Origin of the sequence: Gluconobacter sphaericus NBRC 12467, assembly GCF_006539125.1 — a bacterium.
Lineage (GTDB): Bacteria > Pseudomonadota > Alphaproteobacteria > Acetobacterales > Acetobacteraceae > Gluconobacter > Gluconobacter sphaericus.
On the sequence record NZ_BJMK01000011.1, the window covers coordinates 1 to 56,150 of the forward strand.

General features: G+C 59.6%; 53 protein-coding genes, 2 tRNA genes and 1 other RNA gene (1 of these 56 running past the window's edge). 27 read left to right on the forward strand and 29 right to left on the reverse strand.

Going from position 1 to position 56,150, the window contains the following annotated elements; all coding sequences use genetic code 11:
- Positions 1 to 25: 25 nt before the first annotated feature.
- Both clpB and GSP01_RS08640 read right to left on the reverse strand, forming a co-directional pair.
- The gene (gene clpB, locus GSP01_RS08635) at positions 26 to 2,626 is read right to left on the reverse strand and encodes an ATP-dependent chaperone ClpB (protein ID WP_141352705.1); all 2,601 of its coding nucleotides are present in this window, start codon (positions 2,624 to 2,626) and stop codon (positions 26 to 28) included.
- An 89-nt stretch (positions 2,627 to 2,715) separates the two neighbouring features.
- Entirely contained in the window at positions 2,716 to 3,795 is a 1,080-nt protein-coding gene (locus tag GSP01_RS08640; protein WP_141352789.1) for an aldo/keto reductase, read from the reverse strand.
- A 198-nt stretch (positions 3,796 to 3,993) separates the two neighbouring features.
- Between GSP01_RS08640 and GSP01_RS08645 the strand changes: the two genes are divergently transcribed.
- Positions 3,994 to 6,201: a S9 family peptidase gene (locus GSP01_RS08645; RefSeq protein WP_141352707.1), complete on the forward strand. Its 2,208-nt coding sequence runs from the start codon at positions 3,994 to 3,996 to the stop codon at positions 6,199 to 6,201.
- 82 nt (positions 6,202 to 6,283) lie between these two features.
- On the opposite strand, the gene grxB is transcribed toward GSP01_RS08645, so the two are convergent.
- Together grxB and GSP01_RS08655 are read right to left on the reverse strand one after the other, a co-directional pair.
- Positions 6,284 to 6,937: a glutaredoxin 2 gene (gene grxB, locus GSP01_RS08650; RefSeq protein WP_141352709.1), complete on the reverse strand. Its 654-nt coding sequence runs from the start codon at positions 6,935 to 6,937 to the stop codon at positions 6,284 to 6,286.
- Positions 6,938 to 6,969: 32 nt separating this feature from the next.
- Positions 6,970 to 7,584 (reverse strand): YqgE/AlgH family protein, encoded by a 615-nt coding sequence (locus tag GSP01_RS08655; protein WP_141352711.1) that lies wholly within the window; start codon positions 7,582 to 7,584, stop codon positions 6,970 to 6,972.
- Between the two features lie 160 nt (positions 7,585 to 7,744).
- Here GSP01_RS08655 and GSP01_RS08660 point away from each other — a divergent pair, with 160 nt between their 5' ends.
- Genes GSP01_RS08660 through GSP01_RS08670 form a run of 3 tightly spaced genes read left to right on the forward strand, consistent with a single transcriptional unit; the run spans position 7,745 to position 10,471 of the window.
- Entirely contained in the window at positions 7,745 to 8,500 is a 756-nt protein-coding gene (locus GSP01_RS08660; RefSeq protein WP_141352713.1) for an SDR family NAD(P)-dependent oxidoreductase, read from the forward strand.
- Entirely contained in the window at positions 8,490 to 9,368 is an 879-nt protein-coding gene (locus GSP01_RS08665; RefSeq protein ID WP_141352715.1) for a polyphosphate kinase 2 family protein, read from the forward strand. The genes GSP01_RS08660 and GSP01_RS08665 overlap by 11 nt, the downstream gene beginning before the upstream one ends.
- A gap of 8 nt (positions 9,369 to 9,376) precedes the next feature.
- The gene (locus GSP01_RS08670; protein WP_141352717.1) at positions 9,377 to 10,471 is read left to right on the forward strand and encodes a glycosyltransferase family 61 protein; all 1,095 of its coding nucleotides are present in this window, start codon (positions 9,377 to 9,379) and stop codon (positions 10,469 to 10,471) included.
- Between the two features lie 64 nt (positions 10,472 to 10,535).
- On the opposite strand, the gene GSP01_RS08675 is transcribed toward GSP01_RS08670, so the two are convergent.
- Both GSP01_RS08675 and GSP01_RS08680 read right to left on the reverse strand, forming a co-directional pair.
- The gene (locus GSP01_RS08675) at positions 10,536 to 12,347 is read right to left on the reverse strand and encodes a DEAD/DEAH box helicase (protein ID WP_141352719.1); all 1,812 of its coding nucleotides are present in this window, start codon (positions 12,345 to 12,347) and stop codon (positions 10,536 to 10,538) included.
- 163 nt (positions 12,348 to 12,510) lie between these two features.
- Positions 12,511 to 13,161, reverse strand: coding sequence for a methyltransferase domain-containing protein (locus tag GSP01_RS08680; protein WP_174787574.1), 651 nt, complete (start codon positions 13,159 to 13,161; stop codon positions 12,511 to 12,513).
- An 84-nt stretch (positions 13,162 to 13,245) separates the two neighbouring features.
- Here GSP01_RS08680 and dapF point away from each other — a divergent pair, with 84 nt between their 5' ends.
- Genes dapF through ftsY form a run of 3 tightly spaced genes read left to right on the forward strand, consistent with a single transcriptional unit; the run spans position 13,246 to position 16,238 of the window.
- Positions 13,246 to 14,019, forward strand: a complete 774-nt coding sequence (gene dapF / locus GSP01_RS08685; RefSeq protein ID WP_141352723.1) for a diaminopimelate epimerase — start codon at positions 13,246 to 13,248, stop codon at positions 14,017 to 14,019.
- Positions 14,016 to 15,218, forward strand: a complete 1,203-nt coding sequence (locus GSP01_RS08690) for a MiaB/RimO family radical SAM methylthiotransferase (RefSeq protein WP_141352725.1) — start codon at positions 14,016 to 14,018, stop codon at positions 15,216 to 15,218. Before dapF ends, GSP01_RS08690 begins: the two co-directional genes overlap by 4 nt.
- A gap of 60 nt (positions 15,219 to 15,278) precedes the next feature.
- Positions 15,279 to 16,238, forward strand: coding sequence for a signal recognition particle-docking protein FtsY (gene ftsY, locus GSP01_RS08695; protein ID WP_141352727.1), 960 nt, complete (start codon positions 15,279 to 15,281; stop codon positions 16,236 to 16,238).
- Between the two features lie 25 nt (positions 16,239 to 16,263).
- On the opposite strand, the gene GSP01_RS08700 is transcribed toward ftsY, so the two are convergent.
- From GSP01_RS08700 to argC, 7 genes are all read right to left on the reverse strand, one after another.
- Positions 16,264 to 16,734: a hypothetical protein gene (locus GSP01_RS08700; protein ID WP_141352729.1), complete on the reverse strand. Its 471-nt coding sequence runs from the start codon at positions 16,732 to 16,734 to the stop codon at positions 16,264 to 16,266.
- A 9-nt stretch (positions 16,735 to 16,743) separates the two neighbouring features.
- Positions 16,744 to 18,714 (reverse strand): serine/threonine-protein kinase, encoded by a 1,971-nt coding sequence (locus tag GSP01_RS08705; RefSeq protein WP_141352731.1) that lies wholly within the window; start codon positions 18,712 to 18,714, stop codon positions 16,744 to 16,746.
- 89 nt (positions 18,715 to 18,803) lie between these two features.
- A complete protein-coding gene (locus tag GSP01_RS08710) occupies positions 18,804 to 20,093 on the reverse strand; it encodes an adenylosuccinate synthase (protein ID WP_141352733.1) in 1,290 nt (429 codons plus the stop codon).
- Between the two features lie 54 nt (positions 20,094 to 20,147).
- Positions 20,148 to 21,287, reverse strand: a complete 1,140-nt coding sequence (locus tag GSP01_RS08715; protein ID WP_141352735.1) for an ATP phosphoribosyltransferase regulatory subunit — start codon at positions 21,285 to 21,287, stop codon at positions 20,148 to 20,150.
- Complete coding sequence (locus tag GSP01_RS08720; protein WP_141352737.1) at positions 21,284 to 22,441, reverse strand: phosphoserine transaminase; 1,158 nt, start codon at positions 22,439 to 22,441, stop codon at positions 21,284 to 21,286. The genes GSP01_RS08715 and GSP01_RS08720 overlap by 4 nt, the downstream gene beginning before the upstream one ends.
- 54 nt (positions 22,442 to 22,495) lie before the next feature.
- Positions 22,496 to 22,579, reverse strand: a tRNA-Leu gene (locus GSP01_RS08725).
- 74 nt (positions 22,580 to 22,653) lie between these two features.
- Positions 22,654 to 23,553, reverse strand: a complete 900-nt coding sequence (gene argC, locus GSP01_RS08730) for an N-acetyl-gamma-glutamyl-phosphate reductase (RefSeq protein WP_141352739.1) — start codon at positions 23,551 to 23,553, stop codon at positions 22,654 to 22,656.
- A 174-nt stretch (positions 23,554 to 23,727) separates the two neighbouring features.
- Here argC and mazG point away from each other — a divergent pair, with 174 nt between their 5' ends.
- The 5 genes from mazG to GSP01_RS14865 all read left to right on the forward strand — a co-directional run bounded on the left by mazG (position 23,728) and on the right by GSP01_RS14865 (position 27,528).
- Entirely contained in the window at positions 23,728 to 24,510 is a 783-nt protein-coding gene (gene mazG / locus GSP01_RS08735; RefSeq protein ID WP_141352741.1) for a nucleoside triphosphate pyrophosphohydrolase, read from the forward strand.
- Positions 24,511 to 24,667: 157 nt separating this feature from the next.
- The gene (locus tag GSP01_RS08740) at positions 24,668 to 24,916 is read left to right on the forward strand and encodes a hypothetical protein (protein ID WP_174787575.1); all 249 of its coding nucleotides are present in this window, start codon (positions 24,668 to 24,670) and stop codon (positions 24,914 to 24,916) included.
- A gap of 85 nt (positions 24,917 to 25,001) precedes the next feature.
- Positions 25,002 to 26,045 (forward strand): tRNA preQ1(34) S-adenosylmethionine ribosyltransferase-isomerase QueA, encoded by a 1,044-nt coding sequence (gene queA, locus GSP01_RS08745; RefSeq protein WP_141352745.1) that lies wholly within the window; start codon positions 25,002 to 25,004, stop codon positions 26,043 to 26,045.
- Positions 26,042 to 27,220, forward strand: a complete 1,179-nt coding sequence (gene tgt / locus GSP01_RS08750) for a tRNA guanosine(34) transglycosylase Tgt (protein WP_373320063.1) — start codon at positions 26,042 to 26,044, stop codon at positions 27,218 to 27,220. The genes queA and tgt overlap by 4 nt, the downstream gene beginning before the upstream one ends.
- A gap of 167 nt (positions 27,221 to 27,387) precedes the next feature.
- On the forward strand, positions 27,388 to 27,528 hold the full coding sequence (locus tag GSP01_RS14865) for a hypothetical protein (RefSeq protein ID WP_174787576.1): 141 nt from the start codon (positions 27,388 to 27,390) through the stop codon (positions 27,526 to 27,528).
- 24 nt (positions 27,529 to 27,552) lie between these two features.
- Here GSP01_RS14865 and GSP01_RS14870 read toward each other — a convergent pair whose 3' ends face one another.
- The 3 genes from GSP01_RS14870 to GSP01_RS08765 are packed head-to-tail and all read right to left on the reverse strand — an operon-like array spanning position 27,553 to position 30,356.
- Positions 27,553 to 27,723 carry a hypothetical protein gene (locus GSP01_RS14870; RefSeq protein WP_174787577.1) on the reverse strand — a complete coding sequence of 57 codons (171 nt, stop codon included), beginning with the start codon at positions 27,721 to 27,723 and terminating at the stop codon, positions 27,553 to 27,555.
- 18 nt (positions 27,724 to 27,741) lie between these two features.
- Positions 27,742 to 28,818, reverse strand: a complete 1,077-nt coding sequence (locus GSP01_RS08760; RefSeq protein ID WP_141352747.1) for a purine nucleoside permease — start codon at positions 28,816 to 28,818, stop codon at positions 27,742 to 27,744.
- Positions 28,815 to 30,356, reverse strand: coding sequence for an adenosine deaminase family protein (locus GSP01_RS08765; protein WP_141352749.1), 1,542 nt, complete (start codon positions 30,354 to 30,356; stop codon positions 28,815 to 28,817). The genes GSP01_RS08760 and GSP01_RS08765 overlap by 4 nt, the downstream gene beginning before the upstream one ends.
- A gap of 157 nt (positions 30,357 to 30,513) precedes the next feature.
- Between GSP01_RS08765 and queG the strand changes: the two genes are divergently transcribed.
- Entirely contained in the window at positions 30,514 to 31,572 is a 1,059-nt protein-coding gene (queG, locus tag GSP01_RS08770; protein WP_141352751.1) for a tRNA epoxyqueuosine(34) reductase QueG, read from the forward strand.
- Positions 31,569 to 31,799, forward strand: a complete 231-nt coding sequence (locus GSP01_RS08775) for a ribbon-helix-helix domain-containing protein (protein WP_141352753.1) — start codon at positions 31,569 to 31,571, stop codon at positions 31,797 to 31,799. The genes queG and GSP01_RS08775 overlap by 4 nt, the downstream gene beginning before the upstream one ends.
- Here the strand turns inward: GSP01_RS08775 and GSP01_RS08780 are convergent.
- Positions 31,796 to 32,137 carry a hypothetical protein gene (locus tag GSP01_RS08780; RefSeq protein ID WP_228123942.1) on the reverse strand — a complete coding sequence of 114 codons (342 nt, stop codon included), beginning with the start codon at positions 32,135 to 32,137 and terminating at the stop codon, positions 31,796 to 31,798. The genes GSP01_RS08775 and GSP01_RS08780 overlap by 4 nt on opposite strands.
- A 178-nt stretch (positions 32,138 to 32,315) precedes the next feature.
- On the opposite strand from GSP01_RS08780, the gene GSP01_RS08785 reads away from it, so the two are divergent.
- Together GSP01_RS08785 and GSP01_RS08790 are read left to right on the forward strand one after the other, a co-directional pair.
- Positions 32,316 to 33,146 (forward strand): TerB family tellurite resistance protein, encoded by an 831-nt coding sequence (locus tag GSP01_RS08785; RefSeq protein WP_167495506.1) that lies wholly within the window; start codon positions 32,316 to 32,318, stop codon positions 33,144 to 33,146.
- A gap of 67 nt (positions 33,147 to 33,213) precedes the next feature.
- A complete protein-coding gene (locus tag GSP01_RS08790; protein ID WP_306414202.1) occupies positions 33,214 to 33,357 on the forward strand; it encodes a DUF3309 family protein in 144 nt (47 codons plus the stop codon).
- 69 nt (positions 33,358 to 33,426) lie between these two features.
- Here the strand turns inward: GSP01_RS08790 and GSP01_RS08795 are convergent, their stop codons facing one another.
- The 3 genes from GSP01_RS08795 to GSP01_RS08805 all read right to left on the reverse strand — a co-directional run bounded on the left by GSP01_RS08795 (position 33,427) and on the right by GSP01_RS08805 (position 37,708).
- Complete coding sequence (locus GSP01_RS08795) at positions 33,427 to 34,884, reverse strand: mannitol dehydrogenase family protein (RefSeq protein ID WP_141352757.1); 1,458 nt, start codon at positions 34,882 to 34,884, stop codon at positions 33,427 to 33,429.
- A 148-nt stretch (positions 34,885 to 35,032) separates the two neighbouring features.
- Positions 35,033 to 36,100 carry an FUSC family protein gene (locus GSP01_RS08800; RefSeq protein WP_141352759.1) on the reverse strand — a complete coding sequence of 356 codons (1,068 nt, stop codon included), beginning with the start codon at positions 36,098 to 36,100 and terminating at the stop codon, positions 35,033 to 35,035.
- A 27-nt stretch (positions 36,101 to 36,127) separates the two neighbouring features.
- Entirely contained in the window at positions 36,128 to 37,708 is a 1,581-nt protein-coding gene (locus GSP01_RS08805) for a Do family serine endopeptidase (protein ID WP_141352761.1), read from the reverse strand.
- A gap of 124 nt (positions 37,709 to 37,832) precedes the next feature.
- On the opposite strand from GSP01_RS08805, the gene GSP01_RS08810 reads away from it, so the two are divergent.
- From GSP01_RS08810 to GSP01_RS08815, 3 genes are all read left to right on the forward strand, one after another.
- Entirely contained in the window at positions 37,833 to 39,032 is a 1,200-nt protein-coding gene (locus GSP01_RS08810) for an Mrp/NBP35 family ATP-binding protein (protein WP_174787578.1), read from the forward strand.
- On the forward strand, positions 39,029 to 39,199 hold the full coding sequence (locus GSP01_RS14725) for a hypothetical protein (RefSeq protein ID WP_167495507.1): 171 nt from the start codon (positions 39,029 to 39,031) through the stop codon (positions 39,197 to 39,199). The genes GSP01_RS08810 and GSP01_RS14725 overlap by 4 nt, the downstream gene beginning before the upstream one ends.
- A 91-nt stretch (positions 39,200 to 39,290) precedes the next feature.
- A tRNA-Thr gene (locus GSP01_RS08815) sits at positions 39,291 to 39,365 on the forward strand.
- Positions 39,366 to 40,011: 646 nt separating this feature from the next.
- Here GSP01_RS08815 and thyX read toward each other — a convergent pair.
- Entirely contained in the window at positions 40,012 to 40,923 is a 912-nt protein-coding gene (gene thyX / locus GSP01_RS08820; protein WP_141352763.1) for an FAD-dependent thymidylate synthase, read from the reverse strand.
- A 93-nt stretch (positions 40,924 to 41,016) separates the two neighbouring features.
- Here thyX and ssrA point away from each other — a divergent pair.
- The 3 genes from ssrA (at position 41,017) to GSP01_RS08835 (ending at position 42,503) form a co-directional block, all read left to right on the forward strand.
- Positions 41,017 to 41,341: a transfer-messenger RNA gene (ssrA, locus tag GSP01_RS08825) on the forward strand.
- A 101-nt stretch (positions 41,342 to 41,442) separates the two neighbouring features.
- Positions 41,443 to 42,018, forward strand: a complete 576-nt coding sequence (locus tag GSP01_RS08830; RefSeq protein ID WP_141352765.1) for an SspB family protein — start codon at positions 41,443 to 41,445, stop codon at positions 42,016 to 42,018.
- Between the two features lie 92 nt (positions 42,019 to 42,110).
- Positions 42,111 to 42,503, forward strand: coding sequence for a VOC family protein (locus tag GSP01_RS08835; RefSeq protein WP_011252963.1), 393 nt, complete (start codon positions 42,111 to 42,113; stop codon positions 42,501 to 42,503).
- Positions 42,504 to 42,536: 33 nt separating this feature from the next.
- Here the strand turns inward: GSP01_RS08835 and GSP01_RS08840 are convergent, their stop codons facing one another.
- From GSP01_RS08840 to GSP01_RS08850, 3 genes are all read right to left on the reverse strand, one after another.
- Entirely contained in the window at positions 42,537 to 42,755 is a 219-nt protein-coding gene (locus GSP01_RS08840) for a hypothetical protein (RefSeq protein ID WP_011252962.1), read from the reverse strand.
- Positions 42,756 to 42,835: 80 nt separating this feature from the next.
- On the reverse strand, positions 42,836 to 43,633 hold the full coding sequence (locus tag GSP01_RS08845) for an ABC transporter ATP-binding protein (protein ID WP_141352767.1): 798 nt from the start codon (positions 43,631 to 43,633) through the stop codon (positions 42,836 to 42,838).
- A gap of 4 nt (positions 43,634 to 43,637) precedes the next feature.
- Positions 43,638 to 44,507 carry an ABC transporter permease gene (locus GSP01_RS08850; RefSeq protein WP_141352769.1) on the reverse strand — a complete coding sequence of 290 codons (870 nt, stop codon included), beginning with the start codon at positions 44,505 to 44,507 and terminating at the stop codon, positions 43,638 to 43,640.
- Between the two features lie 207 nt (positions 44,508 to 44,714).
- Between GSP01_RS08850 and GSP01_RS08855 the strand changes: the two genes are divergently transcribed.
- Genes GSP01_RS08855 through GSP01_RS08865 form a run of 3 tightly spaced genes read left to right on the forward strand, consistent with a single transcriptional unit; the run spans position 44,715 to position 47,258 of the window.
- Positions 44,715 to 46,073 (forward strand): lytic transglycosylase domain-containing protein, encoded by a 1,359-nt coding sequence (locus GSP01_RS08855; protein WP_141352771.1) that lies wholly within the window; start codon positions 44,715 to 44,717, stop codon positions 46,071 to 46,073.
- A 52-nt stretch (positions 46,074 to 46,125) separates the two neighbouring features.
- Positions 46,126 to 46,674, forward strand: coding sequence for a peroxiredoxin (locus GSP01_RS08860; RefSeq protein ID WP_141352773.1), 549 nt, complete (start codon positions 46,126 to 46,128; stop codon positions 46,672 to 46,674).
- Entirely contained in the window at positions 46,671 to 47,258 is a 588-nt protein-coding gene (locus GSP01_RS08865; protein ID WP_141352775.1) for a DUF1643 domain-containing protein, read from the forward strand. Before GSP01_RS08860 ends, GSP01_RS08865 begins: the two co-directional genes overlap by 4 nt.
- Positions 47,259 to 47,308: 50 nt before the next feature.
- Here the strand turns inward: GSP01_RS08865 and GSP01_RS08870 are convergent, their stop codons facing one another.
- Positions 47,309 to 47,917: a POTRA domain-containing protein gene (locus GSP01_RS08870; RefSeq protein ID WP_167495508.1), complete on the reverse strand. Its 609-nt coding sequence runs from the start codon at positions 47,915 to 47,917 to the stop codon at positions 47,309 to 47,311.
- Between the two features lie 297 nt (positions 47,918 to 48,214).
- On the opposite strand from GSP01_RS08870, the gene GSP01_RS08875 reads away from it, so the two are divergent.
- Both GSP01_RS08875 and GSP01_RS08880 read left to right on the forward strand, forming a co-directional pair.
- On the forward strand, positions 48,215 to 49,774 hold the full coding sequence (locus GSP01_RS08875; RefSeq protein WP_141352779.1) for a carbohydrate porin: 1,560 nt from the start codon (positions 48,215 to 48,217) through the stop codon (positions 49,772 to 49,774).
- A gap of 148 nt (positions 49,775 to 49,922) precedes the next feature.
- Positions 49,923 to 52,172, forward strand: coding sequence for a TonB-dependent receptor (locus tag GSP01_RS08880; RefSeq protein WP_141352781.1), 2,250 nt, complete (start codon positions 49,923 to 49,925; stop codon positions 52,170 to 52,172).
- An 87-nt stretch (positions 52,173 to 52,259) separates the two neighbouring features.
- Here GSP01_RS08880 and GSP01_RS08885 read toward each other — a convergent pair whose 3' ends face one another.
- The 4 genes from GSP01_RS08885 to GSP01_RS08895 form a co-directional block, all read right to left on the reverse strand.
- Positions 52,260 to 53,798 (reverse strand): carbohydrate porin, encoded by a 1,539-nt coding sequence (locus GSP01_RS08885; protein ID WP_228123940.1) that lies wholly within the window; start codon positions 53,796 to 53,798, stop codon positions 52,260 to 52,262.
- 241 nt (positions 53,799 to 54,039) lie between these two features.
- The gene (locus GSP01_RS08890; RefSeq protein ID WP_141352785.1) at positions 54,040 to 55,527 is read right to left on the reverse strand and encodes a peptide MFS transporter; all 1,488 of its coding nucleotides are present in this window, start codon (positions 55,525 to 55,527) and stop codon (positions 54,040 to 54,042) included.
- A 36-nt stretch (positions 55,528 to 55,563) separates the two neighbouring features.
- Positions 55,564 to 55,713: a hypothetical protein gene (locus GSP01_RS14730; protein ID WP_167495509.1), complete on the reverse strand. Its 150-nt coding sequence runs from the start codon at positions 55,711 to 55,713 to the stop codon at positions 55,564 to 55,566.
- A 4-nt stretch (positions 55,714 to 55,717) separates the two neighbouring features.
- A protein-coding gene (locus tag GSP01_RS08895) for a DnaJ C-terminal domain-containing protein (RefSeq protein WP_141352787.1) crosses the window boundary here: on the reverse strand, positions 55,718 to 56,150 show its 3' end. 488 nt of this gene lie beyond the right edge of the window; only the last 433 of its 921 coding nucleotides appear in the window; the start codon falls outside the window, past its right edge; its stop codon occupies positions 55,718 to 55,720.

Genomic DNA, 56,150 nt, shown 5'->3' on the forward strand with positions numbered 1-56,150 from the left:
GGGTTCAGACCCGCTTTTTTCCCGGTCAGCCCGCCGAAACGGGCTTTCCATCGATTATGAGGGCTCTGCCAGTGGCCGAAACCTTTACGGCTTCACCATCGTGGATGCTTCCTTCGAGCAGCAGGCTGGCCAGCGGGTTCTGCAGACTGCGCTGGATGACACGCTTAAGCGGGCGGGCACCGTAGACAGGATCGTATCCTTCTGCGGCCAACCATTCGGTTCCCTTCTCGTCTAGTTCCAGGTCGATCTTGCGATCTTCCAGCAGCTTCTGGAGACGGCTGATCTGGATTTTGACGATCCGGTCCATGTCCTTCCGCTGCAGACGGGAGAACAGGATGATTTCGTCCAGACGGTTCAGGAATTCCGGCCGAAAATGATTCCGTACGACCTGCATCACCTGCGGACGAACTTCATCCACCGATTTACCATCCGGCAGATTGGCTAGAACTTCGGAGCCAAGGTTACTGGTCAGAACGATAATTGTGTTGCGGAAGTCCACCACACGTCCCTGCCCGTCTGTCAGACGTCCGTCATCGAGAACCTGAAGAAGGATGTTGAAGATGTCCTCATGGGCCTTCTCCACCTCGTCAAACAGGATCACCTGATAAGGACGACGACGGACAGCCTCAGTCAGCACCCCCCCCTCGTCATAACCGACATAGCCCGGAGGGGCGCCGATCAGACGGGAGACTGCATGCTTCTCCATGAACTCGCTCATGTCGATCCGCAGCAGGGCTTTCTCGTCATCGAACAGGAACTGAGCCAGAGCCTTGGTCAGTTCGGTCTTGCCGACACCCGTCGGGCCGAGAAACAGGAACGAACCGATCGGACGGTTGGGATCCTGAAGACCGGCACGCGCCCGGCGGACGGCGTTCGACACGGCCACAAGGGCCTGCTCCTGCCCGACGACGCGATCACGCAGCGTGTCTTCCATGCGGATCAGCTTGGCACGCTCACCTTCGAGCATCCGGTCCACCGGCACACCGGTCCAACGGGAAACAACTGCCGCCACCCCCTGATCCGTCACGGTATCAGCGAACAGACCACTCTTGGAGGCGACGTCCTCTTCTTCCTGAGCCTTGGCGATCTGAGCCTCAAGGTTCGGAATCAGGCCGTACATCAGTTCGGACGCCTTGCCGAGATTGCCCTGACGCTGTGCCACTTCCACATCGGAGCGCGCTGTATCGAGCTGCTCCTTCAGTTTCTGGATTGCGTTCACCCGATCCTTCTCGGCATGCCATTCGGCGCCCATCGCATCAGACTGCTCTTCCAGATCGGCAAGTTCCGCTTCCAGCGCGACCAGACGATCCTTCGAGGCGTTATCGTCTTCCTTACGGATGGCTTCCCGCTCGATCTTGAGCTGGATGATACGACGGTCGAGTTCGTCCAGAGCTTCCGGCTTACTGTCGATCTGCATCCGCAGACGGCTGGCAGCCTCGTCGATCAGATCAATCGCCTTGTCCGGCAGGAAGCGATCCGTGATGTAGCGGTTGGAGAGAGTCGCAGCTGCAACGATGGCGTTGTCTGTAATACGGACGCCATGATGCAGCTCGTACTTCTCCTTGATGCCACGCAGGATCGAGATCGTGTCGGCTACGGTGGGTTCACCCACGAAGACCGGCTGGAAACGACGGGCCAGCGCCGCGTCCTTCTCAATATACTTGCGGTATTCGTCGAGCGTCGTCGCACCCACGCAATGCAGCGTGCCGCGCGCCAGTTCTGGCTTGATGAGGTTGGACGCATCCATCGCACCATCGGACCGACCGGCCCCGACCAGCGTGTGCATTTCGTCGATAAAGAGAATGATCTCGCCTTCAGCAGTCTCGATTTCCTTGAGAACAGCTTTCAGACGCTCCTCGAACTCACCGCGATATTTCGCACCGGCAATCAACGCGCCCATGTCGAGCGACATCAGCTTCTTGTTGCGCAGGGCCTCGGGCACGTCACCATTGACGATCCGCTGTGCGAGACCTTCAACAATGGCCGTCTTGCCCACACCCGGCTCACCGATCAGGACCGGGTTGTTCTTGCTGCGACGCGCCAGGACCTGAATGGTCCGGCGAATTTCTTCGTCACGGCCAATAACCGGATCAAGTTTGCCAGCCTGCGCCACAGCCGTGACGTCACGGGCATATTTCTTCAGGGCGTCGAACGTGTTTTCCGCAGATGCGCTCGTGACGGTACGTCCTTTACGGATTTCCGCAACGGCACGCTCCAGAGCCGCCGCGCTGGCTTTGCCGTCCACAAGCGCCTTGCCCGCGGGTGTATTGCTGGACGCAATTGCGACGAGCAGACGATCCTGAGCGACATGACTGTCGCCCGCGACTTTCGCAGCGGATTCCGCGCTGTCCAGCAGACGGGCAAGATCCGGCGTCATCTGGGGCTGGCCGGCACCGGCGCCCTGCACTTTCGGCAGCTTGGCGAGAGCGGCATCATTTGCGGTCTGAACCACCTTCGGATCGCCACCCGCCGCGCGGATCAGACCGGAGGCCGCGCCCTGTTCATCGTCCAACAGGGCCTTGAGCAAATGCTCCGGCGTCAGTTGCTGGTTGTAGTCCCGAAGCGCAATGGTCTGTGCGGCCTGAAGAAAGCCCTGGCTGCGTTCGGTGAAATTCTGAATATCCATAGTCTAAAGTCCTCGTATGCCCCGTTGCGGCAGCATTGATGTTCTTGGCCGCCCCCGAAGGCAGCGGCCTGTGATGAATATTTAGGCAGTCATTTTTTCGTTTCAAGAGCCTCACGATGACGTTTTGCCGGCCCCTGCAACACAAGATCCGCCTTCGAAAGACGATCGAACGCGTTGCGGTTCTGGTGCCAGTACGGATAGATCAGGTCCGGTGCACTCACATCGTCAAGCCTGCGGACTTGCTCCTGCGTCAGACGGAGCGACGCGGCAGCGAGATTGTCCAGAAGCTGGCTCTCTTTGCGTGCACCCAGAACCAGCGACGTGATCCCCGGCTTGTGCAGCGTCCAGGCCAGAGCCACGCGAGCGGCGGAGACGCTATGCTCTTCCGCAATCTGCACTAGAACTTCGACTGTATCGTAAAGCTTTTTCAGATCCCGGACTTCCGGCTCCGGCCAGCCGGAAATGCGGCGGGAATCTTCCGGGGCCGTCTTGCCGCGACGGTACTTCCCCGTCAGCAGGCCACAGGCGAGCGGGCTCCAGACCTGAACACCTAGCCCCTGATCCACGGCCAACGGCAGAAGTTCATATTCGGCATCCCGCGCTTCAAGGGAATAATAGAGCTGCTGGCTGACCGGAACGATCAGACGATCCCGCTCGGCCGCGCCCAGCAGCTTCATCGCCTGCCAGCCTGCAAAATTGGAAATGCCCGCATACCGGATCTTGCCCTGATCGCGCAGAGTCTGGAGCGCTTCAAGCGTTTCCTCGACCGGCGTCAGGCCGTCCCATTCATGCAGATAATAAAGGTCGATATGATCGCGCCCCAAACGACGCAGACTGTCTTCGCAGGCATTGAGGATATGATGGCGCGACAGGCCCTGTTCGTTCGGCCCCTTCCCCGTCGGAAAACGCACCTTGGAGGTCACGAGCAGTTCGCGGCTGCGTCCCTGAAGGACACGTCCCAAGATTTCCTCGGCCTCGCCGCCGGAATAGGCGTCCGCCGTATCGAACATGTTCACGCCATGCTCGACGCAGATATCCACCATTCGCGTGGCTTCGGCCACATCCACCTTACCGGTGGCGGCAAAATTGCCCTGCCCGCCGAATGTGACCGATCCGAAATTGAGTGCTGAAATCTTGAGGCCCGAGCGACCAAGCTGACGATACTGCATATCCATCAGGCTCCTTCTTGCTGAGACGTAGTGCAATGCAGAACACACGAACCCGGGATCGGTCCCGGTAAAATCGCCCCTGCTCTCGAAAACGTGAGAGGGTTGCGCAGATCCCCTCCGCAAACCCTGTTCACAAACGACGCCCCGGTCCATGATCGACGTCAAAATCCTGTCCGCCGTCATTCTTTTGGAGATGCAATGCCGTCACACCCCCTTCGTCGCGCCCTTATGGCCTGCGCCCTCATCTCTCCAGTGCTGTCCGCCGGGATTGTCAATGCCGCCGCTCCCGCGGCCTGCATGCTCGATCTCGCCAAGACCCGGAACGGAACGCTTGGCCTGCCGAACCACGCGGAAGTCACGCCGGACGGTCACTCCGTCTTGTTCCTGCGCTCGGGACCGTTCGACACACATCTGCATCTCTATCGCTACGACCTGTCGGATCATGCGATTCATGAACTGGCCGCACCTGCATCGGGGCCGGAACATCTGTCGGTCGAGGAGAAAGCCCGGCGCGAACGGGCGCGCCAGAGCATGTCCGGCATTACCGATTACCAGATGAGCGAGGACGGCGGCACAGTTCTCGCCTCACAGGGTGGGCAGCTCGAACGCATCGCCACGGATGACGGCCGAGTCACGCCTGTCGAGGGTCAGTGGATCGCCCCGCGCCTCTCGCCAGATGGGCTCAGCCTCGCCGCCGTGCGGGATAATGACCTTTATAGTGTCGATCTGGTCAGCGGACGTGAAACGCGCCTGACAACCGGCGGCAGCGACACTCTGAGCCATGGCCTCGCCGAATTTGCCGCTGCCGAGGAACTGGAACGTGCGGATGGTGCCTGGTGGTCGCCGGACAGCAAAACCATCCTGTTCGAGGAAGCCGATAACAGCGACGTCGAAAAGCACTACATCACCAACCCCGAAACCCCGCAGGCCGAGCCGGTCACTTTCCGCTATCCCCGCGCGGGCACGAACAACGCTAAAACGCGCTTCGGCCTCGTGGATGCCAAAGGCGGCCCGATCCGCTGGATTTCATGGGACCATGACGCATGGCCCTATCTCGGTCGCGTCGTCTGGCGGAAGAATGCCCCCCTCGCCATCGTCCTGCTCAACCGCGAACAAACGAAAGAACAGCTTCTCACGATCGACCCCGCAACCGGCGCCACCCATCTCCTTCTGGAACAGTCCGACCCGGCTTGGATTGAACTGGACCCACGTGCCGCATCCGGCGGCCACAACCTGCCCGTCTTCCTCGACAACAACGCAGGCTTTCTCTGGGCCGCAGACCGAGGCAAAGACTGGCAGCTCGAACTCCATACCCCGGACGGAAAACTCCAGCGCGTCCTGACGCCGCCCGGCCTGTCCTATATCGCCCTCAACGATTACGACGCCGAACACAACAGCCTTACGGTGACAGTCCGCGCCAACCGGCTGGACAACGAGGTCGTGCATATCGATCTGAAAACCAGGGCCGTTACACCATTCGTGACGGAGCGCGGCATTCACAACATCCATGTCACCAACGGCACGCACACGGCCATGGTGGATACGTTCGCCAGTGCCGCGGGCACGCGCCAGACTTTGGTGCGGGATACGGCAGGCCATGTCGTCGCAACCCTTCCGGGTGTGGCGCAGACGCCGAAACTTCCGGTTCATGTCGAGTTCACGACCGCAGGGGCGCGTGATCTGGACGCAGCCATTATTCGGCCGGACCATTTCAGCGCCTCAAAACATTATCCGGTCGTGCTGTCCGTCTATGCCGGGCCGGGCGTGAAGCTGGTGCGCGATACGCCAACAGCTTTTCTGGATGATCAGTGCCTTGCCAATCAGGGCTATATCGTCGTCACGCTCGACGGACGTGGAACGCCGGGGCGCGATCATGATTTCGAGCGGGCCATCAAGGGCAACCTGATCGACCTTCCACTTCAGGATCAGGTGGACGGACTTCAGGCGCTCGGCAAGCGCTACCATGAAATGGATCTCTCCCGCGTCGGCGTACATGGCTGGTCCTTTGGTGGCTATTTCACTGCCATGGCGACCATTCGCCGACCGGATGTGTTCAAGGTCGGCGTGGCTGGCGCACCGCCGGTTGATTTCGCGGATTACGACACGGCCTATACCGAGCGTTATCTCGGCACCCCGCAGGACGACCCGGAAGGCTATCACAAGAGCAATGTCCTGGCTTATGCCGACACGCTGCAACAGCCGCTTTTGCTCATGCATGGCATCACGGACGACAACGTCTATTTCGAAAACACCATGAAGCTGACGCAGGCCCTGCTTCATGCCGGCAAACCCTATGACCTGCTCCTACTGCCAGGCACGCACATGCTGCCTGATCCGGTCATCCGCGCTCGGGTGGCCCAGCGGCGGGAGCAGTTCCTGCACGCGGTTCTTCAGCCCGGAAAATAATCGTCGTCCCGCAGACATAGAAAAGGCCGGATCATAAAATCCGGCCTTTTCCACAGAAAATCTTCGGTTCAGACCGCCCAGTTCAGACTGCCATGTCATCGAACAGTTCCACGCGGGACCGCTTCGACAGTGTCTGGCGGTAGGCTTCTACCTCCGGGGGATACACGACGCCGCGAATCAGCGACAGGCTGTGCAGATGCGCGAACAGGTGGATATCGTCCGTGGAGAGCGCTCCATTGACAGCGTCCGATGCACGGATCAGACCCGCCAGCTCCTTCAGCAACACGTTCAGTTCCGCCAGTTCAGGAGTCCCGTCCACCAGAAGGGCGCTGAACGATCCGACGGAAGGCTCCTTGCGCTGAATGAACCCAGCGCGCGCGGATGTCGTGGCGAACTCCGGCAGAGGTGCTGAAGCAGCGCGGGGCAGGAAGAGGCGATAGAGCGGCTTGCCCGCTTTCTGTAGCCAGTCCGCGATCTCGGAGCGTGTCTCTCCTGTCAGGACCGGAGTTCCTATCCCGTCGATATGGGTGACGATATCCATGCTCTCGGGCATGAATGTTCCGTCTTCTTCAAGGATGGGCACGACCTTCCGGCCCACCATACGAACCGGTCCGTCCACATCATCATTGAGTAGGATGCGCTGCTCATAAGGAATGTTCTTCAGCCCGAAAATCATCCGCGCCTTGGTGCAAAACGGGCAGTGTTCATAAAGATAAAGACTGTAAGGTGCGCTCATGCTGCGGTCCTGTTGTGAGGGGTGAGGACTGATCAGGCTTCCCCGACAGACGCTGAAAAAAGAAGAGGATCGATATCGATGGCCTCTAGCGCCTTTCTCCATTTCCGGGCGTGATCTGTCCCGAAGACGATGTCGTCCATTGCCGGGGCCACGAACCAGGAACTGTCGCGCAGAATTTCCTGCTCAAGCTGCCCCGACGACCAGGCCGCATGGCCAAGCGCCATCATCGCCCGTTTCGGTCCCTGACCCGTAGCCAGTTCGCGCAGAATATCCAGACTGGCAGTCAGGCTCGTCTGGCCATCGACATCGAGACTGCCTTCCCCGGCCCAGTCCGCCGAATGCAGGACGAAGCCCCGCGAATGCTCGACAGGGCCACCCATGCAGACACCGATCCGCCGCTCCGGCGGGTTCGGTTTGATTCCAAGCTGGGCAAAAAGATCATCCAGACCCGGTTGGGACAGACGACGGTTGACGATCAGCCCCATCGCGCCATCCTGTAACGAATGGGCGCAGACATAGATGACCGTACGTTCGAAGAATGTCTCCGCCAGAGCCGGGGCGGCCACGAGAAGTTTTCCCGTCAGCCCTAGTTCGGCAGGAGAGGAGTCCGTCAGGTTGTCAGTGCGTCCGTCGAGTGTTTTCTTCATGCCTGCCAACATGGGTGCATCCCTTCCCGTATTGCAAGCGTTTGCCTTCAGGAGTGTTAATAACATCCAATGTCATTGAACCGGGTCCCCCGGACCAGGTCATTGAACCGACTCCCCAAACCGCGCCTGCCGGGCGCACGCTGTCTGTCTGGAGATTGCCATGCCTCTCACTGTTCTCGTTACTGGTGCCACCGCGGGTTTTGGGCACGCGATCGCAACACGCCTCGTCCGCGAAGGCCATCGCGTCATCGCGACCGGTCGCCGCAAGGATCGTCTGGAAGCGCTCAAGGATGAACTGGGCGAGAGCGTCCTGCCTTTCACGCTCGACATGACTGACCGTGACGCGCTGCGCAGCCTCCCTGCTGCACTGCCGGAAGAGTGGCAAGATATCGACGTGCTCGTAAACAATGCAGGGCTGGCGCTCGGCATGGAGCCCGCACAGGACGCCGTGCCCGATCACTGGGAGACGATGATCGCCACAAACGTCTCCGGGGTCGTGGAACTGACGCGCGCGCTGCTGCCGGGCATGGTGGAACGCAATACAGGTTACATCATCGCGCTAGGTAGCACGGCCGGAACGTATCCCTATACCGGTGGCAACGTCTATGGTGCGACGAAAGCTTTCGTTCATCAGTTCACCCAGAACCTTCGGACGGACCTGCTCGGCACACGGGTTCGCGTGACCAATATCGAACCCGGCCTGTGCGGCGGCAGCGAATTCAGCAATGTGCGTCTCGCCGACGAGAGCAAGGCGGCCGCGGTCTATAAGGACACGACACCTCTGACCCCCGCAGACATTGCCGAAACCGTCTCATGGCTCATCGGCCTCCCCTGGCACGTGAACGTCAATTATCTGGAAATGATGCCGGTCTGTCAGGCATCGGGTGGGCTTGCGGTGAACCGTCATGTCGGTTGAAATCGGCCTCCCCCCCCAGCTTCGCATCACGGACGGCAAGAAGTTTCGTCTGTCCTCCATCCCAACGAACGACAAATTCGGTCGTCAGAAAAACGAATCCCGCACCCGTATCCGCGACTGTGTAGACCGGATGTCCGTCCTGCAGCAGCGGCTGGCAGCCTATGCCACCCACGGTATTCTGGTCGTACTTCAGGGCATGGACACTGCCGGCAAGGATGGCGCGATCCGGCACGCGTTCTCCGGTCTGAACCCACAGGGTGTGCACGTTACATCCTTCAAGGCCCCTGTCGGAATCTCAACGCGCCATGACGATCTGTGGCGCATCCATCTCGCCGTTCCATCGCGCGGTGAGATCGGAATCTTCAACCGCAGCCATTATGAAGACGTTCTGGTAGAGCGCGTTCATCCGGACATGGTCCGGGCCCGCGGCCTCAATCCGAACCTTCCGGATTTCTGGGATCATCGTCTGGAAGATCTGCGGAATTTCGAAAGCTATCTGCACCGGCAGAACATCCTCGTTCTCAAGCTTTTCCTGCATATTTCGCCAGAAGAACAGCGCCTGCGCCTGCTCAAACGGCTGGACCATCCAGAAAAGCGCTGGAAGTTCAGCCCGTCGGATCTGACGGAACGCGAATTTTGGCCGCATTATACCGCAGCCTATGAAGAGGCTATCCGTGCGACCGCAACACCGGACGCCCCCTGGATCGTCATCCCTGCGGACCATAAATGGCTTGCCCGCGTTCTCGTGGCCGAAGCGCTGCTGGAGACGCTCGAAAGCCTGCACCTCAAGGAGCCGGAACAGAAAATGTCTGATGCGCTCAAGGACGCCCAGCAGGCCCTACTGAAAGGCGCGGCCAAGACCGTCTGATCCTGACCATGCTGCTTCTCTCCCGTTTCAGGCGCCTTTTTTCTCCACCAGCCACTCTGGCGGAGATTGCGCACAGCACGACTGTTCTCGAAAGCTGTCTCGTCCGACCTGTTCCAGCGCCCTGCGCCTCTGCCCTGAGCCATCCGGAACGCAACCCGTTCCGGAACTGGGAGAGCACGCCGGCTACGATCAGTCAGTTCACCTTGCGCGACGTGGTGCTGGACCAGCCGCTGATGACGCTGCTACATGCAGACCATCCGATCGCTGAAACCGCCTATGTCCAGAATCCGGAAGCTGTACGTCACCTAAAGCTGCGTCCTGTAGATATCATCAGTTGCGCACCTTTCAAGGGTGTGACCGCAAACTGTGTCGATCACTGGGCCTCGAACTTCTATCACTGGGTCGCCCATACGATCCCCACCCTGCATGTCTTGTCACAGTCAGGCAGGCCAGTCCGCCTTGTCCTGCCCGAACATATGCATCCGTGGCAGTTCGAGACGCTTGAGCTTTTGGACCTGAGCAGTGACGTTCATATCCATTTGCAACAGGGACGGCAGTACGCCTTTAAAACCCTCGACTACATCACCTTCATCAATGGCAGTGCCGATTTCGCGGTCTCGAACGTATCCCACGACGCCTATGCGCGGCTGCGTCAGGCTGCGGGGGCCACAGTGTCACCTGCTGGACGAAGGCTCTATATCGAGCGTGGCAGTTCAGCCAACCGGCACGTTCCCAATGAAACCGAACTGGCGGCAGAGCTGGAAAAACTCGGCTTTGAACGCGTGCAGCCCGAAACGCTGTCGCTATCCGAACAGATCCACCTATTCAGCGACGCCAGGATGGTCATGGGAATGCTGGGGGCCGGCATGGCCAATATCGCCTGGTGTCAGCCGGGAACTCTCGTTTACGAACTCGTTCCGTCCCATCACATCAATCCCTGCTTTGCCGCCATGGCGACACAAGGCGGGCTGAAATACTGGGCGGATGTCTTCCAGACAGGGGTGGCACGGGAAAACCATACCGACGGTGCCGCCATCCCGCTTCCGGTCAGGGAAATTCTGGAGCGTGTCCGGGAACTGGTAGCCCTCCTGCCCGACGCCTGAAAAAACAAACCCCGCCGGAGACCTGCTCCGGCAGGATTCTACATTTCAGATCGTGAAAGACGGATCAGGAACGGCGCTTGCGGCTCGAACCGTCACCGCGCGGGCCATCACCGGCTGCGGGCTTCGGACGACCATAGCCCGAACCGCCGCGCCCCTTGTAACCGCCGCCGGCACCACCGCGCGGACCGCCCTTGAAGCCACCGCCCGAACGGCCACCGCCGCCAAAGCGCTTGCCTTCACCCGGGTTACGACCACGGGGGCCCATGCCACCGGCAGGGGCCTCGGACGGCTCGATCGTCACTTCGTCGGCTTCCGCGCCGGCGAGGCAGGATTTGAAGCGAGCCACGCTCTCATCCGCGATCTGGAAATAGGTCTGTTCCTGATCGATGCGGATGCTACCAATTTCGCGCTTCTGCACACCACCCAGACGGCAGATCAGCGGGATCAACCACTTCGGATCGGCACGCTCGGTACGACCAACGCCCATCTTGAACCATTCACCGGACATGGTGTGCTCTTCGCGCGGTGCACGCTCGCCACGCTCCGTGCGGCGCGGCGCCTCAACGGACATCGGGCGGATCTGCTCAACCTTCGGCAGACGCGCACGATACAGACCAACCAGAGCCGCTGCGAGCTTGGTGGCGTCGTACTTCTCAACCAGCTGGTTGACCAGCTCGTCGGACATGTCATCCACGGCATTGGTCAAGATCGGATCGTCCATCAGACGAGTCTTGTCCTGCTCGGCAATCGCATCGGCCGTGGGAACAGCTTCCCATTCGGCTTGGATCTTCGCCATCTGAAGCAGGCGCTCGGCCCGGCGACGCTGGTTCAACGGAACCATCAGCACGCTGGTGCCCTTGCGACCTGCACGCCCCGTACGGCCCGAGCGATGCAGCAAGGTTTCGGCCGCCGTCGGAATGCTCGCATGGATCACGAGGCTCAGGGCCGGCACGTCAATACCACGGGCTGCAACATCAGTCGCAACGCAGACACGGGCCTGACCGGAGCGCAAGCTCTCGATCGCACGGCTGCGCTCGTTCTGGCCCATCTCGCCGGAAATGGCGACGGACGCAAAACCGCGCTCAAGCAGGGCGGCCTGCACCTGGTTGACCATCATGCGGGTATTGCAGAACACCATGGCCGTCGGGCTCTCGTAGAAACGAAGCACGTTGACGAGCGAGCGCTCAATTTCCTGCGGCTGCGTGATGACGCAACGATAGGTGATGTCGGAATGCTGCTTGGCACCCGAAACCGTGTCGATACGCTCGGCATTCTTCTGGTAACGGCGTGCCAGCGAGGCGATCTCGCGGGCGATCGTTGCCGAGAATAGCAGTGTACGGCGCTCGGCCGGGGCGGCATCGAGAAGCTGCTCCAGCTCCTCGCGAAAGCCCATATCCAGCATTTCGTCAGCTTCATCGAGCACGACGCAGCGCAGGGCGGACAGGTCAAGCGAGCCACGCGACAGGTGGTCGCACAGGCGGCCGGGGGTTCCGACCACGATATGGGCGCCACGGTTCAGCTCACGGGCTTCACTGCGGGCATCGGTGCCGCCAATGCAGCTCGCGATGCGGGCGCCGGTTTCGGCATAGAGCCATTTGAGTTCGGACTGGACCTGAAGCGCCAGCTCACGCGTCGGCGCAATTACAAGCGCCATGGGCTGAGGGGACGGCGGAAGGCGATCGGCGTCTCCGAGCAGGGTCGGAGCGATGGCCAGGCCGAAGGCGACGGTCTTGCCCGACCCCGTCTGCGCGGAAACCAGCAGGTCGCGCTCGTCCAGCCCCGGCTGCAGAACGGCTTCCTGAACAGGAGTCAGCTGTTCGTAGCCACGTGCCTCAAGGGCGCGCTTAAGGGCAGGATGGGTATCGGGAAAAGGCATATTTTATGAACACTCGGCAAACGTCACGCCGACGACAGGATGCGGCGGCTGGAATGCCGCTGCATAAAGACTTCCACTCGAAAATGCCAGAAAGAACGTATGGAACGGATTTATCTTGTTCTTCCCGCTCCGTCCGGCACCCGGAATGCAGTCTCCGCCCTGTTCAGTTCCTCGGCTTACGCCCGATCACCGCATGCACCGTATCGCGCCATGCCGTGAGATCCTCAGGCGGCACAACCTCGCCCGTATCCAGATCGGCCAGTCCGGCACGGGACATCAGCACACTGGCCAGACGCACGCGATCTGCCGGCTCAAGCGCCTGCCAAATCGCCACGGCCTTCGCTGCATGAAACTGGTCGGAAAATGTCAAAATCAGCGGGGAACCGGGCTTGAGGACACGCACGACTTCCGTCAGCACTGCCAGCGGCTGCGTCAAATAAGCCAACCCGTCGCATAGCGTCACCGCATCGAAGCTATCATCCCCGAACGGCAGCACCGTGTCCTCATTGAGATCCTGCACCACACGCTCGCCCAGCACAGGATTGGCATCCAGGGCGCCTTTGAAGATCCCGAGCCCGACCATACGCTGGAACTTCGCTTCCTCCGGATAATGGCTGAGAGCGCCCGCCATCAGATCCAGAACCGCCCCACCGACCGGCAGGGCCGTCTGATACAGGGCTGTCACGGCTGTCTGTGCCCCCATATCCATCAGCGAATCCGGGATACGCTGCGCATGGAAAATCGTATCAGGCTCGTTGTTCGCACGCGTGAACGCAGCTGCGTGCATTCCTTCAAGCTGTTCCGGGCCGCTCATGTCCACTCCTTCTGATCCTGCAGCCGAAATGAGGGCATGTTCCCCGTGCGTCAACCCACGGGATGCTTTATGAGAGGAGCCACCATGAGCCTCTCCTTTACGAAAATGCACGGTCTGGGCAACGATTTCGTCGTGATCGACGCCCGTCAGAACGATCCCGCGCTCGATACCCCCACCATCCGCAACCTGTGCGACCGACGCTTCGGAATCGGCTGCGACCAGCTGGTTCTGCTCACACCGCCGACCCTGCACGGTGCGGACGTGCATGTCCGTTTCTTCAATCCCGACGGTTCAGAAGCCGGAGCTTGCGGCAATGCGTCCCGCTGCGTGGTGAAATTCGTTGGGGGTACGCCCACGCTCCAGACGGCTGCCGGCCTTCTCCCCACGGCACAGGATGGCGATCTCTTTACCGTCGATATGGGGACACCCCGACTGGACTGGCAAGACGTGCCACTGTCCCGCGCCTGTGATACGCTGCACCTGCCGCTGCATGACGCGGCCGCCTGCTCGATGGGCAATCCGCACGCCACGCTGTTTGGGAATGTTTCCCGCGCAGAAGAACTGGGGCCGGAGCTCGAACGGAATCCCCTCTTCCCGGAACGCGCCAATATTGGTTTCGCGCAAATCCTTTCCCACACACACATGCGTCTGCGCGTCTGGGAACGCGGAGCTGGCCTGACGTTCGCCTGCGGGTCGGGAGCTTGCGCCGCCGTCGTGAACGCTGTTCGTCGCGGTCTCACCGAACGGACCTGTACGGTCACGATGGATGGCGGGGACCTGCGCATTACATGGCGTGAAGACGGACATGTTCTCATGACAGGCCCCGCCGTCACGGTCTTCCACGGGACGACCGCGTGACCGCCTCCATTCTGACATTCGGCTGCCGCCTCAACGCCCATGAGAGCGATGGCATGGCCCATCATGCGCGCGGCCAGACCGACACCATCATCGTTAATACCTGTGCCGTAACCACTACGGCCGAGCGACAGGCACGGCAGGCCATTCGACGGGCGCATCGCGAAAATCCGGATGCAAAAATCGTCGTGACGGGCTGCGCTTCCGACATCGCACCAGACCGCTGGGCCGAGCTACCGGGCGTTGTTCGCGTTGTGTCCAATGAAGACAAACTTAAGCCCGCCATCTGGGGGGATACCAGCGCAAACCTGCCACCATCCCGTCATGTACGCGCCCTTCTTCAAGTCCAGCAGGGCTGCGATCACCGCTGCACCTTCTGCATCATCCCGTATGGGCGTGGAGACTCCCGCTCCACGCCCATTGAGGACGCCATCACGCGCGCCGAAGCACTGGTCGAAGCCGGGCATCAGGAAATTGTCCTGACCGGCGTGGACATCGCTTCATGGCAAGGGTTCGAAGGTAAGGGGCTGGGCACGTTATGTCGTGAACTGCTGCGCCGCGTAGAAGGCATACGACGACTGCGCCTCTCCTCCATCGACCCTGTTCTTCTGGATGTAGAGACGGGGGATACAGATCTGTGGTGGCTGCTTGAAAACGAACCCCGCCTGATGCCGCATCTGCACCTGTCCCTGCAGGCAGGATCGGATCTCATTCTCAAGCGCATGAAGCGCCGCCATGATACAGCCGGGGTCGCGGCAACGCTGCGCCGCGTCCGGTCCGTCCGCCCAGGGGCAGGCATCGGGGCCGATTTGATCGCGGGCTTTCCCACGGAAACGGATGCTCTGTTCGAGGAAACGCGCACTTTTATCGAAGAACAGCAGATTCCCTTCCTTCATGTCTTCCCTTACAGCGAACGCCCCGGAACGCCCGCCGCTCGCATGCCAGCCGTCCCCAATGCTGAGCGCCAGAAACGCGCAGCCTGTCTGCGCGACATCGGCGAGGCAAACCGTGACCGTTTCCTGCAACGTCTCATCGGCACCGAGTTCAATATTCTGGTCGAGACACCAGATCGCGGCCATTCGCCGGAGTTTGCCGCCGTGCGTCTGACCGGAACCGCATCTGCGCCAATCCGCGGCAGTTTCGTGCCCGTTCGCGCCACGGCACTGGAAAATGGGACACTTCTAGCCGAAATCCGCAACTGAAACGCGTTCAGATCTTCCTATACCCTTGACGTTCGGCGCGACCTGTCCGAACTCCCATGCATGGCTGGATTTTTCTCACGACTCAAACAGGGTCTTTCGCGGTCGAGCTCGCGTCTCGGCGCCGTCTTCACGCATCGCAAGCTGGATGAAACAGCTCTTGAGGAGCTCGAGGACGAGCTGATTGCAGCTGACCTCGGACCTGCCGTGGCCGAGCGCGTCATCGAGAACTTCCGCAGTACGCGCTTTGGCAAGGACGTCACCAGCGACGAAATCCGCGAGACGCTTGCAACCGAGATCGCTCGCGTCCTTGAACCAGTAGCCATTCCCCTCGAGCCCGATCCGAAGAAGAAACCCCACGTCATTCTGGTTGTCGGCGTCAACGGCGTCGGCAAGACCACCACGATCGGCAAGATGACTCGTCATTATATGGAAGAAGGCAAATCCGTAATGCTGGTGGCGGGAGATACGTTCCGTGCCGCTGCCGTCGAACAACTTGAAGTCTGGGGCAAGCGCGCCAACGTGCCCGTCATCGCCGGCAAACATGGCGCCGATGCTGCAGGCCTGGCCTATGACGGCCTCAAGCGCGCAACCGAAGCCGGAACCGACCTTCTTCTGATCGACACTGCAGGGCGCCTACACAACAAGGGCGCGCTGATGGAGGAACTGGCCAAGATCATCCGTGTCATGCGGAAATTCGATGAAACAGCGCCCCACTCCGTCCTGCTGGTTCTGGATGCAACGACTGGACAGAACGCCATAGAACAGGTGCGGGTCTTCCGTGAACTGGTGAATGTAACCGGACTGATCGTGACCAAACTGGATGGTTCCGCCCGCGGCGGGATTGTTGTGGCACTTGCGGAGCAGTTCAAACTGCCAGTCCACATGGTCGGTGTTGGAGAACAAGCCGAGGATTTGCGCCCTTTCTCGGCTCAGGAATATGCAAAAGGCTTAGTCGGTGGCTCCAACGATCTGGCATCCAGACTATTGGAAACCTCAACCGACGAAACGCCTTCTACGTAAGGCGCTAAATTCTGCGGCCTGCAGATTAGGTCGCAGGCGCATCCTCATCCGAGGACATCCACTCTTCCTGAAGATACGCGATGCGTTTTTCGATGGATTTACGCTCGCGTCGCGCAATTTCCGCGTTCCAAAGCCGGCCGCTAATGGCCGAGGCTTCCGCCACGAGCCAGGCCGCCCCAACGGCAAGCCAGTCCAGTGCCAGCGTAACGGGTTGCGTGATCTGCGCGATACACGTCTCCCAGTCTCCGTTTGCAGCCCAGGCCTCGTGCAGAGGATGCACCATGGCAGCGCCGACATAGAACAACACGATCATGATCCGCTGACCGTCAGCATTGGGGTCAACAAGCTTCAGGGCGACCAAGGGAAACAGCAGAACGCCTGCAACCACCAGACTTCCAGGAACATAGGAGAGCAGCAGCCCGATGATAATCCCGTGCCACCAGCGGAATCCCGGGGCCCGGAGCGATTCCGGCTCTGCCTGTCTAACGGGCGTCATGGGTCCTCCTCACCGACAGAACTCCAGCCAGATACTCACCATTGCCACGGCAATGCCTGTCAGAAGTGAAAAGAATTCTCCCGAATTGCGTGCTTCACGATCCTTGGCGGCCTTACGCTCGGGCGCTTCATCGAGAACACGCATCAGATTGCTGATTTCTGCCTCGGCTTCCTGGGCCTGACGCTGATCCAGCCGAAGACCCGTCGGATCATTGACGATCGCCAGAAACGTGCCGAGATTTCCGTCTTCCGCCGCCTTACCAAGACGCACGCGTCGGCGAGCACGCGATGCCTTGCTCCGCCACTGACGTAGTTCCGTTTCCAGAAGCGGCAAGGCCCGCTGCGCCAAAAAACTAAGCGGCGTCCGGTCGAATTTCCTCTGTACGGCCGCAAGCACGGTCAAATCGGCGAGCCAGCCTGGCAAGCCCGCTTTCTGCGACTGAGAAAGCGGAACGATTCCCTGACGCGCGCAGTTCGCTTCAAGAAAGGAACGCATCTGATCATCCAGAAAGCCGTTCCGTCCCAGAACCTCGTCCGGCAGATCCTCAATGCCCACATGCCGGTTCAGCCATTGCAACAGCCCTTCCGGCAAGGAAATCCGGGCCTCCAGACATCTCTTTGAAAGGCAGGGCAGAAATCTGTTCAGCTCATACGGGAAACGTCTGACCAGATCCCCCCCTCTGGTTCCAATGCGTCGTGCCGCCACGGACAGGGTGGTAATTTGATGGCTCTGCCGCTGAGGCAGATGGGCGGACATGAAGGCATCGGGATTAGCCATCATGAAACTCAGAACATTCCGGACCGTCCGCTCTTCATCCGGAGTGGAAGGCTGAACCGTTGCCTGAACCACCATCTGGGGAAGCGCCTCAGGCCAGAACCAGGTACCACCCCAGAACATGGGCGCGGCAGGATCGAGGACGGAAATCGCATGCGTGATGACCATCGTAGCAGGATCAACCATCTTGCTGCCACCGGCCGGAAGGAATGAGGCACTCGCCTGTTCGATCAGCCCCGCCATGACGGAGAGTTCCAGCTCGCGCACCAACCAGTTGCTGACGACTTTTCTTTGCAGCAATACGGAGAATTCCGCAGGGTGCCGCCCCGCATACCAGGCGAGGGCCTGAGGGGTGTAGACGGCATTTCCCCCGATCATGAGGGGGATACGCGCAGGAATGACCGGACGGACCGTAAAGACCTTGCTGGGCGCAATCGTCACAAGATCGCGTGGCGAAGGGCGGCTGACAGGATCATCGGACAGCATCGCCGTCAGAAGCGAGCGGAGCCCGACCGGCACGTTATGGCCGTCCATGTAGGCGGCGGGTGTACCGATTTCGAAACGCCGCTTGAGAATATCCGTATCGGAGAGGCCTTCAAGAGGGAGCTTTCCGATAGCGAGCGCAAGAATAACGACCCCCAGCGAAAAAACGTCGCAATCCATCGTCCCCTCACCGCGGGCGGAGGGGCGGCAGACAGCTGAAGACAGGGGTTCGAAAAGAATGGGCTGTTTTTCACCCGGTGCGGCCACTCCCAGAGGTCCAAGCACGACCTTGTGCAACCCCTGCCCAACGAACAGGTTATCAGGACGGATGCTGCGGCATGTCAGCTTTTCGGCCTCCAGCCGCTGAAGAAGCACCGCCATCGGACGGATGACGCCGTCGATCAGCTGGTTCTCCGTCCACAACCCCAGCCCTTCCGCAAGCGAGGGACCGGGGGGATGAGGACAGAGCAACCACAAGGTGCCCTGAGAATATTCGTGGGTCTGGATGGAAATCACGCTTTCATGACGAAAGAACATGATTTCGGTAAGCCGGGGAGAAGGCGCGAAAGGAGCCAGGGCCAGATAGGACGCCCCGGATACCGTCATGTCCTGGGCTCCATAAGTCGCACAGCCGCCGAGATCGGGCTGTTTGCGGTCCAGGCTGATCAGATACCGCTCGGCGATGAGCAGTTCCTGGCTGTTATCTGCCTGAGTGTCGGCCATTGAAGTCCCGTTGTTTCCCTATCCGGTCTTTTGTGCCGGACAGGGATTGAGACTTCGTTAATGCAACGACCGATTCCGGGACTGGGAGATCAGTCTTCGAACGGATCGCGCATTAGAATGGTGTCGTCGCGTTCCGGGCTTGTGGAAAGCAGCGTCACCGGCGCTTCGATCAGTTCTTCAATGCGACGGACATATTTGATGGCCTGCGCAGGAAGTTCAGCCCAGGAACGAGCGCCTGCGGTTGTCTCTTTCCAGCCCGGCATCGTCTCGTAAACCGGCTTGACGCGGGCCTGTGCGCCCGGAGCGGACGGGAACGTCTCGATCTTCTTGCCGTCCAGTTCATAGCCGACGCAGATGGAGATCTCATCCAGACCATCCAGCACGTCCAGCTTCGTAAGGGCGATGCCGCTGACGCCACCGACGCGAACGGCACGCCGGATCAGAACCGCATCGAACCAGCCGCAACGGCGGGGACGGCCAGTGACAGTACCAAATTCATGGCCACGCTCACCAAGAGTCCGGCCGGTCTGATCATGCAATTCGGTCGGAAACGGTCCTTCGCCCACGCGGGTCGTATAGGCCTTGGCAATTCCGAGCACGAACCCCACGGAAGATGGGCTGACGCCGCTGCCCGATGCTGCAACAGCCGCAACAGTGTTGGAACTCGTGACATACGGATAGGTGCCATGATCGACGTCCAGCATGACAGCCTGCGCGCCTTCAAACAAGATGCGACGACCGGCACGGCGGGCTTCGTCCAGACGGTCCCAGACCTGGCAGGAGAACGGCAAAAGGCGCGGCGTGATCTCGGTCAGGAAGTCCTTGAGCTGCCCCTTCGTGAACGTCTCGGCACCCAGACCGGCGAGCAGCGTGTTGTGGTGCAGGAGCAGTTCGTCCAGCTTCCAGTTCAGCGTCTCGGGCTCGGCCAGGTCGCAGATGCGGATGGCACGACGGGCGACCTTGTCCTCATAAGCCGGGCCGATGCCACGACCGGTCGTGCCGATCTTGTGCTCACCACGGGCAGCTTCACGCGCACGATCGAGCGCGCCATGTACCGGCAGGATCAGCGGAGCGTTCTCAGCAATCCACAGCGTCTCTGGTGTAACAACCAGACCCTGCGCCGTCACGCGGTCGATTTCGGTCATCAGAGCCTTCGGGTCCACGACGACGCCATTGCCGATCACGCCGATCTTGCCACGAACCAGACCCGAGGGCAGCAGCGACAGCTTGTAAACCTGATCGCCCACGACCAGCGTATGACCGGCGTTGTGACCACCCTGAAAGCGAACAACGATGTCGGCACGGCTGGCGAGCCAGTCGACGATCTTGCCTTTACCCTCATCTCCCCACTGGGTTCCGATCACGGTGACGTTGGACATGAGCTGACTTCCTAGAACTGACGAGACTGGAGAAAGACGAAAAGAAACGATGGATCAGAGCGGCTGAGCCGCACCACCCTTCCAGACATGGGCGCACCGCAGATGCCGCGCCTGAACGACCGGATCCTCGTCATGGGACAGGGCAGACACCGTGGCGTAACCAGACGCATGAAGCGCTGAAAGGCTGGCCGCATCGAGATCAACCGGAACATAGCAGCGCGGACGCGACGCAGACACCGGAGCTGCACGCAGAAGAGCCTGCGGACGAAGCGTCAGGCCACAGGCAGGCTCTTGCCCGGCCAGATAACGACCGCCACGTCCCAGCTCCTCGCGGGAAGCCGTGGAAAAGACCGTCACGCACAGGCCAGTATGATAGCGCCATCCACGAAAATCGACGGGATCAATCGTCAGACGCAGATCTGGACTGCGCTCACGGATCGCGGCCACAGATGCAGCCAGACGCTCGAAGTGCCCGACAACCTCCTTAGGATAATCTAACGAGGCAAGCAGATCTAGCGCACGGTCAGCAGGACCGGCGGCGCGGAGCATGAGCGCCAGAATCCCGGCGATCGGGCCACCCAACTCGGCTACAGCACTGGCATCCTTGCGGTCCAGCGCATGCAGCAGCGGTTCACGATCGGCTTTGGGAATGACGTCCTCGATCAGACCCAGTGCCAGAGCTGGCATAGACAGGTCGAAGGACACGCCTTCAATTCCGAGTTCAGCGAGCGCCTTCGCGCCAAGAGCTATGACCTCCGCATCGGCCTGAGCGCTGTCGGGGCCAATCAGTTCGATCCCGGCCTGAGAAATCTGACGGTCAGCTTCACGGCCCGGCGTTCCAACAACAATGCAACTACCCGAATAGGACAGACGCAGCGGGCGCGGCGCACCCTGAAGGCGGATGCTCGCAATGCGGGCGATCTGCGTGGTCATATCCGGACGCAGCGCCATCATGCGGTGCGAATTCGGGTCCATCAAACGGAAGGTCTGGGGAGCGAGGGATTGCCCTGATCCACCAAGCAGCGACGTCTCGAATTCCAACAGGGGTGGACGGACACGCTGATAGCCATGACGGGAAAAAGCTTCCATCACGCTGGCAATACCGCGGGCTTCCGCTTCGGCTTCACCGGGAAGAAGATCAGCAAATCCGGACGGCAGTAGAGCGGCACTCGGTGTCTCGGAATACAGGCTCATGCAGAGAAGTCCGCGCGAGTCTGCTCATAAGCCCAGTCGAGCCAAGGCAACAGCGCCTCGATATCGGCCGTCTCGACCGTGGCACCACCCCAGATCCGCAAACCGGCCGGAGCATCCCGATAGGACGCGAGATCGTAACCCGCACCTTCCTTCGCCACGAGATCCGTCAGATGCTTGACGGCCTTGCCTTTCTCTGCGGCAGACAGGCTTTCAAACCACGGCGCCGTGATTTTCAGGCAAATCGATGTGCTAGAACGCGTCTCTTCCCCGACAGACAGAAAGGACACCCAGTCAGCTGTCCCAATCCATTTCGTCACGGCAGCCAGATTCTGCTGCGAACGGGCCTTCAGGGCCGGAAGACCACCAATCTGTTCAGCCCAGCGCAGACCGTCCAAAGCGTCCTCGACGCAGAGCATTGACGGCGTGTTAATCGTATCACCTTCGAAAATAGCTTCGATCAGGCCCTTCTTGTTGGCCAAACGAAAAATCTTGGGCAGCGGACGCGGCGATGGCTGAGCCAGACGGGCCGCGGCACGAGGGCTCAGCGCCACCATGCCATGCGCGGCCTCACCTCCCAGCGCCTTCTGCCAGGACCATGTCACGATATCGAGCCGGTCCCAGGGCAGGTCCATCGCAAAAGCTGCGGAGGTTGCATCGCAGATGACAAGGCCTCCGTGCTCAGTCGGAATGGCGCTGGCATCTGGGATGCAGACGCCCGACGTCGTGCCGTTCCATGTCAGGACGACATCGCGGTCCCACTCCACTTTCGTCAGGTCGGGCAGTTCACCATACGGCGCGTCCAAAACCCGCAGATCCTCGATTTTCAGAACGTCGCGCAGATCCTGCGCCCAAGTTCCGGAGAAGCTTTCAAAGGACAGAACGTCAATTCCGCGCTCACCCGCGAGCGCCCACAGGACCATTTCCACAGCCCCCGTATCGGAAGCTGGAACAATGCCGACGCGCCAGTCCAACGGGATACCGAGCACATCTTTCGAGCGTGTGATAACTTCCTTGAGACGCGCGCGACCTTCTGGTGCACGGTGCGAACGACCCAACAGGGCTTGGTCCAGACCGGACAACGACCATCCGGGGCGCTTGGCGCAAGGACCTGAGGAGAAGAACGGGCGGGATGGTCTGACAGTCGGCTTGGACATGCTCGTTCCGGGCTGATCGGTCCTGAGGTCATTCCGGCAGGAAATGACCGCTCATGGTGCGAGAGAGGGGATTCGAACCCCTATGCCTTTCGGCGGTCGATTTTGAGCCGACTGCGTCTACCGTTCCGCCACTCTCGCACGGGCTAATCGAATTCTAATACATTCTCGGAGAAAGTGCCAGACCGCAAAATCTGAGCCGCAGAGTGCAGACTCTAAAGCCCCAGCATCAAAAGCAGATTCTGGATAGCTGCGCCTGAAGCCCCCTTGCCTAGATTGTCCAGCCGCGCCGTCAGGACGACCTGCTCGCCATTATGATGAACACGCAGCTCCATGTCGTCAGTATTAGCCAGTGTGTCGGCCACAAGCTGCGTCTCGTCGGGAAAAACGCGCACATGTTGACATCCCGCATAAGCGCCCTGAAGCACGGCTTCTAGTTCTGCGGCCGAAGGCTGCCCCGGCAGGTCCTTCAGATGCAGCGGAATGGAAACGATCATGCCCTGCGGGAAATGCCCGACCGACGGCACGAACAGCGGCTGTCGCGTCAAGCCCGAATAATGCCGAATTTCAGGCAAATGTTTGTGCTTGAGGTTCAGCCCGTAAAGGAAGAAAGCCGGACCGCCGTTCTTTTCATGCTCCTCAATCGCCACACGCCCTGCTCCGCTGTAGCCGGAGACAGCATTGATGGAAACAGGATGATGGGCCGGCAGAAGCCCCGACCGGACCAGCGGGCGCATCAGGGCAATAGCGCCTGTCGGATAGCAACCAGGATTGGCGACAAACCGCGCGCCCTTGATGGCAGCTTCCTGTTCCGCGTCCAGCTCGGGGAAACCATAGACCCAGCCATCCGCAATACGGTGTGCCGTGCTCGCGTCCAGAATCCGGACGTTCAACCCTTCCGCCAGCGTCACCGTCTCCCGGGCCGCATCATCCGGTAGGCACAGGATGGCGATATCGGCCTGCTCGAGCATGGAGCGACGGGCCGCTATATCCTTGCGCAACGCATGGTCGATGGACAGGATTTCCAGACCATAGGAAGCCGGGAGGGCTTCGATCCGCTGGCGAATGCCCAGACCTGTCGTGCCTGCTTCCCCATCAATGAAAATGCGAGCCATACGCCATCCACCCTGTCTGCAAATCCGTCCCGCCCCGGTCGATACCCGAAACGTCTGGTAGTCGTTTTACGTCGGGAATGTCATGCTGTCACCCGTTGCCGCCCTTCCCGGCGCTTTCATCCATAGAACCACACGGGTATGAACCTTGCAGAACGATAACAGCAGGATGTTTCGATGACCCAGCCCTCCTCCCGGCAGATCGACCGTCTGCTGGATATCATGAAGCGTCTACGCGCCCCCAAAGGCGGTTGCCCTTGGGACGTGGAACAAACCCCTGCCACGATTGCGCCGTTCGCAATCGAAGAAGCCTATGAAGTCATGGACGCCATTGCGCGTAACGACCGCGATGCCATACCTGATGAACTGGGTGATTTGCTATTTCAGGTCGTCTTTCAGGCCCAGATGGGTTCAGAAGCCGGACATTTCGATTTTGAGACTGTGGCGGGCATAATTGCCGACAAGCTTGTGCGCCGTCACCCGCATGTTTTTGGCGATGCGGCAATGGATGACGACACATGGGAGCGGGAAAAAGACGCCGAGCGTCAGCGCAAGGCCGAATATGGCGCACTGGCCGGTGTTGCCCTTCCGCTCCCCGCCCTGATGCGCGCCGCAAAACTCAGCCGCCGTGCCGCCCGCGTGGGTTTCGACTGGGACGATCCCACCGGGATTCTCGACAAAGTCCATGAAGAAATCGACGAACTGAAAGCCGAACTCGGCGGAGACCCGGACCGCATCGAGGACGAACTGGGCGATGTCCTGTTCACCGTGGCAAGTCTGGCCCGCAAACTGAATATCGACCCCGAAGCGGCCCTGCGCCGGAGCAATACCAAATTCACCCGCCGCTTCGAAGCGATGGAAACCATGCTCGCCCGCAAGGGGCAGACCATAGCCGAGCAGGACCTGCCGACCATGGAAGCACTCTGGCAGGAAGCGAAAACACTTCCCAGCATGAAATAACGCCTTGATTACAGATCATACCGTCATTGCGATTGAAACTGCTGCGAATATCGCAACCGAATACACTCCGTATCACTCGGTTACAGGAGTCCTTATCCTTTCTTAACCTTCTGATCCGAAACTGGTCTTCGTTTCTTCCCAACGGAGTCTTTTCATTATGACAGGCATTTCTTCCATCGGCTCTTCGGCCATGAGCAGCCTTTACAGCGCGGGCAGCGCGTCCTCATCGTCCAGCAGCAGTTCCTCCACGCAAGAAACTACGACGACCAAACTGAATGCCGACGGCTCTACGACGACCATCGTCGAGGACGCCCAAGGCAACATCATTTCCGAGACGACCTCTGGGGGATCTTCGAACTCCAGCTCCAGCAGCGATACGAGCCATCTGCTCAGCGTTTCGGCCTGAAACGCACACCTGCTACACAAAAAGAGACGTCAGGCCCGCCGGTCTGACGTTTTCATACGGGCCGAACCTGCTAGAGAACGTTCCCATGACGGACGATCTCGCCCCCTTCGATTTCGAACTCCCCCGCGATCACATCGCGACGGAGCCTGCACGCCCGCGTGACAGCGCAACGCTGCTGCATGTGCGGCCTGGTCTGGCGCCTGATCCGCATGTGATCCGCGACCTGCCGGATTTCCTGCGTGAGGGGGATCTTCTGATTGCCAATAATACGGCCGTCATCCGCGCCCAGCTTGCGGCCACACGCGGCGAGGCGAAGATCGGGCTGACGCTCGACCGTATTCTGGCGGATGGAAGCTGGCATGCCTTGGCACGCAATTCCCGCAAGCTGAAACCGCAGGACGTCCTGCATTTCGGTGATGATGTGGTCACGGCCACCGTTGTTGACAACGAAGGCGACGGCGCGGTCAGCATCCGCTTCTCAGTCGAGGGAGACGATTTCGATGCGTTTCTCGAACGTGTCGGTGCTTTGGCTCTACCGCCTTATATCAACCGTCCTTTCGGCCCGACGAAGCAGGACGATGCAGATTACCGCACCATTTTCTCACAACACCGTGGCGCCGTAGCAGCCCCCACGGCTGGCCTGCATTTCACACCTGAAGTACTCACAGCATTGGACGCAAAAGGTATCCAGCGCCGAACCCTGACGCTGCATGTCGGTGCGGGCACATTCCTACCGGTCCGCTCCACGATCGCTGAGCACAAAATGCACGCGGAATGGGGTGAGATCGACGAAGAGACTGCTGCCGCCATCAACGAAACCCGCGCCCGTGGCGGCCGGATCGTAGCCGTCGGCACCACCTCCCTGCGCTTGCTGGAAAGCGCAGCCCGCGAGGATGGGACCGTCGCTCCGTGGCGTGGCGAGACCTCCATTTTTATCAAGCCCGGATATCGCTTCAAGGCGGTGGATGTGCTGATGACCAATTTCCATCTGCCGCGTTCGACGCTGTTCATGCTCGTCTGCGCGTTCAGCGGCACCGAGACCATGCGTGAGGCCTATGCCTACGCCATCGCCAACGGATTGCGGTTCTATTCGTATGGCGATGCCTGCCTGCTGGAGCGCGCGCCATGAACGATCAGAAAACCGATCACGCCACCAAAATGATCTGGGTGCCTGAAGCGAGCTGCGGCATGGCGCGCGCGGGCCATCTGCACACCCGCCACGGCACAGTCCCGACCCCGACCTTCATGCCGGTCGGAACTGTCGGCACGGTCAAGGGCATGACGATGGACGCGGTGCGCTCCACGGGGGCACGCATCGTTCTGGGCAACACCTATCATCTGATGCTGCGCCCTACGGCGGACCGCGTGCAGAAGCTGGGCGGCCTGCACAGAATGATGGACTGGCCCGGCCCGATCCTGACCGATTCCGGCGGATTTCAGGTCATGTCCCTCGGCGCGCTGCGTAAGCTCGACGAAGACGGCGTGACGTTCCGCTCACATATCGACGGCAGCAAGCACCGCTTGACCCCGGAAATCTCGACCGACATCCAGTTCAAGCTCGACGCGACCATCACCATGGCGTTCGACGAGTGTCCGGCCCTGCCCGCCACGCCCGAAGCCCTGCGAAAATCCATGGAAATGTCCATGCGCTGGGCCGCCCGCTCCCGCGAGGCGTTTGTTGCCCGCGAAGGATATGGGCAGTTCGGCATCGTGCAGGGCGGCACCGAGCGTGATCTGCGCGAATATTCCATCAAGGCCCTGACCGATATCGGCTTTGAAGGCTATGCGATCGGTGGTCTGGCCGTAGGCGAAGGTCAGGAACTGATGTTCTCGACGCTGGACTTCACCACGCCAATGCTGCCGCAGGATAAGGCGCGGTACCTGATGGGCGTCGGCACGCCGGACGATCTTCTTGGCGCGGTCATGCGCGGCGTGGATATGTTCGACTGCGTGATGCCCTCGCGCGCGGGGCGCACGGCCCGCGCCTATACCGAGCGCGGCGCCATCAATCTGCGCAATGCCCGTTTCGCCGAAGACACGCGCACGCTGACGCCGCATGACGACACCCCCATCGCCGGGCGTTACAGCCGTGCCTATCTGCACCATCTGTTCCGCGCCAACGAAATGCTCGGCCCGATGCTGCTGACTTGGCATAATCTGGCCTATTACCAGCGCCTGATGCGCCAGATCCGCGCCGCCATCGTGGACGGTACGCTCGATGCACTTGCCGTAAAGCTGCGCGAAAACTGGACCAAGGGCGACTGGAGCGAAGACGAATGGCCGATGCCGAATCTGGCACTGTAATCCTGATTCATGAATGGGGGGGGTGAAGGGCGGATCTGCGAACGCATACGCTTATCGGGGTTTCCGCACCCTGCTCATGCTGTTTTCTAAATACGGCTTCATGAAGATCATTGATGCCGGGCGGATCGTCTCAGGAAGCGGCGTCATCGGGGGCAACGTGATTTTTCATGCGCCGCGAGGCCGTGCGAGGCCTTACAACGACTGCGACCATCTGGTTTGCAGCGGTTCTGGGAATGGCCGGTGATGCAGGACTATCCATTCTCACCATTGCCACGGCAGCCGCAGGTTGCTTCGGACCATTCTGGTGAGCTGCACGGAATTGCACTTTTCCATTAAATGATGTGTACGCCTCGAGGAAAAAAGCCGAAATGCTGAACACCTTCTGGATGAGGCGCACCGCGAAGGAACGCCCCATACTGGTCCATAGCTAACGCCCCGTCTTCCATCTCATTACGGGATTGGGCGCGATTAATGGTGTTCATGAAGTCAAAAAAATCGACCATGACTGGACACCATCGAATTTACCGGGCCGTCGGCAGCGATTTTTCATACTGCTCCCAGTGAGTCGCCAGTTCCTTTACGACCACACTCCCCACCGTATAGGCTGCATCGACCGAGGCCTGAAATCCTGAAAATCCAGTCTCATGCGCCTCGTCCGACAGAAGCTGCGCGGCACTCTGGCCCGGTGATTGCATGTCGAAATTGCTAGCCGTCCGCAGAATCAGCGCACGCTTCGGATCAACGCGCCCCGCCTTTCCCTGAAGCGCCAGAGCCTGACAGAACGCAACATCCTCTTCGGCCGTCGTCGCCATGACGCCCTGCCCGTCCGTCCAGTATTTCACCCACCGCTCGGCCCATTGGTTCATTTTCGAACCAACCCAGAAGGTCTCGCCCGAGATCGTGTCACCAAGCTGAACAGAAGGCGGTTTCTGGGCGGCTGCAAAACCGGTGTAACGCAAGCGCGATGCCTTCAGTCCGGCATTGTCAGGAAGCGTGATGTCCTTCGTCATCCCATAAGCCCACTGCACAAGGGCCGGATCAAGCGTATATTCCATATCTCCCATACCGGAATGAAGCGCGGGGCGCGGCTGTTCATCCGGTGTGCTGCTCTGCACGGGCGTGAACCCATCCGGCCAGGACGCAGGAATTTCGCGCGGATCAATCAAATGAGACAGGCCACCATTAATAACACGCGGCGCCCAGACGGCCGAACCAATGGTACCGAAATTCGGATCAATTCCACCAATTCCAGCCAGCACGAAATAGGCGTGACGCAGATCGAAGCGTGGATCGAGTACGAGAGCTGTAAGAGCCGAGGCCATGTGCTCAGGTCCCTCCCCGCTCACGATCCCCAGAACATGCAGATCCGGATTGTAATGCATCACGTCATGATCGGTGCCGGGTGCCGGGATCGTTTGCTGCAGTGGCAGTTTTTCGATCCAGTTCTGGTATTCGCCTGCCGTGTCCCCCGTATCCTTGCCGATCTCGAAGGTTGTGACGACGACAACACGCACGGGGATCGGCGCATGAGCCGAGGCCGAACCGAGGACACACAGGGACAGGAGCGTGGCCCCAAAAACGGTTGAGATAGATTTCACTGGTAAAGTCCCTCATGTGTAACAGTGGCTTCAAATGTGCCAAACCGCTGTTCGAGCGCCCATTGCAGACGAGCTTTCTCGCTGGTTTTCAGGAAAATCGTACAGGTACCGGATACAGCGGGCAGCGTCCCGCAGGCTGGCACGAACTGTCCCAGCTGATGATCGGACCACAGACTTTCTCCTGGAACGAAGGCGTATTCCAACCCGGTGCGGGACAGGGTTTTCAGATCGGCATAGGACAAGTCGTAAGTCTGAGCCGCGCGGACATATTCCTGCGTCAGATCGCCCCGTGAGACGCCCTCGTCATCCGTGGAAAGCGCCATCGGCACGCTAGCCCTGCGATAAAGACCAAACGGATGGGCAGAGCCCTTGATACCAAGAATTTCGTCATTGCTGGTCAGGTTGATTTCCACCATCACATGGCGTCGTGCCATCTCGGCCAGAAGTGATGCCGGATCGTCCTCAAGCGCCACATCCACGCCATGCCCAATACGGCTGGCTCCCGCCACATCAATGGCAGCGCGGATGTGGTGACGCAGACCTTCAGTAGGGACGAGACCAGTCGTCAGTTCGCCGGCATGCAGGCTCAGTTTCACGCCCGGAGTGACGCCGTTCAGGAAATGAAACATCCGCATATGCAGGTCATAATCGCGCATGGCAGTCGGATCGTCTTCGGGCGCCACAATGTTAAGCCCGACAAAGCGCGGATCGGCTTTCACGGTCGCATAACCGGCATCAAGCTGCGCATAAACAGCCTGCGGCGGTAATGTGCGCCGGGTCTGGAACAGATAGCGCACCGTCACCGCGCATCCGGGATGAGCCTGCAAGGTCCCGCATTTCAGCACATCCCGAGCCTGCACTTCCATCTGGTCCGTCGCAGCGCGGGCTTTCTGCACCAGTTCTGGAATTTCCGGCATAAGCGCGTGGTGCGCGGCCGCGAAGTCGTCACCCTTCAGCGGATGATGGAAACCCGCGCCAATCATCCCGCCAATCCCGGGCGAAATCATCAGCTCCAGATAGGTCACATGGTCACGGGCCGCCCGGTCACGCGCTTCAGCCAGCATATCGCCCGAATGCGCATCATCGATGGAACCAAACCGGGCGAATGTCGCGAAGAAATGGTCATGCCCAGAGGCATCGCCAGGAGCGGGCACGAAGTCCCGCATGGACAGCGCATCGATCAGGACATTTTCCGTTTCCTCATGATGCGACAGTTCGGCAGCCGGAAACTCCCCCTCTCCCGGATGTGTACAGGCATGGTCGAGAATGCGTTTTTCCTTCAGCGACACGCACAGGCCATCGTGCGCGGCCCAGTTCAGCATGTTTTCGGCATAGATTGCACCAACCAGATGGTTGTGCAGGTCCGCCCCTTTCGGGAAGGCACGGAGGAACATGTTCAACCGGACCGGATCATTCCGGATGCGGTCATAAACCTGTGTGACAGACTGCGGAGCAGCATGTACAGCCGGAATCATCGTCAAAGCAGAAGTCATACCCAGAACAACAGCGGGCAGAACATGAAAGAAAGAATGTCGCATGGCGCGACGATGCCGCCCCATCTCCGACGTGGCAAGCCATTTTCAGATCATGACAAATCCTGTCTGCATCAGCGGTTCCGGACAGCAGAAAAGCTGGTCCGTCTGCGTCCCTGATGGCATAACGGCTCCCCGTTCACCGGCGAGACCTGTTCCTTCAATGCCTACCTCCCCAAAACCCGATACAGGGCTTGAAGCCCGAATTGCGGCACATGCCCTGCATCTCGGTTTCGACGCGGTCGGATTTTGCAAGGCGGAACTCGGGCCGGAAGTGGCTCGGAACCTGCGGGAATTCGTCGCGCAGGGCTATCATGGCACGATGGATTGGATGGAAACGCGTATCGAGGAACGCTCCCACCCACAGGCCCTGTGGCCCGAAGTCCGAAGTGTAATTTCGCTCGGCCTGTCCTACGCCCCTGCCGAAGGACCGACAACCAATCCCGAGTGCGGCAATATCTCCGTCTATGCCCGTAACCGGGACTACCATGACGTCATCAAAGGAATGCTCAAACATCTGGCGCAGTTCGTCGTGAAGTTGGGTGGCCCGGAGACGCAAGTAAAGGTCTTCGTGGATACAGCTCCTGTCTCCGAGCGGGCACTGGCGGAAAAAGCTCATCTTGGCTGGACGGGAAAGCATACCTGTCTCGTGTCGCGTGAGCATGGGTCATGGCTGCTGCTGGGCGAAATCTATACCACGCTGGAACTGACACCGTCTGCCCCCATGGGTGGAGGCTGTGGTTCCTGCACGCGCTGCCTAACCGCCTGCCCGACAGAAGCCTTCACAGGGCCGGGGAAGATGGATGCACGCCGCTGCATCTCATATCTGACGATCGAGCATAAAGGCCCGATCCCGCATGAACTACGGCCAAAAATCGGCAATCACATCTATGGCTGCGATGATTGTCTGGCCGTCTGTCCATGGAACCGCTTTGCAGAAAGCGCGCGGCACATCAAGCTTCAGGCCCGCCCGGAGCTGATTGCACCAAAACTCGACGGACTGGTGCGACTGGATGATGCGACATTCCGGACGTTTTTTGCTGGCTCTCCGGTCAAACGGATCGGACGCAACCGGTTCGTACGTAACGTCCTGATCGCGATCGGCAACTCGGCCGATCCGTCGCTCATATCTTCTGCGCGGGAGCTGCTGAGTGATCCGGATCCTGATGTTTCAGAAACCGCGCAATGGGCTTTGAACCGCCTTGAGGCACAACCGAAATGAGTGATCTCGTCAAACGTAGTCTGTCTCTGTCAGGACACCGGACGTCCGTGGCACTGGAACCCGAGTTCTGGACGGTACTGGACGCGATGGCCGCAGTCCGCCAGCAGAGCTTTGCGTCTCTGGTGGCTTCTCTCGATGCCGCGCGACCACCAGAGCGCCCACTGGCTTCAGCCCTGCGGGTTGCAGCGCTGATACATCTTCAGAAACACGTCCAGACGAGCGGTTAGCTTCCGCCGCTTTTCGCCGAAAGGCCCAGCCAATCCGGATGTTGACGTTCGATCCAGCGCAGGAGGCGGCCCTGAAGGCGACGGAAGAGCGGAATATCCTGCGCAAGCAACATCACGCCGATCGGCAGCATCCACAGACCCAGAACAGGCAGGATGGACAGAACGCCGCCCAGCATGAAAAGCACGCCTGCCGGAATCCGAACCCATTTATGATCCGCTTCCCGCAACCAGTTCAGCACTTTCTGCAGCCACATTGGCAGACGCTTGATCAAAAGATCCATCAGTTCATCATCAGAGCGGAAAGGGATCGAAGTAGCAGTCTGGATCAAGGTGGGCATAAAAATATCCGTCATGAAACGAACAGAAGAACCTGCGCCTCAAAAGCATGAGACAGCGATAAGTTCGTAACTCCCAGCTTATACCACACCGCAAGCCCGGACGGTTGGCGCATCAGCACCTACACCCAGCCTGCGATCTGTCATTTGCCGCTGTGAGCGGGCGTGCTAGGTTGATGACATGGCTATCTGGGGCAAGATGTTCGGTGGTGTCGCGGGCTTCGCGGTTGGTGGTCCTTTCGGAGCACTGATGGGCGCAGCGCTGGGGCATGCCGCCGATAACGGTTCGCTACTCAAGCCCTCAACGGGCGGCTGGAGTGAGCGCTTTCCCGCGAATGGCCGTCCCGATCCCAACAGCGCGGCCTTTTTCGGCGCTGCCAAGATTGCTGCGGCCCTGGGCAAACGAGATCAGCTTTACGCCATCGGCCTTGTTGCCCTGTGCGCGAAGCTGGCGAAGATCGATGGGCCGGTGAACCGGCACGAAATCAACGCTTTCAAGACCTGCTTCCAGTTCCCCCCCGATAACACCAAGGAAGTCGGCATGCTGTTCGATCGCGCCCGCGACCGGACGGACGATTTCGAGATGTATGCCCGCGAAATGGGCAAGGCCTATGCCGATAATACGGCGCCGCTTGAGAACCTCATGACGGCACTGTTCCGCATCGCCCGTGCCGATGCAGGCCCCAGCCGCGAACTTCACCCGAAGGAAATCGATTTTCTGCAGCGCGTTCACGGGGCATTTGGCCTGCCGCCAGGAGCATGGGACCGGGCCGAAAGCGGCAACAATCGCGCCGCCAGCGGAAACGAGCCGGATGCCTATCGTATTCTCGGCATCACCCGCAGCGCAACTGACACAGAAATCCGCGTGCGCTGGCGCACCCTGATCCGCGAACATCATCCGGACGTGCTGGCCCAGAAACCTATGTCAGAGACAGAGCGCAAACGCGCACAGGACCGGGTGGCCCGCATCAATGCGGCTTGGGACCGGATTAAGCGCGACCGACAGCTTTGATCTTTCGCGCCCCTACGGAAACTTTTTAGACACCCTGAACACAGACCAGTCTCAACCGGCAAGAGAGATGTGCCATGGGACTGATCCTTCTTGTAATCCTGATCTCGGTGCGCTGCCGTCATGGCCGTACAGTTCGAAATGGGGCTCCCCCTCCAGCGGACTTGTCCTGATCGTGGTCGTCGTGATCCTTGTCCTGATGGGACAGATCTGAGCATAAAAAAAAACCGCGCTCCTTCCAGAGCGCGGTTTTCTGTTTCAGTCGCTACCCTAAAAGCCGAATTCAGGCCGGGATGGCGGCTTTTACGCCCTTTTCGCGGATGATCTTCCGCAGCACGATGACCTTTTGATCCAGTTCGGACGTATCCAGATCGCGCCACCCATCGAACGCCGGGAGCTTCAGAGAGCTTTCGAAGTCGTCCGCCTTGGCCAACTTCCATTCGGCGTCGCCATAAGTCGGCTCGGACGATTCATACGTCCCGCCCTTCTCGTCGCGACCACGCAGCATTTCGAGATAGGATGCAATTCCGAACGCTATGCGTGACAGATCCCGCTTGTCTTCGATCGCCCGCCGCACGGTTTCCGTCCAGAACACCTGAACCTTGGAACAGCCATCGCTAGCAATCCGGAGCGTCTGGTCCGACATCGCCTTGTTGGAGAAACGGCTGATGACGCTGTCCCGATAGCCTTCGAGCGTCATGCCTGAAGGCGCCTTCAGGGTCGGGATGACATCCTTGTTGAGATAGTTCTTCAGATTGCCAAGGAGTTCGCTGTCTTCAATGGCGTCATCCACATTCTCATAGCCGACCAGAATGCCCGGGAAGCAGAGCATGACGTGCCCTGCATTAAGCATTCGGATCTTGACGTACTCCCAGTCCGTCACGTCCCCGACCATCTGCACGCCGGCTTTTTCAAGCGGCGGACGGCCATTCGCAAACCGCTCTTCCAGCACCCACTGATGGAAATCCTCGGCCACCAGCGGCAGGTCGTCATCCAGCCCACTGGCCGCGTTAAGCTTCTTGGCGATTTCCGCCGAGACGGTCGGGGTGATGCGATCAACCATTCCGTTCGGGAAGGTCGCGTTTTCCTCAATCCACTTCGCCAACTCCGGATCGCGCGCCTTCGCATAGCCAAGGAAGGCCTTGCGGGCGACATTGCCGTTATGACGCAGGTTATCACAGGACATGACAGTAAATGCCTTACCACCGGCATCCCGACGACGACGCAAGGCCTCGACCACGTAACCGAAAACGGTGGACGGCTTTTCCGGGTTCTTGAGGTCGGCCTTTACTGCCGCATTCTCCAGATCGAACGCACCGGTCGTCTCGTTGATGTTGTAGCCGCCTTCCGTGATCGTCATGGAAACGATGCGGATGGCCGGATCAACAAGATGCTTCAGTACGGCTTCCGGATCGGCCGGGGCAAGCAGGTAGTCACGCAGCGCGCCCATGACGCGCACCGTGCTCTTGCCGGACGGAGCCGTCTCGGTCAGGGAATACAGGCAGTCCTGGGCCTTGAATTCCTCGGCTTTTTTCTTTGAACGGTCACTGCCCGTCAGGCCAACACCAACAATCGCCCAGTCCGGAGCGTGTTCAAGAATCTGCTCGACGTAGAACGCCTCATGGGCTCGAAAAAAGTTACCTACACCGAAATGCACGATCCCAGGCTTGATCCCGTCGATGTCATAGGGGGGAGCCTGGACATTGGCAGGAAGAGACTTAAGGGTTTCGCGCGTAATCATGGAATTCTCCGTGGTTTCGGGCCGGTCGCTGACGGGGACCGACAAGGCCGGGCATGTGCCATCATAGCCCCGAAACAACGTAAAAACCGAATGACGGTTTCAACAGGAGCCATTTCGACCTCTGACTGCCCTCCGCGGGACGTCCTGTTCAGAGACCTTTTGCGGCACTCGCATCAGAACGCATGAGCACCCCAACAGCCCGTTCGAGATCCTCGCGGAACAGGGACATCACAAAACGCATCTCAGGACGGGTCTGCTCTTCCAATCGCGGCAGGAGGTCGAGGATTTCCTCGTCTTCGGACTGCTGTTCATGCTGGTTCTGCTTTGCGCGCAACTGCTCTTCGCAACTATGTGCCAGCCCACGCAGCGCATGACTCAGCCCCTTGTACAAAGGCAGCAGGCCTGTGTTCCCGGTCGCACGCCCCGTCGCAATGGCACGTGCCACCAGCATCATGTCGGTCAACAGGCGCCGCATCAATCTAGGGAGCGCTGCCAAAACCGGATCGCGCTTTTCCAGCTCCTTCCAACGCTCGCGCCGTGCCTCGGTCACGGCGTCTTCCAGCTCCTTCAGCAGAGTCACACAATCATCATTCTGGCGCTCGATCACCGCCCAGCCCGTGTTCTGATCAAGCGCACTTTTGAGAAGCTGATCCATGCGACGCAACAGACACGCGGCCGTATGAAAAGCCTGTTTGCGCGCGCTGTTGTGCAGGATGCAGAACGACACCACAATCGAAACCGCGACACCGACCACGATGGCCAGGAGCCGCGTTATCATGGGCAGGAACGGACTACCCTGACTCGGGAAAAGATACACGATTATCAGCGTAATGCAGGCAAAACGCAGCGTCGGCTGGATGGCGGTCAGGAACACTAGCGGGGCCAGCATGATCCAGAACGGAAGCCAGCGCAGGCCCGTCATGATCTCCAGAACGACCGCACACACCCCTGCCAGCGCCCCGATCAGCGTACCGCTGATCTGCGCCCGCGCCGTCGTCATGGTTTGGCTAATACTGGACTGCGTGACGATCAGCGCTGTCACCAACGCCCAGATCATCTCCGGCAGATGTATGAGCGAACCCACAATCCAAGCCACCACGACCGACACCAAAACGCGGATGGTCTGGCGCGTCGCTGGGCGCATCACTTCGCGCCATCCGCTATGTCGGGGCGGCACGGACAGCCATTTCTGGCCCAGACGTGTCAGAAAGTTCATGGCAGCTTTCAGCGCAAGGAAACGGCATCAGTTCCCAAGGAAGGGCACCGGTACCCAGCGGAGTCCGTCATCGTCCTGAACCAGCAGCAGCACTTCCGTCTTCTTGCGCTCATGCAGACGCTGCACGGCCTTGGCGAAATCATCCGGCGTGTTGATCTGGTCCTGTCCGACCTGTGTGATGACGTTTCCTTCCGCAATCCCGCGCGATGCAGCGGGGCTTCCGGCCTCGACACGCGAGACGAGAACGCCGCGCTGGTCGTCGGTCAGGGCGTACTGCGTGCGGGCATCAGCATCGATCGAACTGACCGTTACACCCAGCTCGCCTAGTGCCGCATGAGGATGTTCGGGCTGATGTGTGTCCGACGGCGGCATGTCCGGCGGCGTAGGCGACTGGCCTAGCGTAATCGGCAGCGTTTTGAGCGCACCCTTATGCCAGACTGTCAACTGCGCCTTCGCACCAGGCAGGATGGACGCGATGATGCGCGGCATGGTCTGTCCGGTCACGTCCTGATCGCCCACGCGAGTGATGATATCGCCGACCTCAAGTCCGGCTTTTGCAGCAGGCCCTTTCGGATCGATTTCCGAAATCAGCGTCCCCTTGCCGTTGGAACCATCCGGCTTGTGAAAATCGAGCGTCTCTGCAATGTCGTTCGTCACGTTCTGGAACTTCAGCCCCATCCAGCCACGGGAGACATGCCCCGTTCGACGAAGCTGATCGATAATTCCGCGCGCATCATCAGCCGGAATAGCAAAGCCGATGCCAATGGAATCGCCACCCGCGCCACCATAAATCAACGTATTGATACCGATGACCTCGCCAGACAGATTGAACAACGGACCACCCGAATTACCGCGATTGATGGCCGCATCGGTCTGGATGTAATCGTCATACAGACCGTGTTCGACGTTTCGTCCACGCGAAGAAATGATGCCCGCAGTCACAGTCCCATTCAAGCCGAATGGATTTCCGATCGCCAGAACCCAGTCCCCGATCCGCGCCTTGTCGCTCTGCCCGAGCGGAACGGTCGGGAGCGAATGCTTCGGCTTGACCTCGAGCACTGCCAGATCGACCTGACTGTCACGCCCTACGATCCGAGCCGGCATTTCCGTCCCGTCCTGAAGCGTCACGCTGACCTGATCCGCTCCTTCAATGACGTGGTTGTTCGTCACGATGATACCGGACGCATCAATGATGAAACCCGAGCCCAGAGCTTGTTGCCGGCGCGGTGGCTGGTTAGGGGCAGGTTTGTGCTTCAGGTAGTCATGGAAGAACTTTTCCAGCGGGGAGCCCGGCTGGAACGGGGGCACCTGCGAGCCGTCCGGAGCGCTGGAATCTGGGCCCTTATCATCATTCTTTGACGGCTTGAGCACTGCGGATGTCGAGACATTTACGACCGAGGGAAGCAGCCTGTTCGCCAGATCCGCGAAGCTCGGCAGCACGGAGCGCGGCGCCGGGGTCGGCGCCGAAGACGGCTGGCTTGAAGTCGGGGGCGCGCTCTGGGCAAAAACAGGGCTCACACTCCAGCCGCCCGCGAAGGACAAGGCCATACCGGAAACAGCAAGACAGGCAGCACGACGGGAGCCGAAACGGGCGAGCAGGTTTTTCATACCTGCACGCTAACGCAGAACGTGGCCCTTAGTCACCATCCCGCCGTTCAGGATGCGTTTTTGGCCCGGTCATGCTAGGCTCAGAGTCCTTTCCGATACGATGTTCCCCTGATGAGAGCCCGGCATGACTGACACCACGCCCCCCAACAACATGCCGCCCGGCTCCCCGGAGACCCATCTTCCCAGCGCCGAGACCCGCATTACCGACATCCTGAAAAGCGAGCAGGACGCCCAGGGCTCGAACGTCCTGTCTTTTGCCACTCTGGAGAGCGTATCGGTCCGCAAAGGTCATGCCCATGTCTCGCTGGCGACGTCGCGCGAGAACGCGTCGCGCGTGGAGCCACTGCGGCCGCGCGTCGAAGCCGCAATTGCGAGCCTGCCCGGCATCACGGGCGCCACGCTGTCCTTCACGTCCCATCGTCCCGCAACGCCGGCCGCTGCCAATGCCCCAACTCAGGGCGGCGGCCACCGTCCTTTCAACTTGGGCGACAAACGCCGCAATGCCGCAAGCAGACATGCGCCTGAGACGCTGCTGCCCGGCGTCAAGGTCGTCATTGCCGTCGCATCGGGCAAGGGTGGCGTGGGCAAGTCCACTACGGCCGTCAACCTGGCGGTCGGGCTGGCCCAGCAGGGCCTGAAAACCGGCCTTCTCGACGCAGACATCTATGGCCCGTCCCTGCCGCGGATGCTGGGACGCAACGCCCGCCCGGAAGTCGTGGACGGGACGATCCTGCCGATCGAAGCCTGGGGCCTGAAAAGCATGTCGATCGGCTATCTGGTGGACGAGAACCAGGCCATGATCTGGCGCGGCCCGATGGTCATGGGCGCCCTGACGCAGTTTCTGGGTGAAGTCGAATGGGGCGAACTCGACGTCCTCGTAATCGACATGCCCCCCGGTACCGGCGACGCCCAACTGACCCTGGCCCAGAAGCTCGGCCCCAAGCTTGCTGCCGGTGGCGCAGTCATCGTCTCCACACCTCAGGATATCGCGTTGCTGGATGCACGGCGCGGCGTGGCCATGTTCGAACGGATGGCAACGCCCATCCTTGGCGTCGTCGAGAACATGTCCTATTTCTGCTGCCCGAACTGCAACCACCGGACGGAGCTGTTCGGGCACGGGGGCGCCAAAGCCGAAGCCGAAAAAATGGGCGTTCCATTCCTCACGGAGATCCCGCTGCTCGCCGATATCCGCGCAAGTAGCGATGACGGGACTCCGATCATCCTTTCCGCACCCGACAGCGAAGCGGCTCAGGCCTATACACGGCTTGCGCAGGTTGTGGCCCGTTCCCTGCCTTCCGAACACAGCACGAAAGAGCCGTCATGATCCGTATTCTTCTCCTCGGCGCCTGCCTGACAGGAGCAGGCCTGACACTGACTGGCTGCTCCCATACGGTCACGCATCAGGGGCTTTCTTCCGACGGCTATGGCTTTACGAAAGACTCACAGCATCTGCCTCCGCCCGCAGACCTGATCACCCCCATCCCGCGCTGAAATCCAAACGAAAATCTGGCACGCGAACAAAGAATCGTTCTCGGGCGCTTGACCTGACAGCCCCGGACATGGAAAAACCCGCACTACCGATGCCGGGTTAGCACAGTGGTAGTGCAGCGGTTTTGTAAACCGAAGGTCGGGGGTTCAAATCCCTCACCCGGCACCAGCTTTTTCGAAAAGCATGGCGACAGCGACGGGCGGACGGCTAATGCCGTTCAGGGCGTAGTTTACCTGCGCATTTTTGCCATAAAATCAGAATTCTTACCCCGCACCAGTAGTGCACAAGTATCGCACCCACAGAGGGTGAAATGTGGGTATTCCAATAATCGTCTTGACAGACTTGGCGCTAAATCCTGATCAGCCTTGCTGACCCGATTCTAAAATTATCGCATTAAATCAATATCTTAAAAAATTTTACGCTCCCAGAAATACGAATCGGAGCGCTCCAGGCAGATGGTAACACCTTGTGGATAAGTCTGTTTGTAAAAAGCCCTGAGATAAATGTGATAAAGTTCACACGAATCCCCGCTGAATCTCTCATGACGGCCCATGAAGTAAAAAAACAGAAAATATCTGCTTTTACTTACCGTTTATTGGATCAAATATTTTATGGAGTATGCCAGAAAAAATGAATGGCAACAGATATCAGGACAAGCGAGCCCGCTATCCCGGCCCAGACAAGAAGATTGGGTGGCTTTACAGGAGCGTCTTCCACAGGGCTTTCAAGCTGTGCTTCCCGCGCCTCGCTCATCAGCCGTTCAAGATCGCTTTTGGCAGAATCGTTTCCAAGAGATGCGAAGCCGGGGCTGGATTCAGGATTGGCCATCCAGAACCGCCACCATTTCCGACCATTCACGCTTGGTCAGGCCCGAATTTTCCTGCGTGACCGTTTCACCGGTCAGACGGCGGCGCACCACCTTTAGCATACCAGCAGAAAGCGTGAAGGCGCCAAGACGATATTCCTCGAATGCCGCAGACGTCGCGGGCACCCAGGCCTTGAGAATTTCGATCATCTTTTCCGCATAGACACGGATCTCGTACTGCGCATGCGGATCAGCGCGCAGGGCGAGGAAATGCATCAGATTGTGCAGATCGATCTTCCAGTACCACTGCGTGTAGGTGTTCAGGGTCAGATTGATCCGTGCAAGCTCACGCGCCAGCCCCGTACCTTCAGGGTTCAGCAGGCTCTCATAATCGTCGTAGCACTGGCTGGCATCCCGGCGCAGGATTTCCAGAACCTCATGCGCTGTCTCGGCATCCAGTGCATCGCTGCGTCCCTGCCGGTTTGAACTGCTCTGCGCAGCGACCTGATCCGTCGCCGGAAGGTAGAATTCCCGATCCAGAATGGAATAGCGCGCCGAATACTCGTTCACGCTCGCCATACGGTGACGAATCCACTGCCGCGCGACGAACACTGGCAGCTTCACATGGAATTTGATCTCGCACATCTCGAACGGCGTCGAATGACGGTGACGCATCAGATAGCGGATCAGACCCGCATCTTCGGACACCTTCTTCGTCCCGCGACCATAGGACACACGCGCAGCCTGAACGACCGCGCCATCGTCGCCCATATAATCGACCACGCGCAGGAAACCATGATCCAGCACCTCGAAAGGCGTGAAAAGCAGGTTTTCCATCGCCGCCACGGTCGGACGGGACGTAAGCTGGGGTTCGCTGCGCTGCGCTTCGATTTCAGCGCGCTGTTCGGATGTCAGTGCCATGGCGGCGGCTTTAGCATGCGCTTTCGTCCCGCGTCATCCGAATGAATCGGATTGACACGATTCCGGACGTCTAATTTTTTTCGTAGCCGCTTTTCCCTTGCGACAGGCCAGCCGGGCTCCTATGTTCACCAATGCAAGGGGTTCGTCCCCGGCTATGGCGATAAACGGTAAGTGGAATAAGTGTTGTGGACCCGGGGGCAGTGCCCGGCGTCTCCACCATGAAAAACCCCTCGCAAAAGGGGTCTGTGGGGACGAAACAGGCTCGACGCGCACGGTAAAGACTTATCTTTTGCCCGGCATTGTACCACCGTCATCGGGCTAAACTTACAAGTGCCAACGATAACTCAGAGGTGCTCGCTGTCGCTGCATAAGCGATAAGCGCGGTTCGGGAGGGCACCGGGCAACAGAAGCCCTCCCACCTCATCATGTCTCCGACATTCCTCTCAAAGACGGCTTGCCATCCGTGCCGGTCTGTCGCATCCCTTGATGAAAGTTGACCGAAACATCAGGCTTGCGACCATGAGCGACGACGATCACAACGGCCAGGACGGCTTCGAGCACGAGCTTCCCGAAAGCCTTCTCCCTTATGATGACTGGGTGGAAGACGCCTACCGTGAGGTCATGCTGCGTGCGATCGAGCATGTTGCGGCCGAGGGGCTGCCGGGGGCCCATCACTTCTATCTGACATTCCGGACGAACCGGCCGGATGTGATCATCCCTGCCCGTCTGCGGGCACAGTATCCCGAAGAAATGACCATCGTTCTTCAGCACCAGTTCTGGGATCTGGCGTTGAACCGCGAGAAGAACGTGATTTCCGTTGGCCTCTCCTTCGGCGGCGTCGGCAGCATCCTGAGCATCCCCGTGAACGCCATCACGGCCTTTGCTGATCCCCATATCCGCATGGCGCTGCGCTTCAGCCATTCCCCGCTGGAGGAGGATGACGACGTCGAAATCCCCGAAGGCGCTGTAGAGCCGGACGATATCGATCCCGCTCACCACCCTGAGGTCCAGCCGGAAACGGCACCCTCCAAAGACGTAAAGAAAGATGCGGAAGTCGTTAGCCTAGCCGCATTCCGAAAGCGGCCGCCAACCTGAGCATCCGCCCTGCAGGATTTCGAAAACAGATTGGCCAGACAGTGTTTTTCCGGCCTATATTAGCCGGAATGTCGCTCTCATGAGGGATCCCCATGCGCTTTACCGTCGATCGCCTTGACCATATCGTGCTGACCGTCCGAGACCGGACCCTGTCTGCGTCTTGGTATCAGCGTGTTCTGGGAATGGATATCGACGAATACGGCCGCAACAACCGTGTGGCCCTTAGCTTTGGCGGGCAGAAAATTAATCTGCGTCCTGAAGGCTCAGAAGGCTGGGAGACGGCGGGCGATGCCGCGCCGGGAACGTCAGACCTGTGCTTTACGACAGCCATCGCCAGCGAACATATCGTCCGGCATCTGGAAAAATGCGGAGTGGAGATCGTCGAAGGCCCGGTAGCGCGTTTAGGGGCGCTGGGTCCGATCACGTCCGTCTATTGCCGCGACCCGGACGGTAATCTGATCGAACTCGCCTCCTATAACGGCTGAGGACGGCAGAGCAACGCCCCGCCGCCCACTGGGTCACCAATTCTTGGAAATCAGCCAGAACTCTTCGGAAGTCAGCGTGATGGCATTACAGTCCTTCGTTTCGGCCGCAGCCTTGGCGAGGGCGTGAATGCGTTCGATCATGATCGTCTTGCGCTGGTGAGCCTCGGACGTTTCTTTGACGGTCGATAAAGTCTGCAGAGCGGACTCGGACGCTTTGGCGACGCGCGCGGCGTCAATAGCGGCATAAGACATGAACTGTCTCCCTGAATGTCAAAACCAGGAGGCAGCCTACTCCACGCAAGATCGGATACCAACTCCGCCAGCAGCACACCCTAGACGGGCGTTGCCGCCACCGCTGCCTCATAGGCGTCCAGCACATCCGCAGCCGGACCATCCATGCGGACCTCCCCGCTCTCCATCCAGATGATGCGCGTGCACCATTGACGCAGAACCGTCAGCGCATGCGATGTCACGACCAAGATCTCCGCCGCATCGACCATCCCTTCCAGCCGCGACCTGGCCTTGTCCTGAAACTTCTGGTCACCGGCCATGAACCATTCGTCCATCAGCAGGATGCGGGAGCGCGGTACCGTTGCCAGCGCGAAACCCAACCGGATGGACATACCCGAGGAATAGAGACGCACCGGAAGATCGAAAAACACACCCAGATCTGAGAACGCCTCCACATCCTTTTCCAGCTCCTGCGTTGCTGCCCTGGTCAGTCCCATCCGGCAGGCGAAGAGCTGGATGTTTTCTCGCCCCGTGAGCTCGCTGTTCATGCCGGCTTTCGGATCGATAAGAGCATGGGTATCGCCTTCGATATCCAGAATCCCATCATCCGTTTCATAAATCCCGGCCAGAACACGCAGCAGCGTCGATTTTCCCGCCCCGTTATGCCCAACGAGGCCGACCCTTTCTCCTTCCGAAATCGTGAAGCTGACCCGAGAAAGAGCCTGGACTTCCACGACCTCGGCGGCATTGCCGCTCACCCGCATCCTCCCACCAACCGCTTCCGTCTTTCCGGACACAGTGCTTCGGGCACGGGACAGCAGGGTCTTTTTCAGGGAGCGGGAACCGCCGTGGAGTACGGGGAAAGACAGGGATAGATCTTCAAGACGGATATGGGCCATGGCGTCAGATCCAAAAAACCAGGCGCGACCGCACCCGGATGAATGACCGCACGGCAATCAGCCAGAACACGACGCTGGTGACCAGCGCAATGCTCCAGATCTGCAAGGACGGCACACGGCCCAGAAGCGGCTCACGCACGATTTCCAGCAGCGGATAGAACGGATTGTACAGCAGGTAAGCTGCCCTGGGCCCGAGCTGCTGCGGCATCCAGATGACCGGCGTGACATAGAACACGATCTGTAACAGCGCGCCGATGATCGGTGCGACATCGCGGAAACGCGCGCAGAGCGAACCAAACAACATACAGGCGGCAAAACCGTCCAATCCCCACAGCACAAGCGCAGGGATCGCCAGCAGGGCGTCGATCCCCGGCCAGAGATGATAGAGGGCGAACACGCCAAGCGGCACGACGATGTTGTGAGCGAAAACGATTGCATTGCGCACCACGACCCGCACCGCATACAGCAGGAACGGCAGTCGAACAGATCGCACCATGTCCTCGGCATCAAGGAAGCATGTGCAGGATTCCTGGATCAGGCTGGAGAACCCGACGCTCCACAGAGTCAGCGACAGCGACAAAAACGGTAGATAGGACGCAAGCTGCATGTGAAACAGCTTACTGTAGAGCGTCCCCATCGAAGCGACCATCAGGGCAGAGGTAATGGTCAGCCAGAACGGCCCGAGCGCGGACCCGCGGTACCGGAGCCTGATATCGAGCCAGCCCAGCCTGACACCCAGACGCCATAAACGCCGTGTTTCTTTCCAGTCAGCCCAAGCCCGAGCCGCAGGACTGCCCCGAAGAGCATCACGACTGACCTGCCTGTGCGGCGCATCGTTACGTGCGGCATCTGAAGCTGGAGGAGATACACTCATATGGTCCGCCTACCCGATCCCCCCACCCCCGGCAAGAAGGCGGGCGGGAGAAGCTCATATTCGGGAAATAAATCTCCGCTACACTCCTTTCCGTAAGCTGTTTTCTGTTAGAAAATCTGTTCTGCAGAGCCCTTTTTCCTAGTTTCGCCGTAATCCCCGTGTATGCTGGTCACATTGAGACAAGTTTTTCTCAGGTGCCCAGACCCGATGCCCAGACCCGCCTTTCCGTTTCGGACCACTGTCCGCACCCTGTCTCTCATCCGTGCGGGTGTCGCTTTTAGTCTGGTCGGACTGCTCGCCGCCTGCGCTGGCAACAATGCTGACATGGGCGGCGGATCGGAGCTTCCGGTTTCACAGGAAGCAGCGAATTACCGCGCCCATGCGAAATCCTATTATGCCCCTCCCGGCCCACCCAGTGATCCCTGGGGGCCTTACATCCAAGAGGCTTCCAACCGCTTTGATGTACCCGAAGCCTGGATCCGGGCCGTCATGCAGCAGGAATCGGGCGGACACCTTTTCGATCATAACGGTAATTTCATCACATCGGTTCCCGGCGCCATGGGCCTTCTTCAACTCATGCCACCAACCTATGACGACATGCGCCAGCAATACGGGCTTGGCGAAGATCCTTACGACCCGCACGACAACATCCTCGCGGGGACGGCCTATCTCCGGCAAATGTATGATATCTACGGATCTCCCGGCTTTCTCGCGGCCTATAACGACGGACCCGGAAGCCTCGACCGCTATCTCCGTCGGGGCCGCGCCCTGCCCCGCGAAACACGCCGCTATGTGGCTGCCATCGGCCCGCATATCGCTGGCATCACGCCGCATAACCGCTCCGCGGCCGACCTTCTGGTCGCCCAGCACGATCCCAATTCCCAGGTCATGCTGGCCCAGAACACACAATCAGCAGACATAGCCCCCGTCACTTCTGCTTCCGAGCAGCAGGCCGTCAGCGCAGCATGGAGCCACAGGGAAACCACCGGGACATCGCCTGACGATTCAGATTCCGAGACTCCGACCTCGACAGCTCAGACGGCTCCCATCCAGGTTGCATCCGCCGCAGGATCCGAGGCCCCCGCTAGCATCAGCGCAGCCTGGGCCGCGCGCGGTTTTGCGCCGACACCGGCCCGGCCCACCCTCCGGCAGGCGTCCGTTCCCGATGACGAAGTCGCGGATAACCGGGTTACGGCACAGGAAATCCCGATCGGGCATCACCTGCGGCCTCAGCCAATCATGGCCGTCATGCCGGCCAGCCGGCTGCAGCCCCACATTACCCTTCCGGCAGTCTCCACGTCGTCCAAAGCGGCAACGGGCAACTGGGCCATTCAGGTCGGCGCCTTCGCCAATTCGAAGCAGGCAAGCATTGCCACGTCGGCAGCCCACAGCAAAGGTGGCGCCGTAGTGGCTTCGGCCCGATCACAGGTTGAGAGCGTGAAGGGGGGCCGTTCGCATCTCTATCGCGCCCGCCTCACCGGTCTGACGCATGAAAATGCAGTTGCAGCCTGTCGCCGTCTGTCGCACGGTTCTCCATGCGTCGTGGTTCCGCCCGGCGCATATTGATCCGTTTTCCGGGCCTTTCCGCCCGCTTTTCTGACAGGGATACACCACCCCGATGCGCCGCTTCTTTGCAACGACCGCTTTCTGCGCTGTCGCCCTCACCGGCGCCCTAACCACCACTCCGGCACATGCCGCCCTTGAAACTGGCACCCATGCTCCGGATTTTTCCGCTTCTGCCAGCCTCGGCGGGCACGAGTTCACCTATCATCTGGCGGATGCCCTCAAGACCGGACCCGTCGTGCTGTATTTCTACCCGGCTGCCTTCACCAAAGGCTGCACGATCGAAGCCCATGAGTTCGCAGATGCCATCCCGGACTTCAAGGCGCAGGGCGCCACTGTCATCGGTATCTCCATGGATCCGATCGACAAGCTGAACCGCTTCTCAGTCAGTGAGTGCCGCAGTGTTTTCCCGGTTGCAGCCGATCCCACCGGCAAGATCACCCTCAGCTATGCTGCCAAAATGCCCCTGCTCCACATGGCAAGCCGCACATCTTACGTCATCGCGCAGGACGGCCATATCGTCATGAGCTATGCTTCGATGTCTCCTGACGGGCATGTTTCGCGCTCCCTGGCCGCAGTAAAGGCTCTGAAGCAGCATCCGTGAGTACCCGTTCTCCGTCCACATCTCCGGACCTGTTCGGACAGCATCATGTTGGCGGTTCACGTCCTCTGAAGCTTGCTGAAGACATCACCAGCACGGCGATCTACGGCGGCCCGCAGGACTGTTACCGTTACACCCTGCGCCGCGTCTGGGACGAACAGCGTCCCATGATCATGTGGCTGATGATGAATCCGTCTGTCGCAACCGAGTTAGGCGATGACCGGACGGTCGCCAAGTGCCAACGCTATGCACGCGCCTGGGGCTATGGCGGCATGTTCGTAGGAAACAGCTTTGCCTATCGCTGTACGGACCAGAAACGGCTATTGGAAGTGCCCGACCCTGTCGGACCGGACAACGATGCCCATCTGCTGGACATGGCCCAACAAGCCGATCTTGTAGTTCTGGCTTACGGCTCCCCACAGGCCAAGGGCCTACGCGCGCGGGGGACAGAAGTCGCCCGCATGCTGGCTCAGAACGGCATCAAAGTGACAGCCCTGCGTCTGAGCAAAAGCGGTCGTCCGGAACACCCACTCTACCTCCCCGCGGCCCTCACCCCACAGCCGCTCGATCCGGATATGCTGGACTGAGCGGCGTTTCTGACGGAACACAAGCCTGACAATCTATTCCCAACTTTATCCTACTCGTGGATACTCCAGACGAGCACCACATGCTGGTCATGGTTGGGATAGGTCGCTTGCGGCTGGATCGAACCGGAGGCTTTCTTGCTCTTGTAGAGGGCCTGAATAGCCTGCATGTCTGCGGCCAGAAGCTCGTTCGTAACCGGGCCGCCGGCCCGAAGCTTTGTCGCGGCTTCCAGATCAGCGGTCGAAACCTTCTTGTTCCCTTGGAACTCTACCTTGTCGAGCACCAGAGCGGTCGGGGTCGCTGCACCTGCAGCCTGCTCCTCAATGACCAGCTTGACAGAGACGGCCTTGCCGGAAACTCGCATCTGCTCCCCCAAGCTGACACCCACATTCCGGGCCGAATACAGATCGCCCACGCGCTTCTGCGCAGCGGCCAGCTCATCGCGCGTGACCATGTCACCCGCGTGATGACCAAAAGCCTGCAAAATATCCGCCGTCGGAACGCGGCTGTTGCCCTGAACGGCTACCGCCATCAACTTTAGCGGAACAGTTGACGCTGGGATAGCGGCGTGAGCGTGCTCGGTGATACTCATTCCGGTAACAGGGACCACGGCAAGCGAAACACCAAGAAAACTCCGGGCCAGCAGGAAGCGAAGGGACATCTGGCAATCTCCTATTAATGAAAAAATGAGAAAATCTCGGACTTTTACGCTACAGGACTTCCCTGCTTTGGCAAATTTTTCTCTGAACCCCGGCTGAAGCAACATCTTCCGGGCCGATGCGTTCAGTACCCTCGAACCCCGATGGCACCTTCTTTTCGACGCCTTTCCTCCAGTACTGGCGCCTCGGGTCCAATTCTGCCCCTGACAGGACTTTCAGGGTTACACTGCTCCCAGAAGCTTTGACCCACCATCAGACTCCCGTTTTACCACCTCCATTGAAAAGGCCCCGCCCGCTTCATGCCTGTACTCGCTTCCTTCGCCCGGAATTCTTTCCGAATCCGTTCCGAACACTTGCAGTCTGTCCTGATGGGGCTTTTTTCCGTTTCCATACTGACTGCCACCGTCGACAACGCTCAGGCACAGTCTGCCCCTGACCCCAACAGCGCCCGCAACCGCGTTTCCAGAGCCGCTGCCCTGTCGTCTCCTGCCCCCCAGAACAGTGAGACACCGGCCAATGGTGGCAGCAACGCGCCCATCATGCAGAACACCGTCTCCGGCTTCGCCCAGACCGAAGGAGACCCGGGACCGTATTTTGCTGCCCCCATGGGATCGCAGCATTTCCTGGGAGACTGGGGTGGCGTGCAGCCATGGCTCCTCAAGCACGGCATTCACCTCATGGCCGCCATCAACGAAGAATTTGCCGGCAACGTCACGGGCGGCAAAGAGCGTGCCTATTCCGACGCCGGACAGGTCGGCATTGAACTGGATATCGACTGGGACAAGCTCGCCGGCGTGCGGAATTTCTGGACGCATACCCTGATCGTCAACGGGCATGGCCAGAGCGTTTCACGCAATTTCGGCGACTCCATCGCTGCTGCTCAGCAGATCTACGGTGCCCGAGGCAACGTGGTGGCGCACATGGTCGCGATGTATGGCGAGATGTCCTTCGTTCATAACCGGATCGACGTCAGCGCGGGCTGGATTCCGGTCGGCAGCTTTTTTGCCGCCTCCCCGCTGTTCTGCGACTTCATGAACGTCGCCATGTGCGGCAATCCCGCGCCGAGCAAGTACACCGAAGGCAACCGTGACTGGCCATCAGGCAATCTGGGCGCAGTCGTCCGAGCCATGCCGACCATGGACACCTATATCATGGCAGGCCTCTTCGCGGTCAGCCCGCATTCCTATAACGGCGGCATTTCGGGCTGGTCCTGGGCGCAGTCGGGCCTCGGTAAATTCTCCACGCCCGTTGAAATCGGCTGGACCCCCACGTTCGGCCACAACCAGCTTCAGGGCCATTACGTCATCGGTTATTCCTACGACAATTCGCGTTACGCAAATCTATACGAGGACATTCACGGCAATTCCTGGCAGCTTACGGGGCAACCTCGCCGCTACGAGGCTGGCCGTAACAGTGCCTGGCTTATCCTGGACCAAATGTTGGTTCGCAATGGCCCCGGCAAAACAAATGGCCTGATTGCCATGGCGGGTGCAATGTACAGCGATGGCAAAACCGTCGCGATGCGTGATCATGAATGGGCTGGTCTGGTCGATACCGGCGCCGCCTGGGGCCGGCCGCTCGATACAGTGGGCGCCATGTACCAGCATTTCGACATGAGCCACACTGCGGCCCTACAGCAGGAATCGTCCCTGGCACTTGGCCTGCCCTATCAGACCAACCAGTGGGGTGCGGTCTACGGTCCGCAGAGTCATGAGAATGTGTACGAGCTGTTCTATTCGGCCCATATCGCCCGGGCGATGGCACTTCAACCGGACTTCCAGTACATCCAGCGCCCGAGCGCCACGACGACCTTCCATGACGCTGCCGTTCTGGGCGTTCAGTTCACCGTCGTTCTCTGACACGCGGAACACAGCGATTTTCTGCAAGGCGGGGCCTAAAGGGTCCCGCTTTTTCGTGTCCGGTCACCTTCCGGCAATCACAATTTAGTTGCGAATAATTCGCATTATACCGATAACCCGCCAGAGTGTTTATTGTTCCGAGGTTTTCGTGCGCGCATCGCTTTCTGCACCGTTCTGTCACCCATGGCGGGCTGCGCGCCTGTCATGCCTGTTACTGGCAGGAACAGCCTTCCCCGTTCTCGCAGCCGATTCTGTCCCGACCACAGCAACCGCCATGGCCCCCAAAACCACGCCAGCCGCCAAACCTATCCGTGCTGCAGCGCCGGTCACGCCGGACGAGGAAATCGTGGTTCGGGCTAGAAAGCGAGACCAAATGCAGGTCAGCAGCGGCGGACAGCTTGGCGCTCTGGGCAACAAGAAAGGGCTGGATGTTCCGTTCAACATCCGCAGCTATAATTCCAGCCTGATCCTGAACCAGCAGTCCCAAACGCTGGGCGAAGTGCTGGAAAACGATCCCACCGTCCGAACCACTTTCGGCTACGGCAATTTCTCCGAAATGTTTGTCATTCGCGGTTTTGCGGTGGATGGAGACGACGTGTCGATCAACGGCCTGTACGGCATCACTCCCCGTCAGCTCGTCTCGCCCGAACTATACGATCAGGTGCAGGTTCTCAACGGGGCCAGCGCATTCCTCAACGGCGCAGCACCGAGCGGGTCAGCCATTGGCGGCAATATCAATCTGCTGTTCAAGCATGCGACAAATGCCCCCCTCACCCGCATTACAGGTGACTACACCAGCAGCGCCATGGGCGGTGGCAGCATAGATGTCGGCCGTCGTTTCGGCGAGGACAAGGCCTTTGGCGTGCGGCTGAACGTAGCGGGCAAGAGCGGCGAGGATTCCGTAACGGATGAATACCGCCATTCCACAACGCTGGGCGCGGATTTCGACTGGCATGACCGCAGCAACCGCACCCGAATCACCATGGATATCGACTACGAAAACCAGGGTGTGAATGGTGGCCGACCGGCAATCTTCCTGGGCAGCGATGTCACATCCGTTCCGCACCCTGCTGCGCCTTCGCACAATTTCGGTCAGCGCTGGGCCTATAACAACCTGAACTATATCTTCGGCATGCTCAACGTCGAGCATGACCTGACGAGAAACATCACGCTCTATGGTGCCTTCGGGGCCCTGACCAGCAACGAAAAGGGCAATTACTCCAACCCGACCGTCACCGATGCCACCACCGGCGCTGGAACAGCCGGTGCCATGTATGTGCCGTACGATCAAACCAATGAAAGCACCCGCGCAGGTGTTCGCGCCCATTTCCGCACCGGCCCCGTCCGCCACGAGATCAACGCCGGTGGATCCGGTCTATGGGAAGACAGCGCCGCCGCTTATACGATGGCTCTCACCCCCGGTACGACCAACATCTACAACACGCCACAATTTGCCGCCCCAGCCGAGACCTTTGCGGGTGGCGTCGTCAACGACCCGCAGACGATCAGCCGAACCCGCCTGTACAGCCTGTTCTTCTCGGACACGATGTCGTTCTTTCATGACCGTGTCGCCCTGACAGGCGGTTTCCGGTACCAGAACATGCTCATCAACGGCTACAATTACAGCACGACCGGTCAGGGCGCGATGAGCAGCCATTATGACCAGGATGCCATCACGCCGGTCGTCGGGCTGGTCATCCACCCGACCCGCCGGACATCGCTGTATTTCAATCGGATTGAGGGCCTTTCGCAAGGGCCGACGGCAACTGGAAACGTTCAGAACGTGGGCGAGATCTTCCCGCCCTACAAATCCACCCAGTATGAAGTCGGCGCGAAATACGACACGGGCCGTTTCAGCGCCGCGCTTGCCGTCTATGAAATTTCACAGCCCAATGCCTATTCCGTGGCGGTCGGCAATACGGGTGAATTCGCTTTTCGCGAAGACGGTCTGCAACGCAATCGCGGTATCGAACTGACGCTGAATGGAGAAATCATGCCTGGACTACGCTTCAATGGCGGCGGCACGGTGATTCAGGCGGATCTACGCCATACGGCAGGTGGCCTGCAGGACGGTAACACGGCTATCGGCGTGCCGAACTACACGATCAACGGCAATCTCGAATACGATCTACCATTCCTCAAGGGCGCTACGGTCGTGGGCCGTGTAGTCAACACCGGCAAGCAGTGGGTCAACACGGCCAATACGCTACACATCCCGGTCTGGACACGCTTCGATCTGGCGGGACGCTATACTTTCGTAACGCATCACACACCGGTCACCCTGCGCTTCGGCGTCGATAACCTGGCCAATACGCGCTACTGGTCCTCGGCTTTCAACGGCTACCTGATGCAGGGCATGCCCCGCACCTTCAAGTTCTCCTTCACGACGGATTTGTAACCCGTCTCATACCGCCGAAAACGAAAAACGCGCCCTCCCTTCCGGGAGCGGCGCGTTTTTCATGTCCAGTCCTCCGATCGGTAAAGATCAGAACGTAATACCCGTCTCGAAATCCAGAAGCAGCGGGTTCTTGTAGCGGTTCGTACCGCCGGCGCTCCAGATATACTGCGCACCTGGCCGGACCACGAGCCAGGGCGTCGGACGCCAGCCGTAGTTCAGTTCGATCGCATGCTCACCGGAGGGCTTGTTGATACCCTGTGCGCCGGAGGCCTGCATCTGGCGCGCCCAGGTCGTCAGCTTCGGATTCACCCAGAGCATCTTCATGCCCAGACTGATCGTATCGTTCGGGCGATTGCGGAACGTGCCCTTGCGGGTCACACCCCAGGTGATGAAATACGGTGCAACGGACGTGCGTGGATCGCCCCATGTAAAAGATGTAAACAGCGTCGTGCCACGATTCGGATCAGCCGCATCACGCTCCAGCATCCGGTCGAACTGGAACCAGCCACCGAATCGCCCACGGACCTTCTGTGTCGGGGCGGACAGTAAATACTCGGCTGGAACGGAGAACATGCTGAGTTTGGAATAGACATCGCTGACTTCAGACGTATCCCAGTAACCGCCGATCTTGACGTTGGTCTGGAGCGGGCCACTGTAGTCGTCCTTGCCGCCCTGATGCCAGCCGAGCTGAAACGGAATGTACGTGCCGATGGCATCATGCAGGTTCAGTTTCCAAGCGTTGTGCGTATTCGAGATCGTCGGATCGATCGAATACGCGCCGAACTGTACCAGATAATGATTATTCCCAGCCGGGTAGAACTTCACCCATGCGCCCGGATGAGCCGTCGGGTACCAGCCATAGCCCGAGTTCATCGCAATGGACTGCGGCATGCCGCAGATCGCGTTGGATTCGAACTGGCAATACTGGCTCATACCCCAGTACATGGACGACTGCTCAAAATCGTTCTCGGTATTGATCTCACCGACCTCGGTCGAGACATAGCGGTTCCAGGGCATTTCCCAGGACAGACGAGTCAGACGCACCGTCTCACCCGAACCGAAAATCTGCTGCGGACTATCCAGCGTCGGAAGCGTCGCGCCAAGGCCCAGACCCTGACGCGCCGTGATCACCGTATGAAACATACCCAGATTCCGCCCGGTCAGCTTCTTAAGGTTGAAATCGACATTGATGCCGAACTCATCCGCATAACGCACGGCCTTGGTCTTGCCGCCCATCGGATTGCCGGCGCTGTCCTCAAGATAATGTCCACCGATATTGATGCCCTTGTCAGCCAGCCAAGTGCGCCAGCCCCCCCAGTCACCGGTCATGGTGCTCTGGGTCAGCCAGTCATGGAACGATGCCGGGAAGAAACGGCTTTCCGTTGTATCGGACGTTTTCGCTACGGCCTCGGCGCCTGTCTTTGTCGGAACCGGTTTGAGCAGAGGCGGGACCGGAGAAATGGATTTCGTCCGGATCTGCGGGGTGCCCATGGTTGCTGTACTGGCTCTGGTAGCAGCTTTCTGACGGCCGTCTACAACCCCAGCTGATGCCGTCTGTGCATAGCCAGTGGCAGTAATGCCAGGAAGCACCGCTGTCATGGCACAGGCCGTCAACAGCGCTTTCATACAATCCTGCCCGAACGTCCCCATATTCCAAACTGTCTCCCTGTGACACCATTACAGCCGACAGCACCCGAGGCTGTTGCTGGGCACCGTCATACAGTCCGGAAACGGTCCAGAATAGAGTGGGGAAGAGCTCTGTTTTCGGAACATGCCTTTCGCAATACAGTCCCAAAGCAGAACGCAAAATTTTTATCCGGAGATTTCTCCCGGATTACAAAAAGTTTAACGCTACAGTTTTCAAGACTTACCCGCCGATCACAGTTGCGTGTTCCCGATCCCAGCGGCGCGTCAGAGGCTCAAGGCAGAGCAGCAAAACGACCAGAGCAGCAGCGATTTCACACAAGGTGCGGAAAAGCCCGGCATAAAGAGACGCCCCACCGCCGCCTGCGATGGCTTCCGGAGACAGCGCAGCCTGATTGGCGATAAGGCTGCCCACATACATGGCAATGCCCCACAGCAGATAGAGCGCGCCCATCATAAAGCCACTCAACCGGGCGGGCGAATAACAGGCCACAACGGCCAATCCCAGACCAATTGTCAGCAGTTCACCCAAGGACAGAAAGCCATATCCCACTACCATCACCCAAGGCGACACCAGCCCGTCCGCATGGGCAGCAGCAGCCCACCACACGCCAAACCCCAAGGCGACCATGGCATAGCCAAGGATCATCTTGCGGGCATGGGACGTCTGTTTCTGCTGTTGTCCCATCCGGTTGTAGAGAAAGGCCAGCGCCGGACTGAGAGCCATAATCCAGAGAGAATTGAGAACCTGAAACTGCCCTGCCGACATATGAAACAGCGTCACGCCGCCAATACGGTAATCTCCAGAGACGCCACGAAGGGCAAAAAGTGTCAGGGACGTCATCATCTGCTGGTAGAAAACAAGATAGATCGTCCCCTGCAGGCACAGCATATAGGTCAGCCGCAATCCCGGACGTTCGGCTTTCGGCGCCCGCACATACAGCGCTACCCAGATCGCCGCGAGAATTGCCCCTGCTGCCGTTACGCAAAGCCGTGCCAGAGTATCGCTCCCCAGAATCCATGCGTTGAAAACGGTCATAATGACGAGACCAGCCCCGACCAGTCCAAACCTGCGCAGTGGCACAGGCTGTTTTTCAGAAGCGGGCGTGGTGGCATCAAGCCAGCTGGAGCGCAGCACATAATATAGCAATCCGACCCCAAGCCCGACCGCGCATGCGGCAAACGCAGAAGGCGCGCCATAATGGATCTGCAACCATGGCGTCAGCAGCATGGAAACCGTCGAACCGACATTGACGGACATATAATAGAGCGTGAAAGCGGCATCGAGCGCCGCGTCATCGTTCTTATAGATCCGGCGCACCAGATTTCCGGCATTGGGTTTGAACAGCCCGTTTCCCGTGGAAATGAGAGCCATCGCCACCAGAAGCAAAATATGGGACTGCAATGCTGCGGCCAGAACCGCATAGCCGCCTGTCAGCAGGAGCGCGCCCATGACGACGGTTCGCCGCGCTCCCAGTACGCGGTCTCCAATGACACCGCCAACTAAAGGCGTAATATAAGTGAGCGCCCCGAAGGCGCCCATCATGAGGTTGGCTGCTGCATCACCCATTCGGAGATGCACGACCATGAACAGCGTGAGAACGGCCTGCATACCGTAATATCCGAACCGCTCCCACAGTTCGATGGCCAGAACGACAGTGAACGCCCTACGGCGCATCCCGGGGGCGGAAGGAAGAGAAGAAGCAGTCATGCAGAACCCGTCAGAAACCAGAAGACGGGCCGCACCTTAGGGCAAATGCCACTCTCCGGCGAGGATCAGTGCGTGCGTACTGATAATGCCCAGAACCATCACGAAGATCAGCGCCACAATACCGCCGACGATATCACTCCACGGCCATTCCGGCAGCCTCGACCGGACGCGACGCACCATCCCCATCTCTTCAGCTTTCCTGCTGGCTGAAGAAGGCCTCCAGCTCGGGAGACACAGTACCGATATGAACCTGCAACGTCACCAGCAGATCACCAGCCGGATGCTTTTTATCGCCTGCGACCCCCCGCCCGGACAGACGCAAGACCTTACCGCTGTCAGAATGCTTCGGAATCTTGACCGAAACATCACCCTTGGGCGTCGGAACGGCGATCTTGCCGCCCAGAATAGCCGTCTTCAGATCGAGGTTCTGCGTGATCCGCAGGTTACGCCCCTCACGGACATACCGGCTGTCAGGCGTGACCGTAATCGTCAGAAGCGCGTCACCCGAAACACCCGGCTGCCCGTCCATTCCCGGACGACCAGGAGCGCCCTTGCCGCGCACGCGCAGGGTCTGGCCATCTTCCACCCCTGGTGGAATACGGACCTCGGTATGCCCGCCTTCG

Excerpts from the sequence above, each read along its gene's own strand:
- clpB (WP_141352705.1), bottom strand. The coding sequence starts at position 2,626 with ATGGATATTCAGAATTTCACCGAACGCAGCCAGGGCTTTCTTCAGGCC.
- GSP01_RS08640 (WP_141352789.1), bottom strand. The coding sequence starts at position 3,795 with ATGCAGTATCGTCAGCTTGGTCGCTCGGGCCTCAAGATTTCAGCACTC.
- GSP01_RS08645 (WP_141352707.1), top strand. The coding sequence starts at position 3,994 with ATGCCGTCACACCCCCTTCGTCGCGCCCTTATGGCCTGCGCCCTCATC.
- grxB (WP_141352709.1), bottom strand. The coding sequence starts at position 6,937 with ATGAGCGCACCTTACAGTCTTTATCTTTATGAACACTGCCCGTTTTGC.
- GSP01_RS08655 (WP_141352711.1), bottom strand. The coding sequence starts at position 7,584 with ATGAAGAAAACACTCGACGGACGCACTGACAACCTGACGGACTCCTCT.
- GSP01_RS08660 (WP_141352713.1), top strand. The coding sequence starts at position 7,745 with ATGCCTCTCACTGTTCTCGTTACTGGTGCCACCGCGGGTTTTGGGCAC.
- GSP01_RS08665 (WP_141352715.1), top strand. The coding sequence starts at position 8,490 with ATGTCGGTTGAAATCGGCCTCCCCCCCCAGCTTCGCATCACGGACGGC.
- GSP01_RS08670 (WP_141352717.1), top strand. The coding sequence starts at position 9,377 with ATGCTGCTTCTCTCCCGTTTCAGGCGCCTTTTTTCTCCACCAGCCACT.
- GSP01_RS08675 (WP_141352719.1), bottom strand. The coding sequence starts at position 12,347 with ATGCCTTTTCCCGATACCCATCCTGCCCTTAAGCGCGCCCTTGAGGCA.
- GSP01_RS08680 (WP_174787574.1), bottom strand. The coding sequence starts at position 13,161 with ATGAGCGGCCCGGAACAGCTTGAAGGAATGCACGCAGCTGCGTTCACG.
- dapF (WP_141352723.1), top strand. The coding sequence starts at position 13,246 with ATGAGCCTCTCCTTTACGAAAATGCACGGTCTGGGCAACGATTTCGTC.
- ftsY (WP_141352727.1), top strand. The coding sequence starts at position 15,279 with ATGGCTGGATTTTTCTCACGACTCAAACAGGGTCTTTCGCGGTCGAGC.
- GSP01_RS08700 (WP_141352729.1), bottom strand. The coding sequence starts at position 16,734 with ATGACGCCCGTTAGACAGGCAGAGCCGGAATCGCTCCGGGCCCCGGGA.
- GSP01_RS08705 (WP_141352731.1), bottom strand. The coding sequence starts at position 18,714 with ATGGCCGACACTCAGGCAGATAACAGCCAGGAACTGCTCATCGCCGAG.
- GSP01_RS08710 (WP_141352733.1), bottom strand. The coding sequence starts at position 20,093 with ATGTCCAACGTCACCGTGATCGGAACCCAGTGGGGAGATGAGGGTAAA.
- GSP01_RS08715 (WP_141352735.1), bottom strand. The coding sequence starts at position 21,287 with ATGAGCCTGTATTCCGAGACACCGAGTGCCGCTCTACTGCCGTCCGGA.
- GSP01_RS08720 (WP_141352737.1), bottom strand. The coding sequence starts at position 22,441 with ATGTCCAAGCCGACTGTCAGACCATCCCGCCCGTTCTTCTCCTCAGGT.
- argC (WP_141352739.1), bottom strand. The coding sequence starts at position 23,553 with ATGGCTCGCATTTTCATTGATGGGGAAGCAGGCACGACAGGTCTGGGC.
- mazG (WP_141352741.1), top strand. The coding sequence starts at position 23,728 with ATGACCCAGCCCTCCTCCCGGCAGATCGACCGTCTGCTGGATATCATG.
- GSP01_RS08740 (WP_174787575.1), top strand. The coding sequence starts at position 24,668 with ATGACAGGCATTTCTTCCATCGGCTCTTCGGCCATGAGCAGCCTTTAC.
- queA (WP_141352745.1), top strand. The coding sequence starts at position 25,002 with ATGACGGACGATCTCGCCCCCTTCGATTTCGAACTCCCCCGCGATCAC.
- tgt (WP_373320063.1), top strand. The coding sequence starts at position 26,042 with ATGAACGATCAGAAAACCGATCACGCCACCAAAATGATCTGGGTGCCT.
- GSP01_RS14865 (WP_174787576.1), top strand. The coding sequence starts at position 27,388 with ATGCGCCGCGAGGCCGTGCGAGGCCTTACAACGACTGCGACCATCTGG.
- GSP01_RS14870 (WP_174787577.1), bottom strand. The coding sequence starts at position 27,723 with ATGGTCGATTTTTTTGACTTCATGAACACCATTAATCGCGCCCAATCC.
- GSP01_RS08765 (WP_141352749.1), bottom strand. The coding sequence starts at position 30,356 with ATGCGACATTCTTTCTTTCATGTTCTGCCCGCTGTTGTTCTGGGTATG.
- queG (WP_141352751.1), top strand. The coding sequence starts at position 30,514 with ATGCCTACCTCCCCAAAACCCGATACAGGGCTTGAAGCCCGAATTGCG.
- GSP01_RS08775 (WP_141352753.1), top strand. The coding sequence starts at position 31,569 with ATGAGTGATCTCGTCAAACGTAGTCTGTCTCTGTCAGGACACCGGACG.
- GSP01_RS08780 (WP_228123942.1), bottom strand. The coding sequence starts at position 32,137 with ATGCCCACCTTGATCCAGACTGCTACTTCGATCCCTTTCCGCTCTGAT.
- GSP01_RS08785 (WP_167495506.1), top strand. The coding sequence starts at position 32,316 with ATGGCTATCTGGGGCAAGATGTTCGGTGGTGTCGCGGGCTTCGCGGTT.
- GSP01_RS08790 (WP_306414202.1), top strand. The coding sequence starts at position 33,214 with ATGTGCCATGGGACTGATCCTTCTTGTAATCCTGATCTCGGTGCGCTG.
- GSP01_RS08795 (WP_141352757.1), bottom strand. The coding sequence starts at position 34,884 with ATGATTACGCGCGAAACCCTTAAGTCTCTTCCTGCCAATGTCCAGGCT.
- GSP01_RS08800 (WP_141352759.1), bottom strand. The coding sequence starts at position 36,100 with ATGAACTTTCTGACACGTCTGGGCCAGAAATGGCTGTCCGTGCCGCCC.
- GSP01_RS08805 (WP_141352761.1), bottom strand. The coding sequence starts at position 37,708 with ATGAAAAACCTGCTCGCCCGTTTCGGCTCCCGTCGTGCTGCCTGTCTT.
- GSP01_RS08810 (WP_174787578.1), top strand. The coding sequence starts at position 37,833 with ATGACTGACACCACGCCCCCCAACAACATGCCGCCCGGCTCCCCGGAG.
- GSP01_RS14725 (WP_167495507.1), top strand. The coding sequence starts at position 39,029 with ATGATCCGTATTCTTCTCCTCGGCGCCTGCCTGACAGGAGCAGGCCTG.
- thyX (WP_141352763.1), bottom strand. The coding sequence starts at position 40,923 with ATGGCACTGACATCCGAACAGCGCGCTGAAATCGAAGCGCAGCGCAGC.
- GSP01_RS08830 (WP_141352765.1), top strand. The coding sequence starts at position 41,443 with ATGAGCGACGACGATCACAACGGCCAGGACGGCTTCGAGCACGAGCTT.
- GSP01_RS08835 (WP_011252963.1), top strand. The coding sequence starts at position 42,111 with ATGCGCTTTACCGTCGATCGCCTTGACCATATCGTGCTGACCGTCCGA.
- GSP01_RS08840 (WP_011252962.1), bottom strand. The coding sequence starts at position 42,755 with ATGTCTTATGCCGCTATTGACGCCGCGCGCGTCGCCAAAGCGTCCGAG.
- GSP01_RS08845 (WP_141352767.1), bottom strand. The coding sequence starts at position 43,633 with ATGGCCCATATCCGTCTTGAAGATCTATCCCTGTCTTTCCCCGTACTC.
- GSP01_RS08850 (WP_141352769.1), bottom strand. The coding sequence starts at position 44,507 with ATGAGTGTATCTCCTCCAGCTTCAGATGCCGCACGTAACGATGCGCCG.
- GSP01_RS08855 (WP_141352771.1), top strand. The coding sequence starts at position 44,715 with ATGCCCAGACCCGCCTTTCCGTTTCGGACCACTGTCCGCACCCTGTCT.
- GSP01_RS08860 (WP_141352773.1), top strand. The coding sequence starts at position 46,126 with ATGCGCCGCTTCTTTGCAACGACCGCTTTCTGCGCTGTCGCCCTCACC.
- GSP01_RS08870 (WP_167495508.1), bottom strand. The coding sequence starts at position 47,917 with ATGTCCCTTCGCTTCCTGCTGGCCCGGAGTTTTCTTGGTGTTTCGCTT.
- GSP01_RS08875 (WP_141352779.1), top strand. The coding sequence starts at position 48,215 with ATGCCTGTACTCGCTTCCTTCGCCCGGAATTCTTTCCGAATCCGTTCC.
- GSP01_RS08885 (WP_228123940.1), bottom strand. The coding sequence starts at position 53,798 with ATGAAAGCGCTGTTGACGGCCTGTGCCATGACAGCGGTGCTTCCTGGC.
- GSP01_RS08890 (WP_141352785.1), bottom strand. The coding sequence starts at position 55,527 with ATGACTGCTTCTTCTCTTCCTTCCGCCCCCGGGATGCGCCGTAGGGCG.
- GSP01_RS14730 (WP_167495509.1), bottom strand. The coding sequence starts at position 55,713 with ATGGGGATGGTGCGTCGCGTCCGGTCGAGGCTGCCGGAATGGCCGTGG.